Here is a 55,718-nt window from a genome sequence, read left to right as displayed (position 1 = left end):
TGCTGCCCGGCGATTTCATGCGCAATAATCTGCAGCCGCACCTGATCCTGTTGCCAGACCCGCTTATACGCGGTCAGCATCAGGGTATATGACCAGATAAATACGCCAACAAGAATCAGCACAATAGCGGCGACGCCGCGATTCGCTACGCGCTGCCCGGTATCGAGTAAATTGCTGGCGAGAAACGCAATGGCGAACAGAAGAAACATAAAGGTGCCATTCATCACCCGGTCGGGATAGGTCGGCGAAGCGAACATTATGAGCGACGTACCGATCCCCACGCACACCATGAGCCACATCATCACGGTTTTTACTCTGCTCAGCGTGACGTTGCGTTTGATACAAACAAACGCCAGTATGCCAAGCAGCACCAGCACCACCCAGCCAATCCAGATGAGTGCCTGATGGCTGAAGAAGCGTTCAGTTAAGTGATAGGCAATTCGCTCGGTAAGCGGCTTCTGATACCACACCTGATGGGTTTCACCGCTGGCGCGAATAAAGTTACCGGGCGAGAAAATTAATACTAGTGCGCCCGCGATCGAGGCGCAAAGGTAAAGGAGCTTGCTCAGAATAACCGTTTTATGGAACCAGGCATCATAGACCACGGCCAGCGCGGCTAATGCGACCACAAAGGGGCCGATGCTTTCCGTTGAGCAGCCGGAAAACAGACTCAGCGCCACCATATACCACTTTGTGGCAGTGATATTTTCGACGCAGATGCGATACATACCCCATATCCACGCGGCGACAAACAGGTTCGTCCACAGATAGTTTGCGCTGCCCACAATCCAGAAGGTGGTCTGTCCGATGTTAGGGTTTGAAATCCAGTAGGTCAGAAAGATCAGCGGAAACAGCAGTACGTCGTTTTTATGCAGCCTGAACGAACGCGACGGGGTTTTAACAACCAAAAAGCAGAATGCGATGACTACCAGCCCGGTGATGAATGCATAAAAAAAGCGCGAATTTACCGCCAGGATCAGCGCACTGACATAGTCAGCGACCACGCGACCGCTCCAGGTCATGTAATGATGGAAATGCTTCTCGAACGACAGACCTAATAGCGAGTAGCGATAGTCGTCAGAGTGGATTGGGGTATACCATTCAATGATAAACACCAGCGAAAAAGCCACCAGTAAAAGAAACGGCGTAAACTTCTTAGACGTGATCATGGTTTGTCCATAGATGAAATTAGTGCTTATTCTGCTTTTTGATTAAATAGCGCGGGCGCATTTTGGTTTCGGTGTAAATACGACCAATATATTCGCCGAGAACCCCAATGCCGATAAGCTGAATACTCCCCAGAAACAGGATCGACACCATTAGCGACGGATAGCCTCTGACCTGATTTCCCCATACCAGCTTATCGATAATCATCCATGCCCCATAAGAGAAAGAGAGCAGCGCGACAACAGCGCCAAGATAGGTCCAGATTCGCAGCGGGAAGGTAGAAAATGACGTAATTCCCTCCAGCGCCAGGTTCCACAGTTTCCAGCCGTTGAATTTCGATGTCCCCGCCACGCGCTCAGAGCGCACATATTCGACAACGTCGGTTTTACCGCCAACCCAGGATAAAATACCTTTCATAAAAAGGTTTTTTTCCGGCATCAGCTTAATATTTTCCACCACCTCACGACTCATAAGCCGGAAGTCACCGACATTTTCTTCAATTTTGGGCGAGCTAATTTTATTGTGCAGCTTATAAAACCATTCGGCAGTTTTACGCTTCAGGCGCCCGTCCGTTGAGCGATCGGAACGTTTTGCCAGCACCATATCGGCACCTTGTTGCCATTTTTGAATCAGATGGGGAATAACCTCGATGGGGTCCTGGAGATCCACATCAATAGGAATGACCACATCACCGGTGGCGTATTCCAGCCCGGCAAACAGGGCTGCCTCTTTACCAAAATTGCGTGTAAAGGTGAGCACCACCAGCAACGGGTCGGAAACGGCGAGGGCATCGAGAATGGATTCTGAGGCATCCGTGCTGCCGTCGTTCACAAATACGATCTCGATCTCATATTGCTGAAGTTCGGTAAACGCTCTGACGGTTTTATAAAAAACCGGTATCGCCTCTTCCTCATTCAGCACTGGCACCACAAGAGAGACTTTCATTTGTTATCCCTGAAAACGACGAGTTTTGAATAGAAAAAACCGCATATCAGACTCACAGCGGAGAACGTTATCAGCGTGAGTAACGGCGGAAGTGCCGTAAAGTCCGCAATCCAGCCGATGGTAAAGCTGAGCAATCCCATAAACCCAACAAATAGTACGTAGCGCATTGTAGTAGCTGGTGCCCTGAAAGTGAAACGGGCATTCAGGTAGTAGGACAGGCTCACGGCTACGCAAAAGGCAATCAGGTTGGCGCTGGCCTGGCGGATGTGGAATCCATACAGGCAGGCGGTGAAAACCAGCCAGTGAACCGCGGTATTAAGCACGCCAACCGAAAAATATTTTGCAAATAATTTGAGCATTGAGATACCGCCATAATTGATCCGGGGAATCTTATCATCCTGATTTCTCAGCGTCTCGCCCAAAAAAAAAGCACGCCTCGCGATGGACGAGGCGTGCTTATCAGATCCGTGTCAGCGCAGGATGCTGACAGGCAATGACGCAGCGGAGACTATTTCTCTTCCTGCGGAAGATGACGGTAGATATAGACACCACTGAGCAGGGTGAAGACCAGCGTCAGCCCGGTCAGACCAAATACTTTAAAATTGACCCAGATATTCTGCGGCAGCCAGAACGCGATATAGATATTCGCCAGACCGCATACGATAAAGAACAGCGCCCAGGCGATATTCAGGCGAGACCATACCTGCTCCGGCAGATGCAGTTCTTTACCCAGCATCTGCTGAATAAGCGGCTTGCCCATTACCCACTGGCTAATCAGCAGGGCGCCGGCAAACAGGCCGTAAATCACCGTAACCTTCCACTTAATAAATTCGTCGTTGTGGAAGAACAGCGTCAGGCCACCAAATACCGCAACCAGAATAAAGGTGATCAGCGCCATTTTTTCGACTTTGCGGTATCTGAACCAGCTGTAAATCAGCACCAGTGCCGTGGCGACAATCAGGGCTGCGGTACCGGCATAAATATCGTAGAGCTTATAAAAAGCAAAAAAGACAATCAGCGGTAAGAAATCGAGAAACTGCTTCATAATCGGTTCCGTTGCAGGCCCGGGCGAGCGCCGGGCCGAATAAGGTTAAGCGCGGATCAGCGTATACAGGCGGAAGAGATACACCAGCAGCAGCGCGGAGAACAGGTAGTTGAGGGTGTTCGCCACCACCGCACCCACTTCCGGCGTCAGCGCAGCAAAGCGTGATGCCAGCAGCAGCAGTACCGTTTTGGCAATCAGCCATGCCACGATGGCCGGCGCGACCAGGCGCATGTTGGCCCAGGCAAGACGCATACTGTTGCGCATCGCGCTGAACACGCCCTGATTTTCAACTACCAGCAATACAGGTGCGAACGCCAGTACGATGGCCAGCAGCACGCCGGGCACCAGGAACAGCATGATCCCCATCTGCACCAGCAGAGTGGTGAGGAAGAACTGAATAAACAGCCACGGCAGTTTCGGCGCAGCGGTGCCAATCGCATGCAGGGCGCTGATACGTTTCCCGGCAGAAACCATCTGCAGCAGCATCAGAATGCCGCCTGCCAGAATCGCATTGCCGAACAGGCCCGAAAAGGTTGCTGCCGCTGAAGCGCGCAGCAACACCTGCTGCTGCTCCGGCGTCATATTCTGTACCAGATCAAACAGCCCAACGCTGCCCGTCAGATTATCGCCCTGCGAGAGCACCGCCATCTGCTCATCGGTTGGCGCAAAGACATGCCCAATCACCACCGTAATAAATGCACAAAGTAAAGCAATCAGCGCAATGGTCATAAACTGATTGCGAAAGAAATTCCCCGTGTCACGGTAAACGGATTTTGCCGTGATAGTCATGCACGCTCCTTGAATGATGCAGGTAGTAATTTGCCGCCGATTGTACCCTGGATGGCTGCACAGTGGCAGCATCCGGGTGTAAAGCGGTGTATATCCCTGTCTTTGCGCTGTTTTATTGGTCGTATTCAGGCGCTGCGCAGGAGCGGCGACGGCAGTTCGAGCGGGGGCAAGCCATGATGCCCCCGCGCCCGGTTACAGGCGTCATTGGCAATGCCATTTTCGCCCGACATCGCGAAGTCGCGACACGGTGACGGCCGGTTTTCATAGATGGAACAGCTGACGCTGATGCCGGGCGTACCGCTAAGCGCCACGCAGCGGCTCACTTTCTGATTGGTGCCGCTCATACAGCGAAGAAAAGGGGTAAGCGGCTCGGTAAGCGCCGCCGGGACAAGGCCGCCGGCATCATCGCCTTCAGCCCAGTAAAAAGAGACACGAAAATAGGCACAACAGGCTCCGCAGGACATACACGGATTCAACACGCTCATACACGCCACCTGCAACTTAACAACGCATCAATGTGAAATGGTGAAGCGGGTAAATTATCCAGCGACTGACGGGTTTTCAAGTAGGGGCGCAGGCAATTTTTTGTAACAGAGCGGAAGCAAATTTGATTTAAGCGCAAAGCAGCTGTTTCGTCTGTAAATGCAAAAATTAATCTGGATCAATGAATGTTAAATCAGAGGGTTAAATGTGATCTGCGCGCGATCCATTTTTACCCCGATGTGAGTATATTCAACGCGCCAATAAAACCACAAAAAGGGAACGGAAATGAAAAAGCTGACAGTGGCGCTGTTACTTGCAACGGGTTGTGTTTCGGGCGTGGCATCTGCGCATGAAGCAGGGGATTTCTTCATGCGTGCCGGCACGGCGACGGTGCGCCCGAACGAAGGCTCTGACAACGTGCTGGGCATGGGCGGCTTCAAAGTCAATAACGATACTCAGCTCGGTTTAACGTTCACGTATATGGCAACGGATAACGTCGGTATCGAGCTGCTGGCGGCAACGCCGTTCCGTCATAAAGTGGGTCTGGGGCCAACCGGCGATCTGGCTACCGTGCGTCAGCTGCCGCCCACGCTGATGGCTCAATGGTACTTTGGCGAGTCGACCAGCAAACTGCGTCCGTATATCGGCGCGGGCATCAACTACACCACGTTCTTTGATGCTGACTTCAACAAAACCGGGGATGCCGCAGGCCTGACCGATCTGAGCGTCAAAGACTCCTGGGGGGCTGCAGGGCAGGTGGGGCTGGATTACAGGGTGAATCAGGACTGGCTGATCAACATGTCTCTCTGGTACATGGACATCGACACCGAGGTGAAATTCAAAGCCGGCGGCGAGCAGCAGAATATCAGCACCCGCATCGACCCGTTCGTGTTTATGTTCTCAGCGGGTTACCGCTTCTGATAAAAAATTCCCGCCGCGATGTGCACTTCACATCGGGCGGGAATAGTTTTACGCCTGGCGGGTAGCTGCCTTCATCGCGCTGGCAAAGGCGTTCAGTTCCGACAACATCGCTTCCCGATCCCCAAGATTTTTCTCAATGATCTTCACCACCGCCGAACCGGAAATCGCACCCGCTGCGCCCGCACCCAGCGCGTCGCGCACCTGGGATGGCTCAGAGATACCAAAGCCCTGTAATGCCGGTGCCGCGTGATACTCCTTCAGCTTATCGACCAGGTGCCCCAGCGGCAGACTGGCGCGATTCTCCGCCCCGGTCACCCCGGCGCGGGACAGCAGATAGGTGTAGCCGCGCCCGTAGGAGGCAATCTGGCGCAGCAGATCGTCATCAGCATTTGGCGGGCAGATAAAGATCGGCGCAACATTATGGCGCATCGCCGCCTGACGGAACTCCGCCGACTCCTCGACCGGCACATCGGCGACCAGCACCGAATCGACACCCACCTGCGCACAGCGGGCGTAAAACGCATCCACACCGTTGCTGAACACCAGGTTTGCGTACATCAGCAGGCCGATGGGCAGCGTCGGGTATTTCTCACGGATCGTCGCCAGCATCTCAAAGCACTGCCCGGGCGTGACGCCCGCCGCGAAGGCGCGCAGCGTCGCATCCTGAATGGTCGGGCCATCCGCCAGAGGGTCGGAGAAGGGAATACCCAGCTCCAGCGCATCCGCACCACCCTCAACCAGGGCATCAACGATCTTCAGCGACTGCTCGACCGAGGGGTCGCCCAGCGTGACGAAGGGAACAAATGCGCCCTCGTTGCGTGCGGCGAGACGGGAAAACAGCTGATCATAACGTTCCATTACATCTCCCCTCGGGCTTTGAAAATATCGTGAACGGTGAAAATGTCTTTATCGCCGCGACCGGAGAGGTTGACCACCAGCAGCTGCTCTTTTTCCGGATCTGCACGCATCATTTTCAGCGCGTGGGCCAGCGCATGAGAGGACTCCAGCGCCGGAATGATCCCTTCCTGACGGCACAGGGTTTTAAACGCATCCAGCGCTTCGTCATCGGTAATCGACACGTACTCTGCCCGCCCGGTACTGTTGAGATGGGCGTGCTGCGGCCCGACGGACGGGAAGTCCAGCCCGGCAGAAATGGAATAGGACTCTTCAATCTGTCCGTCTTCGGTCTGCATCATCGGCGACTTCATGCCGAAATAGATGCCCACGCGCCCGTGTTTGAGCGGAGCCCCGTGCTCGCCGCTTTCAATGCCATGTCCGGCGGGCTCTACGCCAATCAGCCCGACGCTGGTCTCATCGATGAAGTCGGCAAACATACCGATGGCGTTGGAGCCACCGCCGACGCAGGCAATTACTGCATCCGGCAGGCGACCCTCTTTTTCGAGGATTTGCGCTTTGGTCTCTTCGCCAATCATGCGCTGGAATTCGCGCACGATGGTCGGGAACGGGTGCGGACCCGCCGCGGTGCCGAGCATATAGTGCGCCCGATCGTAGCTGCCGGACCAGTCGCGCAGCGCCTCGTTACAGGCGTCTTTCAGCGTGGCAGAGCCGCTGTGGACCGGGATCACTTCGGCACCCATCAGGCGCATACGGAATACGTTCGGCGACTGGCGCTCGACGTCTTTGGCACCCATATAGATGCGGCACTTCAGGCCCAGCAGCGCACTGGCAAGTGCCGACGCCACGCCGTGTTGCCCCGCGCCGGTCTCGGCGATAATTTCGGTTTTGCCCATGCGCTTTGCCAGCAGCGCCTGACCCAGCACCTGGTTGGTTTTGTGTGCACCGCCGTGCAGCAGATCTTCACGCTTGAGGTACAGCGTGGTGCGCGTGCCGGTGGTCAGGTTCTGACACTTCGTCAGCGCAGTGGGGCGGCCGGCGTAGTTTTTCAGCAGGTCGGTGAACTGCGCCTGGAATTCGGCATCGCTCTGGGCGCTGACAAAGGCTTCTTCCAGCTGACGCAGCGCCGGCATCAGGATCTGCGGCACGTACATGCCGCCAAATTCACCAAACCATGGATTGAGTAAAGTCGTCATTCGTTTTCCTTAATAAGCCCGCAGCGTCTGAAACAGCGCCGCCAGTTTAGTGGCATCTTTTATCCCCGGTGCGCTCTCGACGCCCGAGTTGAAATCAAGTCCGACGCAGCCAAGTTTTGCGGCTTCCACGCAGTTATCAGCCCCAAGGCCGCCGGCCAGCATCACGTTATCAAGGTTCTCACCCTGTAACAGCGACCAGTCGAAACGCTGCCCGGTCCCGCCCTGGCCGTTATCAAACACGTAACGATCCACATCGGTGAAATCCCGCGTCGGCACGCTCTCCTGCACGCTCAGTGCTTTCCAGATCTGCACCTGTGCTGGCAGCAGGGCACGCAGGGCGGTGATGTCGCTCTGGGTCTCGTCACCGTGGAGCTGCACGGCAGTAAGACCGAGGGTCTGGGCCACGCGGGCAATTTCTTTGACCGGCTGGTTGCGGAACACGCCCACATAGCGCAGCGGGGCGGCCTGCATCACGGCGTGCGCCTCGGCAGCGCCAATCACGCGCGGTGAGCTCTCAGCAAAAATCAGCCCGCCGTAAATGGCTCCCACTTCATACGCCGCGGCGGCGTCTTCCGGGCGGGTTAACCCGCACACTTTGTTTTCGCCAAGCAGCACGCGACGCACCGCCTGGGTGAGGTCCGGCTCGGACATCAGCGCCGAGCCAATCAAAAAGCCGTTAGCGAAGTGGCTGAGCTCGCGCACCTGGCCGTAGGTATTAATTCCCGACTCGCTGATCACCGTCACGCCAGGGCCGAGGCGCGGCGCCAGTTGACGGGTGCGGTTAAGGTCGATAGAGAGATCGCGCAGGTCGCGGTTGTTAATTCCCACCACCTTCGCCTCCAGGGCGATAGCGCGCTCCAGCTCCTCTTCATTACTGACTTCGGTCAGCACGCCCATATTCAGGCTGTGGGCCACTGCGGCCAGCTGGCGATACTGCTCATCATCCAGCACCGACAGCATCAGCAGGCAGGCATCCGCCTGGTAGTGGCGCGCCAAGTAAATCTGGTACGGGTCGATAATAAAGTCTTTGCACAGCACCGGCTGGGCAACGATCCCGCTGACGACCGGCAGAAAATCAAAGCTGCCGTGGAAGTACTTCTCGTCGGTCAACACCGAGACCGCGGAGGCGTAGTGCTTGTAAACCCCGGCGATCTGCGCCGGATCGAAATCTTCACGGATTACACCTTTAGACGGTGAGGCCTTTTTCACTTCCAGAATGAAGGCGGTACGTGCACCCTGCAGGGCATGGTAAAAATTGCGCGTGCTGGGGGTGACGTCATTCTGAAAGCTGGCCAGCGGCTGCTGCGCTTTGCGGGCTTCCACCCAAATCGCTTTGTCCGCGACGATGTTCGCTAAAACGGTCTGCATGTTTTACCCTCTGGCTGCCAGCGCGGTGACGCGGTCGTAAGCGCCGCCGTTATGTAGCACTGTCAGCACCTGTTGTGCGTTGGCTTTTAAGTCTTCTTTTCCGTGCAGGCGCATCAGCATGGCAACGTTTGCCGCCACCGCCGCTTCATGCGCGCGCTCGCCTTTACCTTGTAACAGGCGGGTAAGAATGTCACGGTTTTCTTCCGGCGTACCGCCTGCCAGCTCCTCCTGCTGGTACGGCGCCAGACCGAAGTCCTCCGCAGTAAGCTGGTAGCTTGTGATCTCATCATTATGCAGCTCCGCGACAAACGTCGGGGCGTGCAGCGAAACCTCATCCATTCCGCCGCTGTGCACCACCGCGGCCCGCTTATAGCCCAGCACGCGCAGGGTTTCAGCAATCGGCAGTACCAGTTCCGGGCTGTAAACACCGATCAACGCCAGCGGCGGATGCGCCGGGTTAATCAGCGGGCCGAGCACGTTGAACAGCGTGCGGGTTTTCAACTGCTGGCGCACCGGCATGGCGTGACGGAACCCGGTGTGGTACTTCGGAGCAAACAGGAAACAGACCCCGAGATCGTCCAGCGCCTCGCGGGAGGCTTCCGCGCTCATATCAAGATTGATGCCGAATGCGGCCAGCAGGTCCGAAGAGCCAGAGCGGCTGGACACGCTGCGGTTGCCGTGTTTCGCCACTTTCAGCCCCAGCGCCGCAGCAACAAAGGCGCTGGCGGTAGAGATGTTAATACTGTTGCTGCCGTCGCCGCCGGTGCCGACGATGTCAGCGAACGGGTAGTCGGGGCGCGGGAACGGGGCGGCATCTTCCAGCAGGGCGGAAGCGGCACCGGCGATCTCAACCGGCTGCTCGCCGCGCACCTTCATGCTTACCAGCGCGGCAGCCAGCTGCTCCGGCTTCAGCTCGCCGCGTACCACAGCGCTGAACAGCTGGTGGCTCTCTTCGCGGCTCAGCGTTTGCGCGCCATAGAGTTTCTCAAGGATCGGCTGGATAGCATTCTGCGGCTGCTGCCGGGTCAGCGCCCAGGCCAGGGTCTGCTCCAGCAGGCGTGCCCCCTGAGTGGTGAGAATGGATTCGGGATGGAACTGGAAACCGCACACCCGGTCGGTATCGTGACGTACCGCCATCACCATGCCGTTGAAGTGCGCATTGACGGTGAGCCCGGCCGGGATGTCGCTCCCGACCAGCGAGTGGTAACGCGCAACCGGCAGCGGGTTGGCGAGGCCGCTGAACATTCCCTGACCGTCATGCTCAATGCTGGATGCTTTGCCGTGCAGGATCTCGCCCGCCTGGCCCACGTAACCGCCATAGGCTTCGACAATCGCCTGATGACCGAGGCAGATGCCGATCACCGGCAGCGTGCCGCGGACGCGGGTCAGCAGCTCCGGCATACAGCCTGCTTCGGACGGCGTGCCGGGGCCGGGGGAGAGCATCAGCACCGGGTTGTCCATAGTCGCCAGGCGGTCAATCAATGTCTGAGCCGGGACGTGGTTGCGGTAGATCACCACGTTATGACCGCTCGCGCGCAGCTGATCTGCCAGGTTGTACGTAAAGGAATCAAAGTTATCGAGCAGCAGAATGTCAGCCATCAGAAAATCTCCTGAGCATGGTGTGCGGTAGCGATAGCGCGCAGTACCGCGCGGGCTTTATTGCGGGTTTCGTCGGCTTCGGACTGCGGCACTGAGTCCAGCACCACGCCGGCCCCGGCCTGCACCGTGGCAATGCCGTTTTCCACCCAGGCTGAACGAATGACGATGCAGGTATCGAGATCGCCATGCGCAGTGAAGTAACCCACCGCGCCGCCGTAGCTGCCGCGGCGCGTGCCTTCCGCGTCGGCGATAAGTTGCATCGCCCGCACTTTCGGTGCGCCGCTGAGGGTGCCCATGTTCATGCAGGCGCGATAGGCATGCAGCGCGTCGAGATCGTGACGCAGTTCGCCCACCACGCGCGAGACCAGGTGCATCACGAAGGAGTAGCGGTCAACTTTGGTCAGGTCGGCGACGTAGCGCGTTCCTGGTGTGCAGATGCGCGCCAGGTCATTGCGCGCCAGGTCCACCAGCATCAGGTGCTCAGACAGCTCTTTATGGTCAGTGCGCATTTCAAGTTCGATGCGGCTGTCGAGGTCGCGATCCAGCGAGCCGTCAGCGCGACGTCCGCGCGGGCGGGTGCCGGCAATCGGGTAGATCTCAATCTGACGCGAGGTCTGGTCATACTTGAGGGAGCTTTCCGGCGAGGCACCGAACAGCGTGAAGTCGCGATCCTGCATAAAAAACATGTACGGGCTGGGGTTGCTCTTTTTCAGCGTGTCGTACGCCGCCAGCGGCGACGGGCAGGGCAGCGTAAAGCGACGCGACGGCACTACCTGGAAGATTTCCCCGGCGCGGATCGCTTTCTGCATGGCGCGCACCACGCTGCCGAATTCATCATCGGTCTGGCTACAGCCAGCCTGCATCTGCGGCACGGCCTCGACCGGCAGCGGGGCGGCAGGCAGAGTAAGCTGCTGTTTGATCTCTGCCATGCGGGCCGTGAGGCGCTCACGCTCTGTTACTGACGGGGTAAACAGGCTGGCCTGAATGCGGGTGCTTTTTTTCTGGTGGTCGATCACCAGTAAGGTTTCGGCCAGATAGAAGCAGTAGTCCGGGCAGCTATTTTCCGTGCGCAGGGCAGGCAGTTCTTCAAAGCCGGCCACAAGGTCATAGGCGAACAGTCCGCCAAAAAACATCGCTTCGCGTTCGTCGGCGGGAACGGTGACCAGGTTTTGCAGCAGGCGGAAAGCATCAAATACCGAAAGGGAACACAGACGGGCATCTTCATCGAGCAGATTACTCACGGCAGGAAAGCGCAGGGTACGGCCATCAGCACAGGGTTGATTATCTACGCCCGCCGGCAGAGCCTCATCAAGCAATGTTAACAGACCGGTGCCGTTCTCGGTCAGTGCGGTAATAGTGACAGTGTCACCCAAGGCGGTAATGCGCAGCGCGCTATCCACCAGCAGCAGGCTTTTCAGGTCATCTTTACTGTCGATGTCTGCTGATTCCAGCAGCAGGGTAGCCGGACGGCTGGCGCAGAGCTGATTAAACAGCGCCGTCGGGTTATCCCGGTACTGCCCGTCAGCGCTAAGAAGTTCGAGTGCCGGTTTTTGTGTTTGCATGATCTGCTCTCGTTATAATGCTGCTCAAAAAAAAGCCCGCGTTAAGCGGGCCTGGTATCTGATTGCGTGGAACGCACATGTGAATACACCGCCCGATATCAGGAGCTGCGCCACCAGATGCGAAGTGCGATACGTGCTTTCATGTCAGATACCCTGTTGTGCGTGAACTTGCGTACTAGTTAACTGGTTCAATGAAATAAAGTCAACCCCAGGTTTCAGATATTTATCAGGAATCGTTATCATGGCCGCTGAATCATCCGTTTCACTGGCCTGGAGTCGTTTTGAGCACACCCGAAATTCCCCTGATTTATGACCTGCACAGCCACACCACCGTGTCGGACGGCGTATTAACCCCCGAGCAGCTGGTGCATCGCGCCGTTGAAATGCGCGTTGGCACGCTGGCGATCACGGACCATGACACCACCCAGGGTATCGCCCCGGCACGGGCAGAAATTGCGCGCGCCGGCCTGCCGCTGACGTTGATCAACGGCGTTGAAATTTCCACGCTGTGGGAAAATCACGAGATCCATATCGTCGGGCTCAACATGGACATTGACCATCCGGCGCTGGTTCAGCTGCTGGCCGAACAGGCAGACAAGCGCCGTCAGCGGGCGGTGATGATGGCGGAGCGCCTCGCTAAAGCGCGTATTCCCGGTGCGCTGGAAGGGGCGCAGCGTCTGGCCGATGGCGGGGCAGTTACCCGCGGCCACTTCGCCCGGTTTCTCATCGAAGACGGGCGTGCGAACAACATGGCCGATGTTTTCAAACATTATCTGGCGAAAGGGAAAACCGGCTATGTCCCGCCGCAGTGGTGTACAATAGAACAAGCCATTGATGTCATTCATCATTCCGGTGGGCTTGCCGTCGTTGCGCACCCCGGTCGCTACGGTCTCTCCACAAAGTGGTTGAAACGGCTACTGGCGTGGTTCGCGGAAAAGGGCGGCGATGCAATGGAGGTCGCGCAGTGCCAGCAGGCACCTAATGAGCGCAGCCAGCTTAGCGCCTGGGCCGGGCAGTATGGGCTGCTTGGCTCGCAGGGATCCGATTTTCATCAGCCCTGCGCCTGGATTGAGCTTGGCCGTAAACTCTGGATGCCGGCAGGCCTTGAGCCAGTATGGGCACGCTGGACGCCACCGGAAGCGATACAAAGAGAGGTAGTATGAGCCAGTTCTTCTATATTCATCCCGATAACCCACAGCAGCGGCTGATCAACCAGGCCGTTGAGATCGTCCGTAAGGGCGGCGTGATTATCTACCCGACCGACTCCGGTTACGCTCTGGGCTGTAAGCTCGAAGATAAAGGCGCGATGGAGCGCATCTGCCGCATTCGTCATCTGCCGGACGGGCATAACTTCACCCTGATGTGCCGCGATTTGTCGGAGTTATCTACCTATTCGCATGTCGATAACGTGGCGTTCAGGCTGATAAAAAACAATACGCCCGGCAACTACACCTTTATCCTGAAAGGGACGAAAGAGGTGCCGCGCCGCCTGTTGCAGGAGAAGCGTAAAACCATCGGCCTGCGCGTGCCGTCGAATCCTATTGCGATAGCGTTGCTGGAAGCGCTGAACGAGCCGATGCTCTCGACGTCGCTGATGCTGCCCGGGAACGAGTTTACCGAGTCCGATCCGGATGAGATTAAGGATCGGCTGGAGAAGCAGGTGGATTTGATTATTCACGGCGGCTATCTGGGCCAGCAGCCTACTACGGTTATCGATCTTACCGATGACGCCCCGGTGATCCTGCGTGAAGGGGTGGGCGACCTCACACCGTTCCTGTAAATGTCATGCCGCCGCACCCTGCGGCGGCGTTAACACGCTGACTATTCCGCTTCCTCCACCACAAAATTCCCGCCTTTGTTTTTAATGACGTAGCGGAGATCATCATCGCACACCACGGTCACCGAGCCGCCAAAGGCCGCAGGGTAGACGCCGTTGACCAGGTTACAGGGGTGTCCGGCCTGACGAATCAGGGACTGAGACTGTGCTTTGATGGTTGCGGAACCGGTGTCCGCTGCCAGCGCTGCGCCGCAGGTGAAACTCAACAGCAGTAACAGAGTTTTGTTCATTATTATTTCCTTATAATTATTACTGTTCTTACTAATTCATCGGCATTATTACCCGGGTAATTAATCGTTAATTACGATTACCTAACGTAAATCAAACACATAGATAACTTATTCTGCCTCCCTTTCAGCCGGGTAATCAGCGCCGGGCGCACTGAATAAATGCCGTTACAGCAGCCAACAAAGCAGGTATAATATCCGGTCTGAAAAAACGTAATACGTTGATTTTCTACCCTATTTAGTACACCCACTCCGACGCCTGGGAAGGCGACACTCAAAGGAAGCTCCATGAGCGAAAAGTTACAGAAAGTCCTGGCGCGCGCAGGTCACGGGTCGCGCCGCGAAATCGAAGCCAAAATTGAAGCCGGTCGCGTGAGCGTTGATGGCAAAATTGCCACCCTCGGCGACCGCGTAGAAGTGACGCCAGCCCTTAAAATCCGCATTGACGGTCACCTGGTTGCGGTCAAAGAATCGGTAGAGCAGATCTGCCGCGTGCTGGCGTATTACAAGCCGGAAGGCGAGCTGTGCACCCGCAACGATCCGGAAGGTCGCCCGACGGTATTCGATCGCCTGCCAAAACTGCGCGGCGCGCGCTGGATCGCGGTAGGCCGTCTCGACGTCAATACCTGCGGTCTGCTGCTGTTCACCACCGATGGTGAACTGGCGAACCGTCTGATGCACCCGAGCCGCGAAGTTGAGCGTGAATACGCCGTGCGTGTGTTTGGTGAAGTGGACGACGCAAAAATCCGTGAGCTGGGCCGCGGCGTGCAGCTGGAAGACGGTCCGGCGGCGTTTAAAACCATTCGCTTTACCGGCGGGGAAGGCATCAACCAGTGGTATAACGTCACCCTGACCGAAGGGCGCAACCGCGAAGTGCGTCGCCTGTGGGAAGCGGTAGGCGTGCAGGTGAGCCGTCTTATTCGCGTGCGCTACGGCGATATCCTGCTGCCAAAAGGCCTGCCGCGCGGCGGCTATACCGAACTGGATCTCGCACAGACCAACTATCTGCGCGAACTGGTGGAATTAACGCCGGAAACCGCCAGTAAAGTGGCAGTTGAAAAAGATCGTCGCCGCATGAAGGCGAACCAGATCCGCCGTGCGGTAAAACGCCACAGCGAAATCAACAATAACAACACCCGTCGCAGCAGCAGTAGCCGTCCCGGCAGCACGCGTCAGGGCAGTACCCGCAACAAAAACAGCTAATCCTTTCGGCTCCCCCATTACGCGGGGAGCCGCTCTCAGTAGTCGATCCCCAGTTGCGCCTTAATACCGGCATCAAACGCATGTTTGACCGGGCGCATCTCGGTCACCGTATCGGCTACTGCCGTGATGTCGCGGTGACAGCCGCGCCCGGTGATAATCACCGTCTGCTGCGCGGGGCGATTTTGTAACGCCGTCAGCACCGTTTCCAACTGCAGGTAGTCGTACGCCACCATATAGGTAAGCTCATCCAGCACCACCAGATCCAGCGCCGGATCAGCCAGCATCCGTTCCGCGTGCTGCCAGACGGCGAGGCAGGCGGCGGTGTCGGTTTCGCGATTCTGCGTATCCCAGGTAAATCCCGTTGCCATCACCTGGAACTCCACGCCGTGCGGCTCCAGCAGGTTGCGCTCGCCGTTAGGCCATTCACCTTTGATGAACTGAATGACAGCCGCTTTTTTACCGTGACCGATGGCGCGCGTGACCGTGCCGAAGGCGGCGGTGGTTTTACCTTTCCCGTTGCCGGTAAATACCATCAGGATGCCGCGCTCTTCCTGGGCGGCCGCGATACGGGCATCCACTTTTTCTTTTACTTTTTGCTGGCGCTGCTGGTGGCGATCATCACTCATTCGGCAATACCCGCTTTGCGGCCCGGCTGCGCGTCCACGCTCATGCCGGTTTTACGACGGCTGTCATCTCCCATCAACCACAGGTAAACCGGCATAATATCGCGCGGCGTTTTTAACTTGTCTGCGTCTTCGGTCGGGAAGGCGCTGGCGCGCATTTTGGTACGCGTTCCACCCGGATTGATACAGTTAACCCGCAGGTTATGCTGTTTATACTCTTCGGCCAGCACCTGCATCATCCCTTCAGTGGCGAATTTTGATACCGCATAGGCACCCCAGTCGGCGCGGCCCTGACGGCCTACGCTGGACGTAGTAAAGACCAGCGAACCGGAATCGGACTTCAGCAGCAGAGGCAGCAGCGCCTGGGTCAGGAAAAAGGTAGCGTTAACATTAACCTGCATCACCTCGAGCCAGCGCGCTTCCTGCTGCTGATCCATTGGCACGATATCCCCGAGCACGCCGGCATTGTGCAGCACGCCGTCGAGGCGCGGCACCATCGCTCCAACCTGCTGCGCCACCGCATCACAGTCCGCGCGGGTCGCGGTCGCCATATCCAGCACCGCCCACTGCGGCAGCGCGTAACCCTGCTGGTGGATTACCTGCGCAACCTGCTGCAGCTTTTCTTCGTTGCGCCCGAGCAGAACAAGCTGCGCACCGTAGCGGGCGTAGGTGAGTGCCGCTTCTTTACCGATGCCGTCGGTGGCGCCAGTGACGAGGATAATGCGGTTTTGCAGCAGATCGTATTGAGGTTGGTAGTGCACGGAAGGCTCCTGTGGCCGGCGTCGTTGCTAAGCGGCCCGTTTCATGTCGCATTGGTCCCCGCTTTATGCCTCAATATGACAGTGAATTCAATCAGCCCGGCGGAGACAATCCCCGTGGTTAATATTTTGCAAAGGTTTCACTGCAATGAAGAAATTCAGGAAGCTGCCTCGCATGTTTATAGTTGAGGCGAGACGCAACTACCCGCGTCGGGTAGACTGTAACAATTGTGAATGCTTGATATTAAGGCGGAATCTGTGGAATTACTTGCTGAGTATGGATTGTTCTTAGCCAAAATCGCAACGGTGGTAGTCGCTATTGCCATTGTCGTTACCCTGATTGTGAACGTGGCGCAGCGTAAAAAGCAGCATAAGGGAGAGCTGCGGGTAACCAACCTGAGCGAAGAGTATAAAGAGATGCAGGAAGAGGTGGCCGTTGCTTTCCTCGAGCCGCATGAACAAAAAGCCTGGCACAAAGAGCAGAAGAAAAAGCGTAAGCAGGAGGCCAAAGAGGCCAAAGCACGGGCGAAACGTGGAGAACGCGCCGCGCCGGGCAAATCGAAAGTCTATGTGCTCGATTTTAAGGGCAGCATGGATGCGCACGAAGTGGGATCGCTGCGCGAGGAAGTCACCGCCGTGCTGGCAGTAGCGAAACCGCAGGATGAGGTGCTGGTGCGTCTCGAAAGCCCCGGCGGCGTGGTTCACGGCTACGGGCTTGCCGCCTCACAGCTGCAGCGTCTGCGCGAGCGTAATATTCCGCTCACCGTGGCGGTAGATAAAGTTGCCGCCAGCGGCGGGTATATGATGGCCTGCGTGGCGAACAAAATTGTCGCCGCACCCTTTGCCATCCTCGGCTCCATTGGGGTGGTAGCGCAGATCCCTAACTTTAACCGCCTGCTCAAGCGTAACGACATCGACATCGAACTGCATACCGCCGGTCAGTACAAACGTACGCTGACGCTGCTGGGTGAAAACACTGACGAGGGGCGCGAAAAGTTTCGTGAAGATCTGAATGAAACGCACCAGCTGTTTAAAGCATTTGTTCACGAAATGCGTCCGTCTTTAGATATTGATGCAGTCGCCACCGGGGAGCACTGGTACGGTATTCAGGCGAAGGAGAAAGGACTGGTGGATGAGGTGTCGACCAGCGATGACCTGCTGCTGACGCTGATGAAGCAGCACGACGTGGTTTCTATCCGGTTTGCCCAGCGTAAAAAACTGATGGATCGATTCACGGGGAGCGCAGCGAAAAGCGCAGAAGGCGTGTTGCTGCGCCTCTGGCAGCGTGGTCAGAAACCGCTGCTGTAGGAGTAATAAAGAAGCGAGGCATGAGCCTCGCTTTTTTTTACTCCTGCAGATGGTATTTCTCAGAAAGCGTGTGGGCCAGATATTTGAACATATTAAATGCCGCCGTGCTTTTAGCGGTGGGCAGCCCTTGCTCATCAAGAAAGTACTCGCCGCCGAAAACCAGCACGCCGTTTTTCTGCGTAACGCTGGTAGCAACCATCCCGGCAATGTAGTCGTCATGTGCACGGATGAGGCGGTTAGCTTCGGCCAGCAGACGTTCGCTATCGATAGGTTGGGTAGTTTCTTGCATATTTTTAGCTCCTTACAAACTGACGTAAGTGTACTGCTGTCCCCGGGCGCGGCGCAAATTTTCCCTGCTGCAAACAGGGTTATAGCAGGGGGGCGCTTTCTGGCATGAACCCTGATTGCATGCTAATAAAGTTGCGTAACGAATTTTATCAGGTAGAGTGTGACGCTTTCATAAATCAGGCATCAGATTTGCTTGACATTCGACCGAACTTCCGTCGCGCCGCAACGGCTGAGAGAGAAAGAGACGTTATTTCAGTAACGTGTGCTTTGTGAACAACAGGCGTTAACAGGATGCGGGGTTGATATCTGCTGACGCTGCCGCGATATTAAACGGCACGTTGTCAGCAGCAGGATATCCGGCAAGCGACGACTTCCTGGACGAAACACATTAGGTAAAGGTGAATATGGGTAAAGCTCTCGTTATCGTTGAGTCCCCGGCAAAAGCCAAAACGATCAATAAATATCTGGGAAATGACTACGTGGTTAAGTCCAGCGTTGGTCACGTCCGGGATTTGCCGACCAGTGGCTCAGCTTCGAAAAAGAGCGCGAACTCTGCCTCCACCAAAACGGCGAAAAAAGCCAAAAAGGATGAACGCGGCGCGCTGGTTAATCGCATGGGGGTCGATCCCTGGCATGAGTGGGAAGCACAATATGAAGTGCTGCCCGGTAAAGAAAAGGTGGTTTCCGAGCTGAAAGCCCTGGCTGAAAAAGCTGACCACATCTATCTCGCAACCGACCTTGACCGCGAAGGGGAAGCCATCGCATGGCACCTGCGGGAAATCATCGGCGGCGACGACAAACGCTACAGTCGCGTAGTGTTTAATGAAATCACTAAAAACGCCATTCGCCAGGCGTTTGAGAAACCGGGTGAGCTGAACCTCGACCGTGTCAACGCCCAACAGGCGCGCCGCTTTATGGATCGCGTAGTGGGCTATATGGTATCGCCACTGCTGTGGAAGAAAATCGCCCGCGGCCTGTCTGCCGGACGCGTTCAGTCCGTTGCGGTGAGACTGGTGGTGGAGCGCGAGCGTGAAATTAAAGCATTCGTCCCGGAAGAGTACTGGGAAGTCGATGCCACGTTAGCAACACCGGGCGGCGATTCGCTGCCGGTGCAGGTGACGCACCAGAATGATAAGCCATTCCGCCCGGACAACCGCGAACAGACCATGGCCGCGGTCAGCGTGCTGGAAAAGGCGCGTTACAGCGTACTGGAGCGCGAAGATAAGCCGACCAGCAGCAAGCCTGGCGCACCCTTTATTACCTCCACCCTGCAACAGGCGGCGAGTACCCGTCTGGGCTTCGGCGTGAAGAAAACCATGATGATGGCTCAGCGTCTGTATGAAGCGGGTTACATCACCTATATGCGTACCGACTCCACCAACCTGAGTCAGGATGCCATCAGCATGGTGCGGGGTTATATTGACAGCAGCTTCGGTAAAAAATACCTGCCGGAGTCGCCGAACCAGTACGCCAGCAAAGACAACTCTCAGGAAGCGCATGAAGCCATTCGTCCTTCCGACGTGAGCGTGGTTGCCGAGTCGCTGAAGGACATGGAAACCGACGCCCAGAAGCTGTACCAGCTGATCTGGCGCCAGTTCGTGGCCTGCCAGATGGTACCGGCCCAGTATGACTCCACGACGCTGACCGTTGGCGCGGGCGAGTTCCGCCTGAAGGCGCGCGGTCGTATCCTGCGCTTCGATGGCTGGACCCGTGTGATGCCGGCGCTGCGTAAAGGCGATGAGGATCGCACCCTGCCTGCGGTAAATCAGGGTGACACGCTGTCGCTGATTGAACTGATGCCTGCTCAGCACTTCACTAAACCGCCTGCGCGCTTCAGCGAAGCGTCGCTGGTAAAAGAGCTGGAAAAACGCGGTATTGGTCGTCCGTCTACCTATGCATCCATCATTTCGACCATTCAGGATCGTGGCTATGTGCGGGTTGAAAACCGCCGTTTCTACGCCGAAAAAATGGGTGAAATCGTCACCGATCGCCTGGAAGAGAACTTCCGCGAGCTGATGAACTACGACTTTACCGCGCAGATGGAGAGCAGCCTCGACCAGGTGGCGAACCATCAGGCCGAGTGGAAAAAGGTACTGGACAACTTCTTCAGCGACTTTACCAAGCAACTCGATACCGCTGAAAAAGATCCTGAAGAGGGCGGTATGCGCCCGAATCAGATGGTGCTGACGACCATCGATTGCCCGACCTGCGGTCGCAAGATGGGTATCCGTACCGCCAGTACCGGCGTGTTCCTCGGTTGCTCAGGCTATGCGCTGTCGCCGAAAGAGCGCTGCAAAACCACCATCAATCTGGTGCCTGAGAACGAAGTTCTGAACGTGCTGGAAGGTGACGATGCTGAAACTAACGCGCTGCGCGCCAAACGCCGCTGTCAGAAATGCGGCACGGCGATGGACAGCTACCTTATCGATCCCAAGCGTAAGCTGCACGTCTGCGGTAACAACCCGGGCTGTGACGGCTACGAGATCGAAGAGGGCGAGTTCCGCATCAAGGGTTACGATGGTCCGATAGTCGAGTGTGAGAAGTGCGGCTCCGAAATGCACCTGAAAATGGGGCGCTTCGGTAAGTATATGGCCTGCACCAACGACGACTGTAAAAACACGCGTAAGATCCTGCGTAATGGTGAAGTTGCGCCGCCGAAAGAAGATCCGGTTCCGCTGCCGGAGTTACCCTGTGAAAAGTCGGATGCTTATTTCGTGCTGCGTGATGGTGCCGCCGGGGTCTTCCTCGCAGCCAATACCTTCCCGAAATCACGCGAAACGCGCGCGCCGCTGGTGGAAGAGCTGTATCGCTTCCGCGATCGTCTGCCGGAAAAACTGCGCTATCTGGCCGATGCGCCACAGCAGGATCCGGAAGGCAACAAGACGGTGGTACGTTTTAGCCGTAAAACGAAGCAGCAGTATGTGGCTGCTGAGAAAGAGGGCAAAGCGACCGGCTGGTCTGCCTTCTTCATCGACGGCAAGTGGGTGGAAGGTAAGAAATAAGCTTTCACTCATGTGAATGTTCCAGAAGGGCCGGTTATCCGGCCCTTTTTTATGCGTCTTATTATTTTTTTCTCGCCGCTATACACACAAGCTATAAATGATATAGTGGTTATAGTAATCTCCTTTCTTATTATTAAATCGTCTTAGCATGCGCATGCGCGCCGCTTTCATCCGGGACAGGCCATGAAATTACAACAGCTTCGCTATATCGTAGAAGTGGTTAACCATAACCTAAATGTGTCATCTACCGCCGAGGGGCTCTACACCTCGCAGCCCGGGATCAGTAAGCAGGTGCGTATGCTTGAGGATGAACTGGGCGTACAGATTTTTGCGCGCAGTGGGAAGCACCTGACGCAGGTAACGCCGGCGGGGCAGGAGATCATTCGCATCGCCCGCGAGGTGCTGTCTAAAGTCGATGCTATCAAATCCGTGGCGGGGGAGCATACCTGGCCTGATAAAGGCTCGCTTTACGTGGCAACCACCCATACTCAGGCTCGCTATGCGCTTCCGGGAGTGATTAAGGGCTTTATCGAGCGCTATCCACGCGTTTCGCTGCATATGCATCAGGGCTCGCCCACGCAGATTGCCGAAGCGGTATCGAAGGGCAACGCTGACTTTGCCATCGCAACTGAAGCGCTGCATCTGTATGACGATCTGGTGATGCTGCCGTGCTATCACTGGAATCGCTCGATTGTGGTTACGCCTGAGCATCCGCTGGCATCTAAAGAGTCGGTGACTATCGAAGAACTGGCTCAATATCCGCTGGTCACCTATACCTTCGGTTTTACCGGCCGCTCAGAGCTCGACACCGCGTTTAATCGCGCTGGCCTGACGCCGCGCATCGTCTTTACCGCCACCGACGCCGACGTGATTAAAACCTATGTGCGTCTCGGCCTGGGAGTCGGGGTGATTGCCAGTATGGCGGTTGACCCGATTGCTGACCCGGATCTGGTTCGTCTGGATGCGCACGGTATCTTCAGCCACAGCACCACCAAGATCGGTTTCCGCCGCAGCACCTTCCTGCGTAGCTATATGTATGATTTTATTCAACGCTTTGCGCCGCATTTGACGCGTGATGTGGTGGATACTGCGGTTGCCCTGCGTTCGAATGAAGATATCGAAGCGATGTTCAAAGATATTAAATTACCCGCCAAATAATCCCGACACGACACTTCCTCTCACGGGGCGTTATCCGCGCCCCTAAATCAAATATCAAAGCGAAGTTATTCCCCTAACGTAAATAGCCTGCAAATAAAAGCCATGCGTAATTGATGGTTAAAGGACCGCTGCGTGCGACAAAAGTAGAAACTATTTGTCGGCTGTGCAAATTTCTCACTTCAATTATTTATTTCAGGTCAAAAGATTAAATATTTAGTCCATAAACAAACGTAAATTCACTGGATTTTCGTCTACAGTATCTTTAAGATTTATCTCAACAGACGATTAGCTCTGCCAATTGATTGGTGCGAATATGATTAGTGATACCGATTGCACGAGGTTAGTAATGCCGACAGGAAGTGAAGAGCCGCACAAGGATGATGCGCTGAAGCGCAAAGCCTGGATTGCGGTGTTTTTGCTTTCAGCCCTGTTCTGGGCTGGTGTGGCGCTGCTGGTCTGGAATTTCTGGGGCTGAGCATGAGTGTTCAGCAACGTCACTACTGCGCACGCGAAATGTGTCAGCCGCGTGAAGCACAAGAAAAGTCTGAAAGTGCTGAATCTGTTGTGATTCCGGCCTCCTGGAAGCTCTCAGCTCAGCAGCAAGCTTTTATTGAGCTGTTTGCGGAACCAGATCACAAAAAACAATAATGGCAGCAACGTCATTACAATAGTTTCTTAAAGTCATTAACACTTTTAATTTAAAAACGACGTTTTGTACTGGGCGATAATTACAGACAGCATACTCTGAACTGAATAACTCTTCAGTTTATATGAATGATTCTTATTTGCGGTGTGAACTATGAATAACGTTATCAGTGTCAAATACTGGTCCTGGTTTGGGGCCTTCGCCGTCTCCTCACTGGTCTGGGCTCAGCTCCTGTGGGTGATACTGCGCTAACACGTCCTGTTTGGATCTAAAAATAACGCCTGGCTGATGCCGGGCGTTTTTGTTTTTACCGTCTGACGGCCGCATTTATCAATTCGGGTTGTTATCAAAACGTTACGACATTTTGTGTTATCTTTAATACTAACCCTGATGGTCGTCAGGGTATCGCAATCCCTTTCATTAAGGAGGAGCTATGTCGTCGACGTTACGCGAAGCCACCAGGGATACACTGCAGGCGCTTGATAAAACCTACCACTATTACAGCCTGCCGCTGGCCGCTAAAGAACTTGGGGATATTGCGCGCTTACCCAAGTCGCTAAAAGTTTTACTCGAAAACCTGCTGCGCTGGCAGGATGAAAACACCGTTACCGCCGAAGATATCCACGCGCTGGCGGGGTGGCTGAAAACGGCCCACGCCGATCGCGAGATTGCCTACCGTCCGGCACGCGTGCTGATGCAGGATTTTACCGGTGTACCTGCCGTAGTGGATTTGGCCGCGATGCGCGAAGCGGTCAAACGCCTCGGCGGCGATGTTGCCAAAGTGAATCCGCTGTCGCCGGTCGATCTGGTCATCGACCACTCCGTGACCGTTGACCACTTCGGTGATGATGATGCCTTTGAAGAGAACGTGCGTCTCGAAATGGAACGTAACCACGAGCGCTACGCGTTTCTGCGCTGGGGTCAACAGGCCTTCAGCCGTTTCAGCGTTGTGCCGCCCGGCACCGGCATTTGCCACCAGGTCAATCTGGAGTATCTCGGTAAAGCGGTGTGGAGTGAGATGCAGGATGGCGCGATGGTTGCTTACCCCGACACCCTGGTCGGTACCGACTCCCACACCACGATGATCAACGGGCTTGGCGTGCTCGGCTGGGGCGTTGGCGGTATCGAAGCCGAAGCGGCGATGCTCGGCCAGCCGGTATCGATGCTGATCCCGGACGTGGTGGGCTTTAAGCTGACCGGTAAACTGCGCGAAGGCATTACCGCAACCGATCTGGTGCTCACGGTGACCCAGATGCTACGTAAGCACGGTGTAGTGGGCAAATTCGTGGAGTTTTACGGCGACGGGCTGGATACGCTGCCGCTGGCCGACCGTGCCACCATTGCTAACATGGCCCCGGAATATGGCGCTACCTGCGGCTTCTTCCCGATTGATGCCGTTACCCTCGACTATATGCGCCTGAGCGGGCGCAGCGACGAGCAGGTCGCGCTGGTCGAAGCCTATGCCAAAGCTCAAGGCATGTGGCGCAACCCTGGCGACGAACCGGTCTTTACCAGCACGCTTGAACTGCGTATGGATGATGTGGAAGCCAGCCTTGCCGGCCCCAAACGGCCTCAGGATCGCGTCCCGCTGAGCGAGGTACCGAAGGCATTTGCCGCCAGCACCGAGCTGGAGATCAACACGGCGCAAAAAACGCGTCATCCGGTGGATTACACATTCCGGGGCGAGCAGAACCAGCTGCCCGACGGCGCGGTGGTCATCGCGGCGATCACCTCCTGCACTAACACTTCGAACCCGAGCGTGCTGATGGCCGCAGGGCTGCTGGCGAAAAAAGCGGTGACGCTGGGGCTGAAACGCCAGCCGTGGGTGAAAGCCTCGCTGGCGCCGGGCTCTAAGGTGGTGTCCGATTATCTGGCCCAGGCGAAGCTGACGCCATATCTCGATGAGCTGGGATTCAACCTGGTCGGCTACGGCTGTACCACCTGTATCGGTAACTCCGGCCCGCTGCCGGAACCCATTGAGCAGGCGATCCGCCAGGGCGATCTTACCGTCGGCGCGGTGCTGTCCGGGAACCGTAACTTTGAAGGGCGTATCCATCCGCTGGTGAAAACCAACTGGCTGGCCTCGCCGCCGCTGGTCGTCGCCTATGCGCTGGCGGGCAACATGAATCTTAATCTGGCAACCGATCCGCTGGGCCACGACCGTAAAGGCGATCCGGTTTACCTGAAAGATATCTGGCCGTCGAGCCAGGAGATCGCTCGTGCGGTGGAGCAGGTGTCTACCGACATGTTCCGCAAAGAGTACGCGGAAGTGTTCGAAGGCACCGACGAGTGGAAATCGATTGAAGTCGAAAGTTCGGACACCTACGGCTGGCAGGATGACTCAACTTACATCCGCCTGTCGCCGTTCTTTGACGATATGCTGCACGAGCCGAAGCCGCTGGAAGATATTCACGGCGCGCGGGTTCTGGCAATGCTCGGCGACTCGGTGACCACTGACCATATCTCCCCAGCGGGGAGCATCAAAGCCGACAGCCCGGCAGGACGCTATCTCCAGAGTCACGGCGTGGAGCGTAACGATTTCAACTCCTACGGTTCGCGTCGCGGTAACCACGAGGTGATGATGCGCGGCACTTTCGCCAACATCCGTATCCGCAATGAGATGGTGCCGGGTGTGGAAGGGGGCATGACACGTCTGCTGCCGGGTGATGAAGTGATGTCGATTTACGACGCGGCGATGCGCTATAAGGAAGATGGGCTGCCGTTAGCGGTGATTGCCGGGAAAGAGTACGGTTCCGGCTCCAGCCGCGACTGGGCAGCTAAAGGTCCGCGTCTGCTTGGCGTGCGGGTGGTGATCGCTGAATCTTTCGAGCGTATTCACCGCTCAAATCTCATCGGAATGGGCATTCTGCCGCTGGAATTCCCGGAGGGCGTAACGCGCAAAACGCTGCAGCTGACCGGGGAAGAACGGATCGATATTGCCGGCTTACAGAGCATTACGCCGGGTGCCACGGTGCCCGTTACCCTTACGCGGCCTGACGGCAGCACGGAAGTGGTGGAGTGCCGTTGCCGCATCGATACCGGTAATGAACTGACCTATTACCGTAACGACGGCATCCTGCACTATGTGATCCGCAACATGCTGTAGATATGAAAAAGGCCTGCAACGCAGGCCTTAATTTTGGCAGTGACTCGTGACAACGTCACTTACCCAGCAGGTGGCCCATCTTTTCTGCTTTGGTATCCAGGTAATGTTCGTTCTCCGGATTGCGACCCACGATCAGCGGAACGCGCTCAACGATGTTGATTCCGGCTTCGGTGAGGATCTCAACCTTACGTGGGTTGTTGGTCAGCAGACGGACCGCATCCACACCCAGCAGCTTGAACATATCGGCGCACAGGGTGAAGTCGCGCTCGTCAGCGGCAAAGCCCAGCTGATGATTGGCTTCTACCGTATCGTAGCCCTGATCCTGCAGCGCATAGGCGCGGATTTTATTCAGCAGACCAATGTTACGACCTTCCTGGCGATGGTAGAGCAGAATACCGCGACCCTCCTCGGCGATGTGTGACAGCGCCGCTTCCAGCTGGAAGCCGCAGTCGCAGCGCAGGCTGAACAGCGCGTCGCCGGTCAGGCATTCGGAATGCACTCGCGCCATCACCGCATCGCTGCTGGTAATATCGCCGAACACCAGGGCCACATGGTCCTGTCCGGTTGCCACTTCTTCAAACCCGACCATCAGGAAGTCGCCCCAGGGGGTTGGCAGTTTGGCTTCTGCCACACGTTTAAGCTGCATGTGATTCTCCGACATTCTGGCATTCAACAAATGCCTCTTTCGCCGTAAGGCGTTTTCATTACTGGGTATTTTGCCACATTCGCGCCATCTTCGCCTACCTGAAGCCCTGGCTGCACGTTTTTAAGCGCACTAATCGGTCAGGGCTCTGCTGCCAGCGCGGTTTTCGGTTATGCTTGAAAGGTATTGAAAACAGGAGCAAACATGCTGGATATCGCGAAACGGACCGCCATCGGGGCAGGCGCCCTGATTATTATTCCTCTTATCGTCTGGTTTTCCGGATGGCACTGGCACCCAACCGGACATCCGGACTGGCTGAAGTTGATGTACTGGATAACAGAAACCGTCACCCGCCCGTGGGGGATAATTACGCACGTGCTGCTGTTTGCCTGGTTTCTCTGGTGTTTACGCTTTCGCCTCAAACCCGCCATCGTGCTGTTCGCGATTCTGGGCGCGGCGATCGTGGTTGGGCAATACACAAAATCCTTCATTAAAGAGCAGGTGCAGGAGCCGCGTCCGTACGTGGTCTGGCTTGAAGAAACCCATCGTGTGCCAGCCAGCGAGTTCTACACTCTCGATCGCAAAGCCCGTGGTCAGGTGGTGCACGAGCAGCTCAAAGACAACACCGACATTCCCGGCTGGCTGCGTAAACACTGGCAGAAAGAGACCGGCTTTGCCTTCCCGTCCGGGCACACTATGTTTGCTGCCAGCTGGGCACTGCTGGGTGTAGGCCTGCTGTGGCCACGTCGCCGCGTGGTGACCATTGCGGTATTGCTGGTGTGGGCGACCGGGGTGATGAGCAGCCGCATGCTGCTCGGTATGCACTGGCCGCGGGATCTGGTCGTAGCTACGCTTATCTCCTGGCTGCTGGTGACGCTGGCAACCTGGATTGCCCTGCGTTTATGCGGCCCGCTGACGCCGCCGATCCAGGAGCAGCGAGAAATTGCTGAACGTGACCAGGAAACGCACTAAGGGTTGATTTTTTTAATCGCGCCCTCACTAAATACCGATGCCGCGGCGCTTTTCCGATTTCGCGCCGCGGCTGAAAATGTTAATTTATGTGGTGGGCTTCAGGTCGGATTACATCTCTTCGCTCAGACCACATACGGGACGTCATGTGAAATATTTACTTATTTTTTTACTGGTATTAGCGATCTTCGTTATCTCCGTCACGCTGGGTGCGCAAAATGACCAGCAGGTGACCTTCAACTTCTTGCTCGCCCAGGGTGAATACCGCATTTCAACGCTGCTGGCGCTGCTGTTTGCCGCCGGGTTCATCATCGGCTGGCTGATTTGCGGGCTGTTCTGGCTGCGCGGTCGCGTTCAGCTGGCGCGCGCGCAGCGTAAAATCAAACGCCTTGAGCAGCAACTGGCATCGGCCACGCAAACCGCGCCGGTGTCGTCTGCCCCTGCGGTTCGGGAATAATTACTGATGCTGGAGTTGCTGTTTCTGCTGCTGCCGGTTGCGGCCGCCTATGGCTGGTACATGGGGCGCAGAAGTGCACAACAGGATAAGCAGCAGGAAGCCAGCCGTCTTTCGCGCGACTACGTCGCCGGGGTCAACTTCCTGTTGAGTAACCAGCAGGATAAAGCGGTCGACCTGTTCCTGGACATGCTTAAAGAGGACACCGGTACCGTTGAGGCGCATCTTACCCTCGGCAACCTGTTCCGTTCGCGTGGCGAAGTGGACCGCGCCATCCGCATTCACCAGTCGTTGATGGAGAGCGCCTCGCTTACCTACGACCAGCGCCTGCTGGCGGTGCAGCAGCTCGGCCGCGATTACATGGCAGCCGGGATGTATGACCGCGCCGAAGATATGTTTGGGCAGCTGGTCGACGAAACTGACTTTCGCGTCAGCGCGCTGCAACAGCTGCTGCAGATTTACCAGGCCACCAGTGACTGGCAGAAAGCCATCGACACCGCGGAACGGCTGGTCAAACTCGGCAAGGACCAGCAGCGGCTGGAAATTTCGCACTTTTACTGCGAGCTGGCCCTGCAGATGATGGGCAGCGATGACATGGATAAAGCCATGTCACTCCTCAAAAAGGGGGCTGCGGCGGATCGCAACAGCGCCCGTATCTCCATCATGATGGGGCGGATCTATATCGCCAAAGGCGACTATGCGAAAGCGGTGGAAAGCCTGGAGCGCGTCATTGAGCAGGACCGCGAGCTGGTGAGTGAAACGCTGGAGATGCTGCAGGTGTGCTATCAGCAACTCGGCAAACCACAGGACTGGGCAGAATTCCTCAAGCGCTGCGTGGAAGAGAATACCGGCGCTACCGCCGAGCTGATGCTGGCCGAGGTGATGGAGCAGCGCGAAGGCTCAGAGACGGCGCAGGTCTATATCACGCGCCAACTTCAGCGCCACCCGACCATGCGCGTATTCCATCGCCTGATGGACTATCACCTTCACGATGCGGAAGAGGGGCGTGCCAAAGAGAGCCTGATGGTGCTGCGCGACATGGTAGGCGAACAGGTGCGCACCAAACCGCGCTATCGCTGCCAGAAGTGCGGCTTCACGGCATTCACGCTGTACTGGCACTGTCCGTCGTGTCGGGCATGGTCCTCTATCAAACCCATTCGTGGGCTGGACGGGCAGTAAGGCACTGCCCGTTTATTTTACATCCACATTAGTTACAACATACTAATTGTATATCATTACGTAGCCTCAGCAACAGTGTCGACATCGTCAGGCAGGGGAAATCGCACCTGTAAATTTTTCGGGGCGGCAGGTAGAATGCATGCCGTTTATCCATCCGCGCCGCGTCAGGTGCTCTCTCAGAAGGTCCGGTCATGAAATTAACTGAATCCTCCACTTTGCGTTCTGTCACCGACTCACCCGTGGTGGTGGCCCTGGATTACGCTAATCGCGACAGCGCCCTGGCGTTTGTTGACCGTATCGACCCGCGCGACTGCCGGCTGAAAATCGGCAAAGAGATGTTTACCCTGTTTGGCCCGCAGCTGGTTCGCGATCTGCATCAGCGCGGCTTTGAGCTGTTTCTCGACCTGAAGTTCCACGATATTCCTAATACCGCAGCGCACGCGGTGGCGGCGGCGGCAGATCTTGGCGTGTGGATGGTAAACGTGCATGCCAGCGGCGGGGCGCGCATGATGAGTGCCGCCCGTGAAGCGCTGGTGCCTTTCGGAAAAGAGGCTCCGCTGCTGATTGCCGTAACGGTATTGACCAGCATGGAAGCCAGCGACCTGGCGGATATCGGTATTACCGCATCGCCCGCGGAGCACGCCGAACATCTGGCGCGCTTAACCCAGCAGTGTGGGCTGGACGGAGTAGTGTGCTCTGCCCAGGAGGCGGTGCGCTTCAAAGCGGAACTCGGGCAGGCATTTAAGCTGGTGACGCCGGGTATTCGTCCGGCGGGCAGTGAAGCCGGGGACCAGCGCCGTATCATGACGCCGCCGGATGCTCAACGTGCCGGCGTGGATTACATGGTGATTGGCCGTCCGATTACCCAGGCCGCCGATCCGGCGCAGGCACTACGCGATATTCTGGCATCGCTCAAGCAGGAGGCATAATGAAAGACGATAACAGCCGCCTGGTCTATTCGACCGAAACGGGCCGCATTGACGAACCGAAGGCTGCACCGGAGCGCCCGAAGGGCGATGGCATCGTGCGCATTCAGCGCCAGACCAGCGGACGTAAAGGTAAAGGCGTCTGCCTCATCACCGGTATCGACGCCGATGACGCAACGCTTGCTGCTATTGCCGCGGAGCTGAAGAAAAAATGCGGCTGCGGCGGGTCGGTGAAAGAGGGCGTGATTGAAATTCAGGGTGATAAGCGCGACCTGATCAAAAGTCTTCTGGAAGCGCGCGGCATGAAGGTCAAACTGGCCGGCGGCTGATGCGTTTGCAGAAAAGAGAAAGGCCACGGAAACCGTGGCCTTTTTTCATAGCGTGGCATTCAAGCCAGACCTGTAATTCGCAACGTTCAGTGATTACGTCAAAGCATTACGCTTTTGCAGGTGTGCGTTATCAGTCAACCTGATGACCGATAATACCACCGACTGCTGCACCGCCCAGGGTACCCAGCGCGCTACCATCCGTCAGCACCGAACCACCGATAGCACCGGCACCTGCGCCGATTGCGGTGTTACGGTCACGTTTGGACCAGTTAGAACATGCACTCACGGACATCGCCAGAGTGATCGCCAGTACCGCAGTCGCAATTTTTTTTGTGTTTAATGACATAATACTTTCTCCTGAATTATTGATTCACGGAAGGAAGTTACTCTCTAAGTATAGTGGCAATCACAACGCTTAAAGCGCCAATCCGTGAAACGATGTCGCGAAAATCAACATTAACTGGTCACGCGAGTGATAGTTACTTTCTGTGATATCGTTATGAACAATTTTTATGTTTTTCACGTTGTTGCGCCAGGTAAATTATCTTAATTCAGGCGTAGGAAAGCTCTTATAGATCAGCAGCTCCGCCGTCGCGGAGCCGGGTTCAGACAGGGGTAGTACGCGGTACGGTATCCACCGTCAAACCGTCGCGCTCAAGCGCGGCGCGAATATCGCCATCCAGACCGTCATCGGTAATGATACGGCTGAACTTGTTTATCGTGCCCAGCGTGTAGGGGTGCAGCACGCCAAACTTTGAGCTGTCGCTCAGCACAATCGCTTCGCACTCTTTATCGAGCACCGCGCTGACCACATCGCTGCGCATCATATCGCGCCCGGTAAAGCCGGTGCCCGGCAGCCAGCCATCGATACCGATAAACGCTTTGCTGAAGTGGACCTGGCCGATGAACTGACGCGTCAGCGGGCCGACCATGCTCTCGCTTTTCTTCTGATAAATGCCCCCCAGCAGGATCACCTCGCACTCCGTCTCTTTCAGCAGATGCGCGATGTAGCTACTGACGGTGATAATGGTAACCCGCTTGTGCTCTGCCAGCTCGCGCGCCAGCAGGGCGTTACTGCTGCCGTTTTCAATAAATACCGTTTCGCCATCCTGCACCAGCGAGGCGGCGGCCATCGCCAGGCGACGTTTCAGCGGGAAGTTGCTCATCATGCGCGCTTCCACATCGTCGCTGTCTACCGGTACGGCGTAGCCGTGCGCGCGGCGCAGATAGCTCTGTCGCTCCAGCAGATTAAGATCCTGACGGATAGTGACTTCGGACACGCCCGTCGTTCTGGCAAGCTCGGCGACGCTGACGCGACCCTGGTCGATGACCATCTGTAAAATTGTCTGTTGTCGGGAATTCATCTTCGGTCTGGGTTATGCGACACGGCGTCGCCAAAGTTGAGAACAGGGAGCGCAGCGCATGGCTGCGCGTACGGCGGTGTTCAGATCTCCCACGGCGCCTTTACCGCACCCGGCTGGGTATTGCTGTCTTCACGCTGCTCCAGCGCAATCAGCTCCGCTTTCAGGATTTCCAGATTATTGATGGCGGAGTGGTAGTCGCCCGCAACCAGAATATCGAGAACCGTATCGATACGCTGCGCCAGATTTTTGGTATCCACTATCGGCATAAAACCCCCTTAAACGAGTAGTGCTTTATCATGCTAAAAACGGCGTCAAAAGAGAAGCAGTTACGCGTCGTAAAGTCGTTATCGCATCAGATAGTTACCTTTGACCAGCGCGACACGGTACCGATCCCGGTTTGCTGACGGTGGAGTAGGCTGAGTGTGCGCATTATGCGCATTTTCACCAACAGAGGACATGACCATGACAGTCTTACATCAACCCACCTGCAAAATCTTCACCGACAGCGCGCGCTTTACCCAGCTCTCCGGTTTCTATGAGCAGGAGCGGCGCACCATCTGGATGATGCTGAGCGCAAAACCGCGACCCTGCTTCAATCACGTGCTGATTGAAGAGATCATGAACCTTGGCTATCTGGTGCAGCAGTCGGGCTATGAGGTCGATTTCTGGGTCACCGGTTCGCTGGTTCCCGGTCTGTATAACACCGGCGGCGATCTGGAATTCTTTGTCGATTGTATCCGCAGCGGGCGTCGCGAAGCGCTGCGGGCCTATGCCCGCGCCTGCGTCGATTGCGTACATGCCGCCTCGCGCGGTTTTGATACCGGTGCCATCAGCCTGGCGATGGTGGAGGGCAGTGCGCTCGGCGGTGGCTTCGAGGCAGCGCTGGCGCACCACTTCGTACTGGCGCAGCGCGATGCCCGCATGGGATTCCCGGAAATTGCCTTCAACCTGTTTCCCGGTATGGGCGGCTATTCGTTAGTCGCGCGTCGTGCCGGTATGAAACTCGCGGAAGCGCTGATCTACAAAGGCGAGTCGCATACCGCCGAGTGGCATGAACAGCAGGGGCTGGTGGATCTGCTGTTCGAGCCAGGGCAGAGCTACGTGGCGACCCGCACCTTCATCGACACGCTGCGCCCGAAACTCAACGGCGTGAAGGCGATGCTGCGGGCGCGTCAGCGGGTGCTACGCCTGCCGCGCGCCGAGCTGATGGAGATCACGGAAGACTGGGTGGATGCGGCGTTCAACATCGAAGAGAAGGATATCGCCTATATGGAACGCCTGGTGCAGTTGCAGAACCGTCATACCGCGACGGCCCTGCGTAAAGTCAGCTAGCGCGCCGTGCGTGCCAGATAACGTTGATACCATTGCTCGAATGCGGCAGCGGGCATGGGTTTAGCAAACAGGTAACCCTGCCGTTCATTGACGCCGTTCTTGGTAAGAAAGGCGTCTTCTTTCGTGTTCTCCACGCCTTCCGCAATCACCTGCAGATTCAGCGCCTGCGCCACCGCCACGATAGCGCGCACCAGCGACTGGGAGACGGACTGCTTGTGAACATCGCGCACAAAACTTTGATCGAGCTTGATGGCATCAAGCGGGAAACGCGCCAGCTGCGACAGCGAGGAATACCCGGTGCCAAAGTCATCCAGATGCACCTGGGCGCCCAGCGCGCTGAACTGCTGGATCACCGTCAGGGCAAGCTCCTCGTTTTCAATCAGGCAGCTTTCGGTCAGCTCCACGTCTATCGGACAGTATTCAAAATTGAGATCGCGCAGCGCCTGTTTCAGATCGCTGAAGATCGTCTGATCTGCCAGCTGGCGCGCGGAAACGTTCACCGCAACCCGCAGATTGATGCTTTTTTCCCGCCACTTCGCCACCTGCTGCATCACATCAAGCATCACCCAGCGCCCGAGTGGCACGATGAGGCCGGACTCCTCAGCATAAGAGATGAAATCGAGCGGCGGGATCAGACCGCGCTCCGGTGACTGCCAGCGCACCAGCGCTTCCAGGCTGCGGACTTCCCCGCTCCGGGTAACTTTCGGCTGGTAGTGAATGATCAGCTGATCCTTTTCCAGCGCTTTACGCAGGTTGGTATCGAGCCACAGGTACTCAAACACCCGCTGGTTCATCTCGGGTGAGAAGACGCAGAACTTGCCGCGTCCGCTCTCTTTCGCGGTATACATCGCGGTATCGGCGTTGCGGATCAGGCTCTCGCGATCCACCCCGTGTTGCGGGGCGAGGGAGATGCCGACCGAGCAGCCGGTATAGACCTCGATAAGCCCAATGCGGAACGGCTGACGGAGCCGCGTGAGAATGCGCGACGACATCGCCTCCAGCGCGCTCTGCGAGGTGTCCGTTGCCAGCACGATAAACTCATCCCCGCCGAGACGCGCCAGTACCTGGCCCTCATCCAGACAGCTCAGTATTGCCAGCGACACCGCCTGCAGCAGCTGATCGCCAAACATATGCCCGTAGGCATCGTTCACCTTTTTGAAGTTGTCGAGATCGAGATAGACAATACCCACCTGGCTGTCGTCGGCACGGTGGGTGATGGCATCGCTGATCAGCTCATAAACCGCGTTGCGGTTCGGCAGGCCGGTGATGGTATCGGTATTAGCCAGCACCCGCAGCCGCTCCTGGGCGCGTCGCTCCTCGGTGATGTCGGTGCCGGAGCAGATGAGATAAATTTCATTTTTCCCGCTCCCGCTGTGCACGAACTTATTGCGGAACAGGAACAGCCGCTGCCCCTTGCGGGTTTTTACCCAGCGCTCCACTTCGTAAGCGCTGCCGTTGCGGAAAAAACCGGAAATATTGCGTTTAGACGCGGCGGCCTCGCTGCGGGTCATGAACAGCTTGAACACGTTCTGCCCAATCACCTCATGCTCTTTCATGCCGGTGTACTCTTCGCTCAGTCGGTTAAAGCGTTGAATATTGCCGAGGCGGTCAAGAATGACGATCACCGAGTTGGCTTCCGACACCACCTGTTCGGCAAAAGAGAGTCCCTGCACCAGATCGCGTGCCACCGACGAGGTGTCGTTCCAGGCGGAAGCGGAACCGGCCCATTCCCGGCGTGAGACCTTGCGCCCTACCAGGTGAACAGGGGCTTCCTCGCCAAACAGCGAAAGGGTGAGCGTAACGCTGGAGGTGATGACGGTCATGGCGCGAATTTGCCCGGCCTGGTCATCGGTGAGTGCCACGGCGTGGCGGGTATCAGCGCCTTCGGAGGCGGAAAGCTGCAGCGCATTGCTGTCAGAAAGCAAGCGCCAGTAGGGACTGCTGGTCCCGAGGTAACGATAAAGCAGGTTGTGCTCCAGATACTCTTTCATGCCATCTCCCGAAAACACCACGCACGCGCAAAGCGTCTGATGACCCGTAACGGGCAGTCATACTGCAGATGACGTCATCTTCCGGCGCGTTACCTGAAACCCAGGCACGGTAAGATCATTTATCCTCTGGATAAATAATGAATCATTCCCGTTAACGTTATCGTTGCCGTTAGTTTCATTGTGGTATGTTTTTTGGAATTTGTGAGGCGGGGCGAAAAAAATGCGGCAGTTCTCGCAAGAACTGCCGCAGCAGGGCGGACAGAGCAGCCCCCTGAATAATCAGGGAAAAGCTCAGGCTACCGGACGGGCGATGACGCTGCGGGTTTCCATACGCACTTCGGCGATGGTGACCTGAATAACGTCCGTCACTTTATAAGCGACCTCGCCTTTGATCTGCACAGTACCGTTCTCCTGGCTGCACACCATTTCATCACGCACGGCGTGAATGAACGGGGCCGGAATGAACGCCACAGCGCCGTTATCCACCAGGCGCACGCGCATACCGCCGCGGCTGACATCGATGATCTCGGCGTTGAAGCGGGTGTCGGTACCGGCTTTATCGTTCAGGTAGCGCGCATACAGCCAGTCACCCACGTCGCGCTCGGCCATACGGTTGAGGCGACGACGCTCAGCCATCTGTACGGTGGTTTCATCCGCAGGACGGGCAATGGTTTCGCCTTTGATGATCGCTTTCAGCAGACGGTGGTTCACCATGTCGCCATATTTACGGATCGGCGAGGTCCAGGTCGCGTACGCTTCCAGCCCGAGGCCGAAGTGCGCACCCGGCGTGGTGCTGATTTCAGCAAACGACTGGAAGCGGCGAATGCGGCTGTCGAGGAAGCCGGTCGGCTGGGCATCCAGCTCGCGACGCAGTTTGCAGAAGCCTTCCAGCGTCAGCACCTCGTTCGGATCAACGTGCATGTCGTGAGTTTTCAGCAGGGCCGCCATCTGCTCGGTGCTGGCAGGGTCGAAACCGGCGTGCACGTTGTAGATACCGAAGCCCAGCTTCTCGCGCAGCACGATGGCGGCGCAGATGTTAGCGGCGATCATTGATTCTTCAACGATGCGGTTCCCGATGCGGCGCGGCTCTGCCACGATCTCCAGCACTTCACCTTTCTCACCCAGCACGAAGCGGTAGTCAGGACGGTCTTTAAACACCAGGGCATGGGTCTGACGCCATTCGGCACGGCGCAGGCACAGGGTGTGCAGCAGACGGATCTGCTGGGCGATGGCGTCGTTCTGCGGCTGCCAGCTGCCGTTATTCTCCAGCCAGTCGGACACATCGTCATACGCCAGTTTGGCCTGCGACTTGATGTACGCGCTGAAGAAGTGAATGTCGTCGCTGATGGCACCGTCTTTGTCAACGATCATGCGGCACGCCAGCACCGGACGGATTTCGTCAGGGCGCAGGGAGCAGAGATCGTCGGACAACTCGCGCGGCAACATCGGGATGTTGAAGCCCGGCAGGTAGTTGGTAAACGCGCGCACTTTAGCGGCGTTGTCCAGCGCGCTGCCTTCGCGGACCCAGGCAGTAGGATCGGCGATCGCCACGGTCAGCTGCAGACGCTCGTCGTCGAGCATTTCAGCGAACAGGGCATCATCCATATCTTCGGTGCTGGCGCTGTCGATGGTCACGAATTCGAGCGCCGTTAAATCTTCACGCACCAGACCTTCGTCCTGCATCTCGGTCGCAACACCTTCCGGCGCTTCGCGTTCCAGATTATGGCGGGCGAGGGTAACCCACCACGGCACGAAGTGGTCTTCGCTGTAGGTAATGAACTGGGTCAGCTCGGCATAGAAACCACGATCGCCCTTCAGCGGATGGCGGCGCATTTCGGCCACGGCCCAGTCGCCTTCCTTGAAATCATGCGCAACACCGCGCTCGGCGCGGCAGGGAATGGCATCACGCAGCAGCGGATGGTCCGGCACGATGGAGAGACGATCGTCTTTTTTCTGTACCCGGCCCACAAAGCGCGTCAGGAACGGTTCGATCAGCGCTTCCGGCTCGGCGGATTCGCGATCTTTATCGGTGTGGATCACGGCGGAGATACGGTCGCCGTGCATCACTTTTTTCATTTGCGGCGGCGGAATGAAGTAGCTTTTTTGTGCGTCTACTTCCAGAAAGCCGAAGCCTTTTTCGGTGCCTTTCACCACGCCTTCAGCGCGCGGTGTTTGAGAATGCAGTTGCTGTTTAAGCTGCGCAAGCAGCGGGTTGTCCTGAAACATAGTGTTCTATTTTCGTGGCCAAAAGAGCGGCTGACAGTTTTACGCGATTCCGCCTGTTGCAGCAAGCGCTCTTTCAGGCAGGGCCGGTTGCCGTCTGGCCTGGCAGCGCATCGCCAAGGCCAATCTTTAACCGGTTAAGCCAGCCGCACAGCGCCGTCAGACTGAGCAGACGCAGCGCGTCATCGCGGCTGAAGCCCGCCTCCAGCACCGGGGTAAACTGCGCGGCGCTGAAGCGGTCCGGACTACGGGTCAGCACCTGCGCCGCCTGGACCAGCGCGCGTTCCTCAGGGTGATTGTGGCTCCAGGCCAGCAGCGCCCGCTCGCCGTTGCGTACCGCGTCGGGCAACGCGCTGTCGGTAACCTCCCGGGAAAGACGATGGAAGCAGTGGCTGCTGCCGTTGATCCGTGCGCTGACCAGGCCAAGCAGCGGCGCGTGCTTTCCACTGAACAACGCCCCTACAAGCGTGGCCAGCAGCAGCAGGGCGTTTTCATCCTCAATCAGCCCGTCTGCGATCGGCTCAAGCACCGGCACGCGGCGCACCTGAGCCAGCACCTCGCGCTGGGCAGGGCGCAGATAGCCAGCCTGAGGCGAAGGTATATCCGCTTGCCAGTCAGCTTCAGGTGCAGCAAAACGTTCGCCGGGCGCGTCCTGCTGACTATCGATACCCGGTAGCCAGCGCGCCGGCTGGCCGTTAATGGCCTGTAGCACGGCAACAACGCGCGCCTGAAAGCCAACGAAACCGATGATTTGATTAAACGTGACGCGGTCACTTTCCGTCAGGCCAACGTCGCTGAGCTGGGTTCGACATCGGGCATCAATCAGCGTCGGCGAGCTGGCAAGCTGGCGGGCATACTGGGTGATCTGCGCCAGCCGCTGGTTGCTTTCTCTCGATGAATCCGGCCCCGGCAGCGGAGCCAGCCGGGCGGCGTAATGATTGCACAGCCGCTGCACGCCAAAGACCTGCGCCACGGTCAGGGCTGTGCTCAGCCGGTCGTAACAGCTCAGCGTGGCGAGGCGGGTGGTTTCAAGGGTATCGGGTAACAGATGAAGACTTGCGGCGCGGGCGGCATCAAGCCATGCGCGGTGGGTACGCAGGCAGGCGTCGGGCACCACGAGGTCAAGCAGAAAACGGTCATTTACGCGGGCGGCTTCCGGAACCAGCGGCTGTACATCGGCCTGGCAGGTCCGTGCCTGAGTTTCATGATACCAGTGGCTTTTGCCGGAGAAGCGGCGTTGTTCCATGGTCTTTCCTTGGTCTGTGAGAGCAATCCGCCGCAACACCGCGTCGCGACGGATCCTGTTGAGGTTATCCTGGCGTAACGGGCAGACGTGACCAAAGACTGTTCGGTGATAATAAATAGCGGAAAAGCATAACCGGAATAAAAACCCGGCGAGCAGACATAAAAAAAGGTGGAGAGCGCGATGCTGTCCACCTTTTGCCGGTTGCCCTTATCGGGCAGCGGAATTATTTCAGTTCCAGCTCGTTCATCGCGGCGATGCTGAAGCCGCCGTCAACGTGAACTACTTCACCGGAGATACCGGCAGAGAGGTCAGAGCACAGGAAGGCCGCGGAGTTACCCACGTCTTCAATGGTGACGGTGCGACGGATCGGGGTGACCGCTTCGCAGTGCGCCAGCATTTTACGGAAATCTTTGATACCGGAAGCGGCCAGAGTACGGATTGGGCCTGCGGAGATACCATTCACGCGGATGCCTTCCGGACCCATTGCGTTCGCCATATAGCGTACGTTAGCTTCCAGAGACGCTTTCGCCAGACCCATCACGTTGTAGTTCGGGATTGCGCGCTCAGCACCCAGGTAGGAGAGCGTCAGCAGGGCAGAGCCCGGATTCAGCATAGTGCGGCAGGCTTTCGCCAGCGCAACGAAGCTGTAAGAGCTGATGTCGTGTGCAATTTTGAAGCCATCGCGGGTTACGGCATTAACGTAGTCGCCGTCCAGCTGGTCGCCCGGTGCGAAACCGATTGAGTGTACGAAGCCGTCGAATTTTGGCCATACTTTCTCAAGCTCGGTGAAAAGGCCTTCGATGCTGGCATCTTCCGCAACGTCACAAGGCAGCACGATGCTGGAACCCAGTTGAGCGGCAAACTCTTCCACGCGGCCTTTCAGTTTGTCGTTCTGGTAGGTGAACGCCAGTTCAGCCCCTTCACGCTGCATCGCTTGCGCGATACCGTAGGCGATGGAAAGTTTGCTGGCGACGCCAGTCACCAGAATGCGCTTACCGGTAAGAAAACCCATAGCTTTGATCCTTATCATATTGTTGTGGCGGCAGGTGAATAAGCCGCTGCCGTCGTTAAATCGCGGGGATTCTAGCACGTCTCTGAGAATCCGTTAATCCGACCACTCCAGTTATCACTTCGCAAGGCTGCTCAGCGGAGAGGCAGTCGGTATTGTTACTTGTCTTTGCGCCACGCATCAGCGGTCAGCGCTTCACCAAAATGCCCGGCAATCAGGCGCTTCGTCAGCTCGTGCAGCGGTGACGCAAGCACGTCGGCGGTGCTGCCGCGCTCCACCACTTCACCCTGATGCATCACCATCACCTGATCGCTGATGTGCTTCATCATGCCGATATGCTGGGTCACGTAAATATAAGAGATACCCTGTTTTTCCTGTAATTCCAGCATCAGGTTAATTAACTGCGAACGCATCGACATATCCAGCGAGGCCAGCGCTTCGTCGGCGATGATTACCTTCGGGCGCAGGATCAGCGCCCTGGCCAGTCCCAGACGCTGCTTCTGGCCTGGTGCCATCATGTGCGGATAGTAGCTGGCGTAGTCGGGCAGCAGGCCGACCATGCGCAGCGTCTCGTTGATGCGCGCGCGACGCGATTCGGGGTCGAGATCGGTATTGAGACGCAGCGGGAAATCAAGGATCTGCGACACGCGCTGGCGCGGGTTGAGCGAGGTGGATGGGTCCTGAAAAATCATGCGAATACGCTGGCTGCGGAACGAATAGTCGCCGTAGCGCATCGGGTGATCGTCAATCACCAGCTCGCCGGTGGTGGGTTCCACCATACCGGCCAGCATTTTCGCCAGCGTTGATTTCCCCGAGCCGTTCTCACCGATGATCGCCAGCGTCTGGCGCTCGCGCAGGGTAAAACTGAGCGGTTTCACCGCCTCCACGGTCTGGCGATGGAACCAGCCGGTGCGGTAGCGAAAGGTTTTACTCAGGTTGCGGACCTGAAGCAGGGTTTCGACCATTTCACTCTCTCTCCATGTTCAGCGGGAAATGGCAGGCGAAAAGATGATTTTTCGGCCCGTCCAGGCGCGGCGTAATAATGCATTCCCGCTGCGCATAAGGGCAACGCGGGCCGAGGCGGCAGCCGATGGGCAGCTGCTCCAGCAGGGGAATCGACCCCGGCAGGGTATTGAGCCGGCTTTTGTGCGGCATGGCGCTGCCAAAATCCGGAATGGCGCGGATCAGCGCCTGGGTATACGGGTGATGCGGGGCAGAGACCAGCTGTTCACTCGGCGCGGTTTCCACCGTCTGTCCGCAGTACATGACGTTAATGCGGTCAGCCCACTGGCTCAGCATCTGTAAATCGTGGCTGATGAGCAAAATAGTGGTGTTGTTATTCTGGTTGAGGCGGCTCAGCAGGCGGAAAATCTGCGCCTGGGTTGTCGGCTCCATCGCGTTGGTCGGCTCATCGGCGATCACCAGCCGCGGCTGGTTGGCCAGCGCGATGGCGATCATCACCTTCTGGCATTCCCCCTCGGTCAGCTCATAGGGGAAGCTGTGCATGGCGTCTTTATGATCTTTGATGCCGACGCGGTGCAGCAGCTCAATTGCCCGCTGTTTGCGCCAGCCGAAGCGCTGCCACCAGCGGCCTTTGTAGGTCCAGCCGGGAATGTTCTGCATCAGCTGACGCCCAATGCGCTCGGAGGGATCGAGACAGGACTGCGGCTCCTGGAAAATCATCGATACGTTATGGCCCACCAGCTTGCGGCGCTCGCGGGCGCTCAGGCGCAGCAGGTCAATATCGTTAAAGCGCATACGGTCGGCGGTGATTCGCCAGTTATCTTTCGTAACCCCACCGATGGCTTTGGCGATCAGGCTCTTACCCGAACCGGATTCACCCACCAGGCCGCGAATTTCCCCTTCGCTGAGGGTCATGCTCACGCGATCCACGGCTTTCACCCACTGGTCGCCGGCTTTAATCTCAATGGTCAGGTTACGAATATCCAGTAAAGGCATTATTCCACCCCCGCAACAATCGCGCGGCGAATGCCGTCGCCCAGCAGATTAACCAGCAGCACGCTGATCATGATCGCCGCACCCGGCAGCATCACGGTCCAGGGTGCGACATAGATTAGCTCCAGCGCATCACCCAGCATGGCACCCCATTCCGGTGAGGGCAGCTGTGCGCCAAGATCGAGAAACCCGAGCGCAGCAATATCGAGGATCGCCATCGACAGCGCGCGGGTGATCTCCGTTACCAGCACCGACGTGGTGTTGGGCAACACCGCAAACCACAGAATGTTCAGGGTGGTTGCCCCGTCGAGGCGCGCCGCGACCACGTACTCTTTTTCCAGCTCGTCATGCACCATGCTGTAGACCGAGCGCACCATGCGCGGGAGCAGCGCCAGCCACACCGCAAACATGGCGTGGGAGAGCTGCGGCCCGGCAAAGGCCACCACGATAATCGCCAGCAGCAGCGACGGGATCGAGAGCAGGGTGTCCAGTACGTGATTGAGCACCGCCGAGCGCAGGCCGTGGGTCGCGCCAGCGATAACACCGAGGATCAGACCGAACACCGACGCGGCGAGGGTCACCACAAACGCACCGCCAACCGTCGGGGCCGCACCACTGAGCAGGCGGCTCAGCACATCGCGGCCGAGATCGTCGGTACCGAGGAAGAACGACACATCGCCGTAGCGCGACCAGGAGGGCGGCATCAACTGGAAACCGAGGAACTGCTGATCCAGCCCGTAAGGGGCAAACAGCGAACCGAAAATACACAGCAGCGCCAGCGCGCCGCAGCCGTAGAGGCCGATCATCGCTGTCGCATCGCCATAAAATTTGCGCCACACGGTGCGCAGCGCGCCCGGCGGGCGTTTTTCGCGGTAGACGCTATCGTAAGGCATACCATTCCTTATGCTTCAATGGGTTCGCCAGCGCGCCCACAATATCGGATATCACGTTAACAATGATCACCAGCGCGCCGATGACCATCACGCCCGCCGAGATCGCGGCGTAGTCCTGCTGGCGGATGGCGTTGATCAGCCAGCGACCCAGGCCCGGCCAGCTGAACACCATCTCAGTGATCATCGCCAGCGTCAGCATGGTGGAGAACTGCAGACCGAGACGCGGGATCACCGGCGGCAGGGCGTTGTGCAGCATATGGCGGCGCAAAATGGTGAAGCGCGACAGGCCGCGCGTGGCCGCCGCCTTAATGTAGTTCTGGTCAACCACGTCGATGGTGCTGAGACGCATCAGGCGGATCACTTCGGTCGTGGGTGCCACCGCCAGCGTCGCCACCGGCAGCACCATGTGGCGCAGGGCGCTCATCATCATTTCGTCACGCCACGGCGAATCCGACAGCCAGGCATCCACCAGCGCCAGCCCGGTGACCGGCTTTACTTCGTAGAGCAGATCGAAACGCCCGGAAACCGGCAGCCAGCCGAGGGTCAGCGAGAAAAACAGCGTAAACAGCAGCGCCAGCCAGAATACCGGGATGGAGAAACCGACCAGCGCCACGCCGCTGATAAAACGGTCCTGCCACTTATTGCGCATAATGCCGGCCATCATCCCGACCGGAATACCAATCAGCAGCGCCAGGGCAAACGCCAGCACGCACAGCTCCATAGTGGCCGGGAAAACTTCGGCGAGCTGCTGGGTAATGAGCTGCCCGTTGATGCTCGAGACGCCGAAATCCCAGTGCAGCAGGCTGGTGAACCAGAACAGCCAGGCGTTCCACAGCGACGCGCCCTGCAACGGAGCATGCGGCGTGAAGTAGCTCAGGCTGAAGCCGACAAACGAGAGCAGGAACAGGGTGATCAGCAGCAGCAACAGACGGCGCAGGGTAAAGATAATCATGGTTTTTTATCTCCGGCGTCGTCACGCGACACGCCTGCAAATGACGCATTGCCAAACGGGCTCAGCACCAGTCCTTTAATATCCGCGCGGTGCGCCTGCAGGCGCAGGGAGGAGGCGAGCGGCAGCACTGGCAGCTCGCGCGCCAGAATTTTTTGCGCCTGGTTATAGGCCTCGATACGCGAAGCCAGCTGCTGCGAATCCAGGGCATTGCGCAACACCGCGTCGAACTCGCTGTTGCACCAGTGGGCGTAATTAGTCTGGGAGCGGATCGCCGCGCAGCTCAGCAGCGGGCGGAAGAAGCTGTCCGGATCGTTACTGTCGGTAGACCAGCCCGCTAGCGTCAGATCGTGGTCCATATCCATCAGGCGCGCTTCCTGGAAGCGCCCTTCGACCGGCACGATAACCACGTTAACCCCAATCTGCGCCATGTCGGCCTGGATCAGCTCGGCGGTCTTCAGCGGGCTTGGGTTCCAGGCCTGGGAACTGGTGGGCACCCACAGCTGCAACGTCATATTTTCCAGCCCCAGCGCCTTGAGCTGCGCCCGGGCTTTTTCCGGGTTGTATTCGGTGATCGCCGATGCATTGTCATAGGCCCAGGAGGCGCGCGGCAGAATCGAAGCCGCGGTTTCCGCCGTGCCGTAATAGATGGACTGCATCAGGCGCTCGTTGTTGATCGCCAGCGCCAGGGCATGGCGTACCGCCGGGTTATTCATCGGCGCTTTATTGGTATTGAAGGCCAGGTAAGCGATGTTCATCCCGGGGCGCAGCGTCATGCGCAGGCGCGGATCGTCGCGCATCACCGTCAGCTGGCTCGCCGCAGGCCAGGCCAGCACGTCGCACTCGCCGGTCAGCAGCTTGGAGAGACGGCCAGTGCCGCCGGAGCCAAGATCCACCACTACCTGCGGCATCAGCGGCACGCCGCGCCAGTAGCGATGATTACGCTGCAGGCGAATATACTGCCCGGCGCGGTACTCGCCCAGCAGGAACGGCCCGGTGCCGACCGGCTCGCGGTCAAACTGCTCCTGACGGTCAGCCGCGGCCAGATGGTCAGCGTATTCGGCGGACATTACCGAGGCGTAATGGGTCGCCAGATGCCAGAGGAATGAGGCATCCGGGCGCGCGAGGCGGAACTCTACGGTGCGGCTGTTGATCTTGCGCACGCTCTTCACGGTGTCGGCAAACTGCAGGCTGTCGAAATAGGGGAAGCTATTGCCGTTGATGTTATGCCACGGGTGAGAGCGGTCGAAGATGCGCTGGAAGGTAAACACCACATCGTCAGCATTCAACGCACGCCGGGGGGTAAACCAGGCGGTGCTCTGAAACTGTACGCCACTGCGCAGATGAAAACGGTAGGTAGCCCCGTGATCCAGCACCTCCCAACTTTCCGCCAGTTCCGGCACCAGCCGGTAGGTATAGGGGTCGACATCCAGCAGGCGATCGTAGAGCTGCGCCGCAAGGGTATCGACGGTCAGCCCGCTGCTCGCTTTTTGCGGATTGAAGGTATTAACCTGCCCGTTCACACAATACACAAACCCGCTCTGGCGAATATCGGCGTGCGGCAGGGCAGGCGCGGCCTGTGCCTGAGCAGCCAAAAAGCCGAGCGACATCAGCAGGGAAGAGAGAATTACGCGCATAGATTTTGAGTTTTTAAGACGAATAGCCAAAGTGTATCGCACTTAGGCCCGCTGCGTAAAAATCTCTGCCGTCAGAAGGGGAAAACCGGCTTTTTCGCGGCGGGCTGCGCAGATTTTCAGCGGATATCATGCTTTTTGAGCAGCGCCCGCAGCTGGTGATAGGTTAATCCCAGCAGTTCGGCGGCGCGTTTTTGATGGTATTTTGCCTGCGTCAGCGCCTTGCGCAGCAGGGCGGATTCCTGGTGGGTCTGCCAGCCACGCAGGTCGAGCGGCAGCGCAGGCAGATCGCTGTCAGCCGCAGGGGCGTCAGCGGCGGCGGGGCGCTGGAACGGGTCGAGGATTACGTTATCAACCGGCTCGTCGCTACTGCCGTGCCGGTATACCGAGCGCTCCACCACGTTTTTCAGCTCGCGAATATTTCCCGGCCAGCCATAGTTGAGCAGCATTTCCTGCGCTGCCGGGGTGAATCCCGGAAACAGCGGCAGACCCAGCTCGCGGCACATCTGAATCGCAAATTGATCCGCCAGCAGCATGATGTCGGTGCGGCGCTCGCGCAGCGGCGGCAGGTTCACCACATCAAAAGCGAGGCGGTCGAGCAGGTCGGCGCGGAATTTTCCCTCCTGCACCAGGCCCGGCAGATCGGCGTTGGTGGCGCAAACCAGCCGGACATTCACCTGCAGCGGCTGGCTGCCGCCGACGCGCTCCAGCTCGCCGTATTCAATGACACGCAGCAGTTTTTCCTGCACCAGCATCGGGGCGGTCGCCAGCTCATCGAGGAACAGCGTGCCGCCGTCGGCGCGTTCAAAACGGCCGGGATGGCGTTTCTGCGCCCCGGTAAAGGCACCGGCTTCATGACCAAACAGTTCGCTATCGAGCAGGTTTTCATTCAGCGCTGCGCAGTTAAGCGAGATAAACGGTGCCTGCCAGCGTCGTGACAGGTAGTGCAGGCGGTTAGCGATCAGCTCTTTCCCGGTGCCGCGCTCGCCGATCACCAGTACCGGCTTATTGAGCGGCGCGAGGCGCGATACCTGCTCCAGCACATCAATAAAGCTGTTGGCCTCGCCGATGAGAGTATCTTTTTGCTCACTCATGATGAAATTAACCATTTGTTGGTGAATATCGCTAATTAAGCATAGCGTAAAAAACAGGCTTTAACAGTTATATTCCGTTAAATCATATAATTGCAAAACTGGCACGATAATTGGATTACTTTATCCAGACGGGCTCAGCCCATCCCATAACCGGAGGATTTATTCATGGGTATTTTTTCGCGCTTTGCTGACATCGTAAACGCCAACATCAATTCACTGCTGGAAAAAGCAGAAGATCCGCAGAAGTTAGTGCGTCTGATGATTCAGGAGATGGAAGACACGCTGGTGGAAGTACGTTCCACCTCAGCCCGCGCGCTGGCCGAGAAAAAACAGCTGGCACGCCGCATTGAGCAGGCCACTGCTCAGCAGGCCGAGTGGCAGGAAAAAGCAGAGCTGGCGCTGCGTAAAGAGAAAGACGATCTGGCCCGCGCTGCGCTTATCGAAAAACAGAAGCTGACCGACCTGATTAAAATACTGGAAGACGAAGCAGCCCAGGTTGACGACACCCTGGCACGCATGAAAACGGAAATCGGCGAGCTGGAAAACAAGCTGTCTGAAACCCGTGCGCGCCAGCAGGCGCTGACCCTGCGTCACCAGGCGGCCTCGTCGTCGCGTGATGTGCGTCGCCAGCTCGACAGCGGTAAAATTGATGAAGCGATGGCGCGTTTTGAGTCGTTCGAACGTCGCATCGACCACATGGAAGCGGAGGCTGAAAGCCAGCGCTTTGGCAAACAGAAAGGCCTGGACCAGCAGTTTGCTGACCTGAAAGCGGACGATGAAATTAGCGCCCAGCTTGAAGCGCTGCGCGCTAAAGTTCAGCGCGACGGTCAATAATAAAAATGGCGGCGCCCGAGCGCGCCGCGACATCAGACGTAAGGAGTACACATGAGCGCCCTTTTTCTTGCCATTCCGCTGACGATTTTCGTGCTGTTTGTCGCGCCGATCTGGCTGTGGCTGCACTACAGCAACCGCTCATCGCGGGGGGCAGAGCTGAGCCAGAGCGAGCAGCAGCGTTTAGCCGCGCTGACTGAAGAGTCCCGCCGTATGCGCGAGCGCATTCAGGCGCTGGAGCAGATCCTTGATGCTGAACATCCGAACTGGAGGAACCCGTCATGACCCGCACCTTTGCAGGCCGTAAGCTGTGGCGAATCCCGCAGCAGGGAATGGTAAAAGGCGTTTGCGCTGGTATCGCTCATTATCTGGATGTACCGGTGAAACTGGTGCGGGTCATTACCGTGCTGTCGCTGTTCTTTGGGCTGTTTTTCTTTGTCCTTCTCGCCTATATCGCACTGACCTTTGTGCTTGACCCGATGCCCGCCGGGGCGGAGGAGGGCGAGGTAAGTCCGGACAGCCGCGAACTGCTGAACGCGGTGGATCAGCAGCTTGCTGCCGGAGAGGAGCGTCTGCGCGCAATGGAGCGCTACGTTACCTCCGATGCTTTCTCGCTGCGCAGCCGTTTCCGCCAGCTTTAATATCAGGTCGGGGGCCGCGCCCCCTTCAGAAGAGGTCACCATGAACCACGCATCAAAACTAAATCGCGCTACCACCCGCGCAAAACCGGTCCTGAAGTTTGCCGGTAAGATGGTGCTGCTGACCGCGCTGCGCTATGGCCCCGCCGGGGTCGCAGGCTGGGCAGTGAAGTCGGTAGCACGACGTCCGGCGAAGATGCTGCTGGCGTTTGCGCTGGAGCCGCTGCTTAAAAAGCTGGCAACGAAGTTCAGCACCCGTTATCTGCAAAAACGCCCGCCGGTCTCCCGCTAAGTGCTGCGCTTCGGCGCAGCCGTCTGATCTAAATTTGAGTTAGTTCACATTTAAAGATTCTTATCCCTTCCATTGCCTTATTTTCAGCTTTCTCGCTCTCCCGCTGCGTTGACAGAATAAAATGCCGGGAGTAGTCTCGCCATCCGTGGGACCGCTACCATGAGAACGGAAGCTATGAAGAAAATAACTGATTTACTCACTCGTATCTATGGGGATGCCTTTAATAAAGGGCATCTCCTGACGCTTCAGAATAATATTGAACGCTGCCGCCGGGAAATATCAAGAGCGCGCAAACCCGGCTGGGATGAAAATGATGTGGTATTAATTGCCTATGCCGATCAATTTTCGCATCCTGATGAAGTCCGGCTAAAAACCTTTGAGCGCGTATGGGCGCGCTGGCTAAATACGCATTTTTCACATTTACATCTGCTGCCGTTTTATCCCTGGTCCTCAGATGATGGCTTCTCGGTAATAGATTATCATCGGGTCGATCCGGTAGCCGGTGACTGGGCAGATATTTCCCGCCTGAATAAATCTACCCGTCTGATGTTTGATTATGTCTGTAATCATATTTCCGCCCGCAGCGACTGGTTCACCGGTTATTTAGCCTGCGATGCCCGGTTCGATAATTTCTTTATTGATGTTGACCCGGCGATCGACCTGTCCGCGGTAACGCGACCGCGCGCGCTGCCGCTGCTGTCACCGTTCACCGATGCGAAAGGCCGTCAGCGTCATCTGTGGACCACCTTCAGCGACGATCAGATTGACCTTAACTATGAAAACCCGCAGGTGCTGCTGGCCATGGTGGATGTGCTGCTGCACTACCTGCGCGAGGGGGCAGAGTACGTGCGGCTGGACGCCGTAGGTTATATGTGGAAAACCCCTGGTACCCGCTGCATCCACCTGGAGAAAACCCATCTGCTGGTGAAGCTGTTCCGCGCCATCGTTGACCATGTGGCACCCGGTACGCTGATCATCACCGAAACCAACGTGCCGCATCAGGACAACATCAGCTATCTCGGTAACGGCCATGACGAAGCGCACATGGTGTATCAGTTCACGCTGCCGCCGCTGGTGCTGCATGCGATTCATACCGGCACGGTCGAGACGCTGTGCGACTGGGCGCAGACTCTGCAGCCGGTGTCGTCGCACACCACCTGGTTTAACTTCCTGGCCTCACACGACGGCATTGGGTTGAATCCGCTGCGTGGTATTTTACCGGAAGAGGATATTCTGGCGCTGGTCGAGGCACTGCAACAGCAGGGCGCGCTGGTGAACTGGAAAAATAACCCCGACGGCAGCCGCAGCCCGTATGAAATAAACGTCACTTATATGGATGCGCTCAGCGCGCGCGACAGCAGTAATAAGCAGCGGCTGGAGCGTTTTATTATGGCCCATGCGCTACTGCTTTCATTCCCTGGCGTGCCGGCCATATATATTCAGAGTGTTCTCGGGGCACGTAATGATTATGACGGCGTGCAGCGGCTGGGTTATAACCGCGCAATTAACCGTCGCAAATATGCCGAGAAGGAAATAACCGCCATGCTCGGCAGTAGTGATACGCTTAATTATCAGGTGTATCAGCAGCTCACCCGGCTTATTGCCCTGCGCCGTGCTAACCCCGCATTTCATCCAGACAGCGCATTCACTATCGAGGCGGTGGGGGCATCGGTTATTGCTATTACCCGCAAGGCAAATAATGGCGAGACGGTGATAGCGCTGTTTAATCTCGGCGAAACGCCGCATTATTTAGAACTGCCGCCGGGAAATTATTATGAATTAATTACTGCCACCACGCTGATTACCCCTGAGGTAATTATCAAACCGTGGCAGGTAATGTGGCTTCGCCAACAGTAAAGGGATATTACCATGATAAATAAACGCGTTGTGCTGTTATCAGCACTGGTTGCCTGCGCCCTGATGACAGGCTGCAACGACGATAAAAAATCCGCAGTAACGATCGAATTTATGCACTCGTCGGTAGAGCAGGAACGCCAGGCCGTGATTACCCGGCTGATTGCGCAGTTCGAGCAGCAGAACCCCGGCGTAACGGTGAAGCAGGTGCCGGTGGAAGAGGATGCCTATAACACCAAGGTGATCACGCTGGCGCAAACCGGTGCGCTGCCGGAGGTGATTGAAGTCAGTCACGATTACGCCAAGGTGATGGACAAAGAGCAGATGGTGGATCGTGACGCTATCGGCCGCGTTATCACTGGTATGGGTACGCAGCAGTTCTACGACGGCGTGCTGCGCATTGTGCGCACCGAAGATGGCACCGCCTGGACCGGGGTACCGATCAGCGCCTGGATCCAGGGCGTCTGGTACCACAAATCCGCATTCGAACAGGCGGGCCTGAGCGCCCCGCAGAACTGGCAGCAGTTATTGAATGCCGCACGGACCCTGAATCAACCGGCGCAGAAAAAGTATGGGATTGCGCTGCCTACCGCGGAGAGCGTGATCACCGAACAGGCGTTCTCACAGTTCGCGCTCTCCAACAATGCCAACGTGTTCAACGCGGCGGGCGAGATTACCGTCGATACCCCGGAGATGCGCAGCGCGCTGGACTACTACCGTCAGCTCTCCGCCTTCACCATGCCCGGCTCTAATGACGTGATGGAGGTGAAGGACGCCTTTATGAACGGCACCAGCGCAATGGCGATTTACTCCACTTACATCCTGCCGGCGGTATTTAAAGAGGGTAACCCGCAGGAGATTGGATTTGTGGTTCCCACGGAAAAATCCGCCGCGGTTTACGGAACCGTCACCTCGCTGACCATCACCGCCGGGCAGTCGGAGCAGGAAACCGCTGCGGCAGAGAAATTTGTGGCGTTTATCGAGCAGGGGCAGAGCGCCGCCGACTGGGTGCTGATGTCGCCGGGGGCCGCGCTGCCGGTGACCAAAGCGGTGAGCCAGACCGACGCTTATAAAAACAACGCGGTGATCAAAGCCTTTGGCACCTTGCCGGCCGAGCTGATTGCGCAGTATCCCAACGTGAAGGTGTTTGGTTCGGTAGGGGATAAAAACTTTACGCAGATGGGCAACGTGACCGGTTCCGGGGTGCTGAACGCGATGGTGAATAACGTCACCGTTGGGCATCACGCCGTGGCCGACGCGCTGGCTGCCAGCCAGAAGCAGCTGGTCAATACCATTGGTCAGCGCTAGCGGACAGGGAGTCAGAATATGAAAAAGTGGTTCACGGGGCGGTCCGATATGCCGTTCGCCCTGTTACTTCTCGCCCCCAGCCTGGTACTGCTGGGGGGGCTGGTGCTCTGGCCAGCGCTGTCGAATATCGAAATAAGCTTCCTGCGTTTGCCGCTTAACCCGAGGCTTGCGCCGCGTTTTGTCGGGCTGGATAACTACCTCAGTATCCTGACCGACAGAGGCTTCTGGCACGCGCTGTGGCTGACGTTCTGGTACACCGCGCTGGTGGTGATCGGCAGCACGGCGCTGGGGCTGGCGGTGGCGATCTTCTTTAACCGCGAGTTTCGCCTGCGTAAAACCGCGCGCTCGCTGGTGCTGCTCTCGTATGTCACACCCTCTATCTCGCTGGTGTTTGCCTGGAAATACATGTTCAACAACGGCTACGGCATCGTGAACTGGCTCGGGGTCGATCTGCTGCACCTGTACGACCACGCCCCGCTGTGGTTTGACAACCCCGGCAGCAGCTTTGTGCTGGTGGTGCTGTTCGCCATCTGGCGCTACTTCCCCTACGCCTTTATTTCGTTTCTGGCGATTTTGCAGACCATCGATAAGTCGCTGTACGAGGCCGCGGAGATGGACGGCGCCAACGGCTGGCAGCGGTTTCGCATCGTGACGCTGCCGGCGATCCTGCCGGTACTGGCAACGGTACTGACGCTGCGCGCCATCTGGATGTTCTACATGTTTGCCGATGTGTACCTGCTCACCAGCAAGGTCGATATCCTCGGCGTCTACCTCTATAAAACCGCGTTTGCCTTCAACGACCTTGGCAAAGCCGCTGCGATTTCGGTGGTGCTGTTCGTCATCATCTTTGCAGCGATCCTGCTCACCAGAAAACGGGTAAACCTCAATGGCAGCAAATAAACGTTCTCTTAAGCGCATCGGATTTTACAGCGGGCTGGTGGTGTTTTTGTTCGCTACGCTGTTGCCGTTCTTTGTGATGCTGATGACCTCGTTCAAAAGTCCGAAGGAGGCGATTTCGCGGCATCCGACGCTGCTGCCGCAGCACTGGACGCTTGAGCACTACCGGGACATTTTCGACCCGCTGATCTTTCCGTTCCTCACCTATTTTCGCAACAGCCTGGTGGTGTCGGTGATCGCCTCGGCGATCGCAGTGTTCATCGGCATTCTCGGTGCCTATGCGCTGTCGCGCCTGCGCTTCAAAGGGCGCGCCACCATCAACGCCAGCTTTTATACCGTGTACATGTTCTCGGGGATTTTGCTGGTGGTGCCGCTGTTCAAAATCATCACCGCGCTGGGTCTCTACGACACCGAACTGGCGCTGATCGTAACGATGGTGACCCAGACGCTGCCTACCGCGGTGTTCATGCTAAAAAGCTATTTCGACACCATCCCGGATGAAATTGAAGAAGCGGCAATGGTTGATGGCCTTAACCGGCTGCAAATCATCTTTTACATCACGGTGCCGCTGGCGATTTCCGGGCTGGTGTCGGTGTTTGTCTACTGCTTTATGGTGGCGTGGAACGACTATCTGTTTGCCTCCATTTTCCTCTCCAGCGCCAGCAACTTTACGCTGCCGGTCGGCCTGAATGCCCTGTTCAGTACGCCGGATTACGTCTGGGGACGAATGATGGCGGCTTCACTGGTGACCGCGCTGCCGGTGATTGTGATGTACGCGCTGTCCGAGCGTTTTATCAAAAGTGGTCTGACCGCCGGAGGCGTTAAGGGCTGAGGCGGCCATTGTTTAAGGAGAAATGATGAAGAAGTTAATTGCCACAGCACCGCGCGTGGCCGCGCTGGTGGAGTATGAGGATCGTCCTGTCGCGGCAGGGGAAGTGAAAATCCAGGTGCGTTTTGGCGCGCCAAAACACGGCACCGAAGTGGTGGATTTTCGCGCCGCCAGTCCGTTTATCGACGAAGAGTTTAACAGCGAGTGGCAGCTGTTCCGCCCGCGTCCGGAGGGAACGGCGCGCGGCATTGAATTTGGTAAGTTCCAGCTCGGCAACATGGTAGTGGGGGATATCGTCGAGGTCGGCAAAGACGTCACTGAGTATCGCATCGGCGAACGGGTTTGCACCTACGGCCCGTTGCAGGAGACGGTGATCGTCAACGGTATCAACAACTACAAGCTGCGCAAGATGCCGCAGGGGGCGCTGTGGCAAAACGCGGTGTGCTATGACCCGGCACAGTTCGCCATGAGCGGCGTGCGCGATGCCAGTGTGCGCGTCGGCGATGTCGTGGTGGTGATCGGACTGGGTGCCATCGGCCAGATAGCCATTCAGCTGGCGAAAAAAGCCGGCGCGGCGCTGGTGATTGGCGTGGACCCCATCGCTCACCGCTGCGATATCGCCCGTCGTCACGGGGCGGATGTCTGCCTGAATCCGATCGGCACCGATGTTGGTCTGGAGATCAAAACCCTCAGCGGCAAGCAGGGGGCAGACAGCATCATTGAAACCAGCGGACACAGCGATGCGCTGCAGTCCGCGCTGCGCGGCCTGGCGTACGGCGGCACCATCTCTTACGTGGCGTTTGCCAAGCCGTTTACCAGCCTCAATTTTGGGCGCGAGGCGCACTTCAACAACGCGAAGATTGTTTTCTCCCGCGCCTGCAGCGAGCCGAACCCGGATTATCCGCGCTGGAATCGCAAACGCATCGAAGACACCTGCTGGACGCTGCTGATGAACGGCTACCTCAACTGTGAAGATCTGATTGATCCCATCGTCAGCTTCGCCAGCAGCCCTGAAAGCTATATGAAGTACGTGGACCAGCACCCCGAGCTGAGCATCAAGATGGGTGTGACGTTTTAATCAAGGATGAAATGACCATGAAAATCGCAACGCAAAATCAGGCTTTTTTCCCGGAAAATATTCTGGAAAAGTTTCGCTATATCAAGGCTATGGGCTTTGACGGCTACGAAATCGACGGCAGGCTGCTGGTGGACCATCTCGACGAGGTCAAAGCAGCAATAAAAGAGACCGGTTTACCCGTGACGACCGCCTGCGGCGGGTATGACGGCTGGATCGGGGATTTTATTGAGGAGCGTCGTCTGAACGGTCTGGCGCAAATCACCTGCATCCTCGACGCGCTGGCGGAAGTCGGCGGCAAGGGCATCGTGGTGCCTGCGGCCTGGGGGATGTTTACGTTCCGTTTGCCGCCGATGACCTCACCTCGCAGCCTGGCCGGGGATCGGAAGGCGGTGAGCGACTCGCTGCGCTATCTGGACCAGGTGGCAGCGCGCACCGGCACGACGGTGTTTCTCGAACCGCTGAACCGCTACCAGGATCACATGATCAACACCCTGGCGGATGCGCGTCGTTACATCGAGGAGGGCGGGCTGCAGCAGGTAAAAATCATCGGTGATTTCTACCACATGAATATTGAAGAGGACAGCATCGCCGGGGCGCTGCATGCCAATCGCGACCTGCTGGGCCACGTGCATATCGCAGACAACCATCGCTACCAGCCGGGCAGCGGCGCGCTCGATTTCCATGCGCTGTTTGACCAGCTCCGCCAGGACGGCTACAGCGGCTATGTGGTCTACGAGTGCCGCATACGCGCGGATGACCCGGCTCAGGCGTACCGCCAGTCGCTGGCTTATTTACGTGACTGCTGAGAGGCCGCGAGCACATGAATGCAACCCCATCGTCCCCGCTTCGCGTGGCGATAATCGGCGCCGGACAGGTCGCTGACAAGGTGCATGCCGCGTACTACCGCACCCGCGACGATCTGCAGATGGTCGCGGTGTGCGACAGTAGCGAAGCACAGGCGCAGCAGTTTGCCGGGCGCTACGGTATTCCCCTGGCCTGCACCGACGTGCAGGCAATGCTTGCAACGGCGCGACCCGATGTGGTCAGCGTCTGTTCCCCAAACCGTTTTCACTATGAACACGTCATGCAGGCGCTGGCCGCCGGCTGTCACGTGATGTGTGAAAAGCCGCCGGCGATGACCGTTGAGGAAGCGGATACCATGCGGCGCGCGGCGCGCCATGCCGGGCGCGTGCTGGCCTACGATTTCCACCACCGGTTCGCGCTCGATGCCCTGCTGCTGCGTGAGCAGGTGCAGGCGGGCGTGCTGGGCGAAGTGTATGTCACCATCGCCAGAGCGCTGCGCCGCTGCGGCGTGCCGGGCTGGGGCGTGTTTACCAGCAAAACCCTCTCCGGTGGCGGGCCGCTGATTGATATCGGTATTCATATGCTGGATGCCGCCATGTACGTGCTGGGATTTCCGGCGGTGCGGCGCGTCAGCGCGCACAGCTTCCAGCGCATCGGTAACCGTAAAAGCAGCGGCCAGTTTGGCGTCTGGGACCCGACAACCTTCAGCGTGGAAGATGCGGTATTCGCCACTATCGAGTTTCGCAACGGCGGCATCCTGCGCCTGGATACCTCCTTCGCGCTCAATATCCCCCAGCAGTCGATCATGAACGTGGAGTTTTGCGGCGAGCGCGCCGGGGCCACGCTGTTTCCGGCCCATGTCTATCAGGACGAAGACGGCAAGCTGGTGACCCTGTGCGCACGCGAGGCC

56 protein-coding genes, 1 pseudogene and 1 other annotated feature (2 of these 58 running past the window's edge) are annotated in these 55,718 nt (G+C 57.4%); of the genes and pseudogenes, 28 read left to right on the top strand and 29 right to left on the bottom strand.

Going from position 1 to position 55,718, the window contains the following annotated elements; genetic code table 11:
* The 6 genes from KFZ77_RS10780 to KFZ77_RS10755 all read right to left on the bottom strand — a co-directional run.
* Positions 1–1,169 carry the 5' portion of a DUF6056 family protein gene (locus tag KFZ77_RS10780; protein ID WP_264384177.1) on the bottom strand. 385 nt of this gene lie to the left of the window's left edge, so the window shows 1,169 of its 1,554 coding nt (coding positions 1–1,169); it begins with the start codon at positions 1,167–1,169; its stop codon lies beyond the left edge, outside the window.
* Between the two features lie 19 nt (positions 1,170–1,188).
* The gene (locus KFZ77_RS10775) at positions 1,189–2,112 is read right to left on the bottom strand and encodes a glycosyltransferase family 2 protein (protein ID WP_031524057.1); all 924 of its coding nucleotides are present in this window, start codon (positions 2,110–2,112) and stop codon (positions 1,189–1,191) included.
* The gene (locus KFZ77_RS10770) at positions 2,109–2,471 is read right to left on the bottom strand and encodes a GtrA family protein (RefSeq protein WP_031524059.1); all 363 of its coding nucleotides are present in this window, start codon (positions 2,469–2,471) and stop codon (positions 2,109–2,111) included. The genes KFZ77_RS10775 and KFZ77_RS10770 overlap by 4 nt, the downstream gene beginning before the upstream one ends.
* Positions 2,472–2,620: 149 nt before the next feature.
* On the bottom strand, positions 2,621–3,157 hold the full coding sequence (locus tag KFZ77_RS10765) for a septation protein A (RefSeq protein WP_264384176.1): 537 nt from the start codon (positions 3,155–3,157) through the stop codon (positions 2,621–2,623).
* A 45-nt stretch (positions 3,158–3,202) separates the two neighbouring features.
* Positions 3,203–3,946, bottom strand: coding sequence for a YciC family protein (locus KFZ77_RS10760; protein ID WP_031524061.1), 744 nt, complete (start codon positions 3,944–3,946; stop codon positions 3,203–3,205).
* A 125-nt stretch (positions 3,947–4,071) separates the two neighbouring features.
* Positions 4,072–4,431: a YkgJ family cysteine cluster protein gene (locus tag KFZ77_RS10755; RefSeq protein ID WP_031524062.1), complete on the bottom strand. Its 360-nt coding sequence runs from the start codon at positions 4,429–4,431 to the stop codon at positions 4,072–4,074.
* Positions 4,432–4,714: 283 nt separating this feature from the next.
* Here KFZ77_RS10755 and ompW point away from each other — a divergent pair, with 283 nt between their 5' ends.
* Positions 4,715–5,350: an outer membrane protein OmpW gene (gene ompW / locus KFZ77_RS10750; protein WP_264384175.1), complete on the top strand. Its 636-nt coding sequence runs from the start codon at positions 4,715–4,717 to the stop codon at positions 5,348–5,350.
* 48 nt (positions 5,351–5,398) lie between these two features.
* Here ompW and trpA read toward each other — a convergent pair whose 3' ends face one another.
* From trpA to KFZ77_RS10725, 5 genes are read right to left on the bottom strand one after another with little or no spacing between them, the layout of a single operon-like run.
* A complete protein-coding gene (gene trpA, locus KFZ77_RS10745; RefSeq protein ID WP_031524065.1) occupies positions 5,399–6,208 on the bottom strand; it encodes a tryptophan synthase subunit alpha in 810 nt (269 codons plus the stop codon).
* The gene (gene trpB / locus KFZ77_RS10740) at positions 6,208–7,401 is read right to left on the bottom strand and encodes a tryptophan synthase subunit beta (RefSeq protein ID WP_264384174.1); all 1,194 of its coding nucleotides are present in this window, start codon (positions 7,399–7,401) and stop codon (positions 6,208–6,210) included. Before trpB ends, trpA begins: the two co-directional genes overlap by 1 nt.
* A gap of 9 nt (positions 7,402–7,410) precedes the next feature.
* Complete coding sequence (gene trpCF, locus KFZ77_RS10735; RefSeq protein ID WP_264384173.1) at positions 7,411–8,769, bottom strand: bifunctional indole-3-glycerol-phosphate synthase TrpC/phosphoribosylanthranilate isomerase TrpF; 1,359 nt, start codon at positions 8,767–8,769, stop codon at positions 7,411–7,413.
* Between the two features lie 3 nt (positions 8,770–8,772).
* On the bottom strand, positions 8,773–10,368 hold the full coding sequence (gene trpD, locus KFZ77_RS10730; protein WP_264384172.1) for a bifunctional anthranilate synthase glutamate amidotransferase component TrpG/anthranilate phosphoribosyltransferase TrpD: 1,596 nt from the start codon (positions 10,366–10,368) through the stop codon (positions 8,773–8,775).
* On the bottom strand, positions 10,368–11,930 hold the full coding sequence (locus KFZ77_RS10725; RefSeq protein ID WP_264384171.1) for an anthranilate synthase component 1: 1,563 nt from the start codon (positions 11,928–11,930) through the stop codon (positions 10,368–10,370). The genes trpD and KFZ77_RS10725 overlap by 1 nt, the downstream gene beginning before the upstream one ends.
* 26 nt (positions 11,931–11,956) lie before the next feature.
* Positions 11,957–12,052, bottom strand: a sequence feature (Trp leader region).
* Between the two features lie 159 nt (positions 12,053–12,211).
* Here KFZ77_RS10725 and rnm point away from each other — a divergent pair.
* Together rnm and KFZ77_RS10715 are read left to right on the top strand one after the other, a co-directional pair.
* Positions 12,212–13,093, top strand: a complete 882-nt coding sequence (rnm, locus tag KFZ77_RS10720; RefSeq protein ID WP_264384170.1) for an RNase RNM — start codon at positions 12,212–12,214, stop codon at positions 13,091–13,093.
* Positions 13,090–13,710, top strand: a complete 621-nt coding sequence (locus tag KFZ77_RS10715; protein WP_031524076.1) for an L-threonylcarbamoyladenylate synthase — start codon at positions 13,090–13,092, stop codon at positions 13,708–13,710. The genes rnm and KFZ77_RS10715 overlap by 4 nt, the downstream gene beginning before the upstream one ends.
* Positions 13,711–13,751: 41 nt before the next feature.
* On the opposite strand, the gene KFZ77_RS10710 is transcribed toward KFZ77_RS10715, so the two are convergent.
* The gene (locus KFZ77_RS10710) at positions 13,752–13,997 is read right to left on the bottom strand and encodes a hypothetical protein (RefSeq protein WP_031524077.1); all 246 of its coding nucleotides are present in this window, start codon (positions 13,995–13,997) and stop codon (positions 13,752–13,754) included.
* A gap of 285 nt (positions 13,998–14,282) precedes the next feature.
* On the opposite strand from KFZ77_RS10710, the gene rluB reads away from it, so the two are divergent.
* Positions 14,283–15,197, top strand: a complete 915-nt coding sequence (gene rluB, locus KFZ77_RS10705) for a 23S rRNA pseudouridine(2605) synthase RluB (protein WP_031524079.1) — start codon at positions 14,283–14,285, stop codon at positions 15,195–15,197.
* Positions 15,198–15,232: 35 nt separating this feature from the next.
* Here rluB and cobO read toward each other — a convergent pair whose 3' ends face one another.
* Both cobO and KFZ77_RS10695 read right to left on the bottom strand, forming a co-directional pair.
* The gene (cobO, locus tag KFZ77_RS10700; RefSeq protein WP_264384169.1) at positions 15,233–15,823 is read right to left on the bottom strand and encodes a cob(I)yrinic acid a,c-diamide adenosyltransferase; all 591 of its coding nucleotides are present in this window, start codon (positions 15,821–15,823) and stop codon (positions 15,233–15,235) included.
* Positions 15,820–16,581, bottom strand: a complete 762-nt coding sequence (locus tag KFZ77_RS10695; RefSeq protein WP_264384168.1) for a YciK family oxidoreductase — start codon at positions 16,579–16,581, stop codon at positions 15,820–15,822. The genes cobO and KFZ77_RS10695 overlap by 4 nt, the downstream gene beginning before the upstream one ends.
* A 255-nt stretch (positions 16,582–16,836) precedes the next feature.
* Here KFZ77_RS10695 and sohB point away from each other — a divergent pair, with 255 nt between their 5' ends.
* Positions 16,837–17,886: a protease SohB gene (gene sohB / locus KFZ77_RS10690; protein ID WP_035891670.1), complete on the top strand. Its 1,050-nt coding sequence runs from the start codon at positions 16,837–16,839 to the stop codon at positions 17,884–17,886.
* A gap of 37 nt (positions 17,887–17,923) precedes the next feature.
* On the opposite strand, the gene KFZ77_RS10685 is transcribed toward sohB, so the two are convergent.
* Entirely contained in the window at positions 17,924–18,175 is a 252-nt protein-coding gene (locus tag KFZ77_RS10685) for a YciN family protein (protein WP_264384167.1), read from the bottom strand.
* A 403-nt stretch (positions 18,176–18,578) separates the two neighbouring features.
* Here KFZ77_RS10685 and topA point away from each other — a divergent pair, with 403 nt between their 5' ends.
* From topA to acnA, 6 genes are all read left to right on the top strand, one after another.
* Complete coding sequence (gene topA / locus KFZ77_RS10680) at positions 18,579–21,176, top strand: type I DNA topoisomerase (RefSeq protein ID WP_264384166.1); 2,598 nt, start codon at positions 18,579–18,581, stop codon at positions 21,174–21,176.
* Positions 21,177–21,359: 183 nt separating this feature from the next.
* Positions 21,360–22,334 (top strand): HTH-type transcriptional regulator CysB, encoded by a 975-nt coding sequence (cysB, locus tag KFZ77_RS10675; RefSeq protein ID WP_264384165.1) that lies wholly within the window; start codon positions 21,360–21,362, stop codon positions 22,332–22,334.
* Positions 22,335–22,680: 346 nt separating this feature from the next.
* The gene (locus tag KFZ77_RS10670; protein WP_072002068.1) at positions 22,681–22,809 is read left to right on the top strand and encodes a YmiA family putative membrane protein; all 129 of its coding nucleotides are present in this window, start codon (positions 22,681–22,683) and stop codon (positions 22,807–22,809) included.
* A gap of 2 nt (positions 22,810–22,811) precedes the next feature.
* Complete coding sequence (locus tag KFZ77_RS10665; protein ID WP_169738135.1) at positions 22,812–22,982, top strand: hypothetical protein; 171 nt, start codon at positions 22,812–22,814, stop codon at positions 22,980–22,982.
* A 151-nt stretch (positions 22,983–23,133) separates the two neighbouring features.
* Entirely contained in the window at positions 23,134–23,232 is a 99-nt protein-coding gene (ymiC, locus tag KFZ77_RS19715; RefSeq protein ID WP_313795553.1) for a small membrane protein YmiC, read from the top strand.
* Positions 23,233–23,413: 181 nt separating this feature from the next.
* Entirely contained in the window at positions 23,414–26,086 is a 2,673-nt protein-coding gene (gene acnA, locus KFZ77_RS10660; RefSeq protein ID WP_264384164.1) for an aconitate hydratase AcnA, read from the top strand.
* A gap of 55 nt (positions 26,087–26,141) precedes the next feature.
* Here the strand turns inward: acnA and ribA are convergent, their stop codons facing one another.
* Positions 26,142–26,732: a GTP cyclohydrolase II gene (ribA, locus tag KFZ77_RS10655; RefSeq protein WP_264384163.1), complete on the bottom strand. Its 591-nt coding sequence runs from the start codon at positions 26,730–26,732 to the stop codon at positions 26,142–26,144.
* A gap of 201 nt (positions 26,733–26,933) precedes the next feature.
* Here ribA and pgpB point away from each other — a divergent pair, with 201 nt between their 5' ends.
* The 5 genes from pgpB to yciH all read left to right on the top strand — a co-directional run bounded on the left by pgpB (position 26,934) and on the right by yciH (position 30,586).
* The gene (gene pgpB / locus KFZ77_RS10650; RefSeq protein ID WP_264384162.1) at positions 26,934–27,701 is read left to right on the top strand and encodes a phosphatidylglycerophosphatase B; all 768 of its coding nucleotides are present in this window, start codon (positions 26,934–26,936) and stop codon (positions 27,699–27,701) included.
* A gap of 145 nt (positions 27,702–27,846) precedes the next feature.
* The gene (locus KFZ77_RS10645; RefSeq protein ID WP_031524614.1) at positions 27,847–28,155 is read left to right on the top strand and encodes a LapA family protein; all 309 of its coding nucleotides are present in this window, start codon (positions 27,847–27,849) and stop codon (positions 28,153–28,155) included.
* A gap of 6 nt (positions 28,156–28,161) precedes the next feature.
* A complete protein-coding gene (gene lapB, locus KFZ77_RS10640; RefSeq protein WP_264384161.1) occupies positions 28,162–29,331 on the top strand; it encodes a lipopolysaccharide assembly protein LapB in 1,170 nt (389 codons plus the stop codon).
* A 191-nt stretch (positions 29,332–29,522) separates the two neighbouring features.
* Positions 29,523–30,260 (top strand): orotidine-5'-phosphate decarboxylase, encoded by a 738-nt coding sequence (gene pyrF / locus KFZ77_RS10635; protein WP_264384160.1) that lies wholly within the window; start codon positions 29,523–29,525, stop codon positions 30,258–30,260.
* Positions 30,260–30,586 carry a stress response translation initiation inhibitor YciH gene (gene yciH, locus KFZ77_RS10630; protein ID WP_264384159.1) on the top strand — a complete coding sequence of 109 codons (327 nt, stop codon included), beginning with the start codon at positions 30,260–30,262 and terminating at the stop codon, positions 30,584–30,586. The genes pyrF and yciH overlap by 1 nt, the downstream gene beginning before the upstream one ends.
* A gap of 130 nt (positions 30,587–30,716) precedes the next feature.
* On the opposite strand, the gene osmB is transcribed toward yciH, so the two are convergent.
* From osmB to yciZ, 3 genes are all read right to left on the bottom strand, one after another.
* The gene (gene osmB, locus KFZ77_RS10625) at positions 30,717–30,932 is read right to left on the bottom strand and encodes an osmotically-inducible lipoprotein OsmB (protein ID WP_024547548.1); all 216 of its coding nucleotides are present in this window, start codon (positions 30,930–30,932) and stop codon (positions 30,717–30,719) included.
* A 259-nt stretch (positions 30,933–31,191) separates the two neighbouring features.
* Entirely contained in the window at positions 31,192–31,950 is a 759-nt protein-coding gene (gene yciT, locus KFZ77_RS10620; protein WP_264384158.1) for a DNA-binding transcriptional regulator YciT, read from the bottom strand.
* A gap of 80 nt (positions 31,951–32,030) precedes the next feature.
* On the bottom strand, positions 32,031–32,216 hold the full coding sequence (yciZ, locus tag KFZ77_RS10615) for a protein YciZ/DeoL (RefSeq protein WP_031524606.1): 186 nt from the start codon (positions 32,214–32,216) through the stop codon (positions 32,031–32,033).
* Between the two features lie 196 nt (positions 32,217–32,412).
* Here yciZ and KFZ77_RS10610 point away from each other — a divergent pair, with 196 nt between their 5' ends.
* Positions 32,413–33,282 carry a crotonase/enoyl-CoA hydratase family protein gene (locus KFZ77_RS10610; RefSeq protein ID WP_264384157.1) on the top strand — a complete coding sequence of 290 codons (870 nt, stop codon included), beginning with the start codon at positions 32,413–32,415 and terminating at the stop codon, positions 33,280–33,282.
* Here the strand turns inward: KFZ77_RS10610 and pdeR are convergent.
* The 10 genes from pdeR to pspF form a co-directional block, all read right to left on the bottom strand.
* Complete coding sequence (pdeR, locus tag KFZ77_RS10605; RefSeq protein WP_264384156.1) at positions 33,279–35,273, bottom strand: cyclic di-GMP phosphodiesterase; 1,995 nt, start codon at positions 35,271–35,273, stop codon at positions 33,279–33,281. The two genes, KFZ77_RS10610 and pdeR, sit on opposite strands and share 4 nt — an antisense overlap.
* A gap of 291 nt (positions 35,274–35,564) precedes the next feature.
* Positions 35,565–37,499: an exoribonuclease II gene (locus KFZ77_RS10600; protein WP_264384155.1), complete on the bottom strand. Its 1,935-nt coding sequence runs from the start codon at positions 37,497–37,499 to the stop codon at positions 35,565–35,567.
* 73 nt (positions 37,500–37,572) lie between these two features.
* A complete protein-coding gene (locus KFZ77_RS10595) occupies positions 37,573–38,742 on the bottom strand; it encodes a CMD domain-containing protein (RefSeq protein WP_264384154.1) in 1,170 nt (389 codons plus the stop codon).
* A gap of 223 nt (positions 38,743–38,965) precedes the next feature.
* Positions 38,966–39,754 carry an enoyl-ACP reductase FabI gene (gene fabI / locus KFZ77_RS10590; protein ID WP_031524601.1) on the bottom strand — a complete coding sequence of 263 codons (789 nt, stop codon included), beginning with the start codon at positions 39,752–39,754 and terminating at the stop codon, positions 38,966–38,968.
* A 155-nt stretch (positions 39,755–39,909) separates the two neighbouring features.
* On the bottom strand, positions 39,910–40,716 hold the full coding sequence (sapF, locus tag KFZ77_RS10585) for a putrescine export ABC transporter ATP-binding protein SapF (protein ID WP_031524600.1): 807 nt from the start codon (positions 40,714–40,716) through the stop codon (positions 39,910–39,912).
* A 1-nt stretch (position 40,717) separates the two neighbouring features.
* Positions 40,718–41,710 carry a putrescine export ABC transporter ATP-binding protein SapD gene (sapD, locus tag KFZ77_RS10580; protein WP_264384153.1) on the bottom strand — a complete coding sequence of 331 codons (993 nt, stop codon included), beginning with the start codon at positions 41,708–41,710 and terminating at the stop codon, positions 40,718–40,720.
* Complete coding sequence (gene sapC, locus KFZ77_RS10575) at positions 41,710–42,600, bottom strand: putrescine export ABC transporter permease SapC (RefSeq protein WP_031524597.1); 891 nt, start codon at positions 42,598–42,600, stop codon at positions 41,710–41,712. Before sapC ends, sapD begins: the two co-directional genes overlap by 1 nt.
* A complete protein-coding gene (gene sapB / locus KFZ77_RS10570) occupies positions 42,587–43,552 on the bottom strand; it encodes a putrescine export ABC transporter permease SapB (RefSeq protein ID WP_031524596.1) in 966 nt (321 codons plus the stop codon). The genes sapC and sapB overlap by 14 nt, the downstream gene beginning before the upstream one ends.
* Positions 43,549–45,186: an ABC transporter substrate-binding protein SapA gene (sapA, locus tag KFZ77_RS10565; RefSeq protein WP_264384152.1), complete on the bottom strand. Its 1,638-nt coding sequence runs from the start codon at positions 45,184–45,186 to the stop codon at positions 43,549–43,551. Before sapA ends, sapB begins: the two co-directional genes overlap by 4 nt.
* A 116-nt stretch (positions 45,187–45,302) precedes the next feature.
* The gene (pspF, locus tag KFZ77_RS10560) at positions 45,303–46,292 is read right to left on the bottom strand and encodes a phage shock protein operon transcriptional activator (protein ID WP_264384151.1); all 990 of its coding nucleotides are present in this window, start codon (positions 46,290–46,292) and stop codon (positions 45,303–45,305) included.
* A 150-nt stretch (positions 46,293–46,442) separates the two neighbouring features.
* Here pspF and pspA point away from each other — a divergent pair, with 150 nt between their 5' ends.
* The 11 genes and pseudogenes from pspA to KFZ77_RS10505 all read left to right on the top strand — a co-directional run.
* The gene (pspA, locus tag KFZ77_RS10555) at positions 46,443–47,111 is read left to right on the top strand and encodes a phage shock protein PspA (RefSeq protein ID WP_264384150.1); all 669 of its coding nucleotides are present in this window, start codon (positions 46,443–46,445) and stop codon (positions 47,109–47,111) included.
* 51 nt (positions 47,112–47,162) lie between these two features.
* Positions 47,163–47,393 (top strand): envelope stress response membrane protein PspB, encoded by a 231-nt coding sequence (pspB, locus tag KFZ77_RS10550; RefSeq protein WP_031524591.1) that lies wholly within the window; start codon positions 47,163–47,165, stop codon positions 47,391–47,393.
* A complete protein-coding gene (pspC, locus tag KFZ77_RS10545) occupies positions 47,390–47,749 on the top strand; it encodes an envelope stress response membrane protein PspC (protein ID WP_031524585.1) in 360 nt (119 codons plus the stop codon). The genes pspB and pspC overlap by 4 nt, the downstream gene beginning before the upstream one ends.
* Before the next feature lie 40 nt (positions 47,750–47,789).
* Positions 47,790–48,038, top strand: coding sequence for a phage shock protein PspD (gene pspD, locus KFZ77_RS10540; RefSeq protein ID WP_264384149.1), 249 nt, complete (start codon positions 47,790–47,792; stop codon positions 48,036–48,038).
* A gap of 174 nt (positions 48,039–48,212) precedes the next feature.
* Positions 48,213–49,895, top strand: coding sequence for a sugar phosphorylase (locus tag KFZ77_RS10535; RefSeq protein ID WP_264384148.1), 1,683 nt, complete (start codon positions 48,213–48,215; stop codon positions 49,893–49,895).
* Positions 49,896–49,907: 12 nt separating this feature from the next.
* Positions 49,908–51,200 (top strand): ABC transporter substrate-binding protein, encoded by a 1,293-nt coding sequence (locus KFZ77_RS10530; RefSeq protein ID WP_264384147.1) that lies wholly within the window; start codon positions 49,908–49,910, stop codon positions 51,198–51,200.
* An 18-nt stretch (positions 51,201–51,218) separates the two neighbouring features.
* On the top strand, positions 51,219–52,100 hold the full coding sequence (locus KFZ77_RS10525) for a carbohydrate ABC transporter permease (protein ID WP_264384146.1): 882 nt from the start codon (positions 51,219–51,221) through the stop codon (positions 52,098–52,100).
* Positions 52,087–52,929: a carbohydrate ABC transporter permease gene (locus KFZ77_RS10520; protein ID WP_031524564.1), complete on the top strand. Its 843-nt coding sequence runs from the start codon at positions 52,087–52,089 to the stop codon at positions 52,927–52,929. The genes KFZ77_RS10525 and KFZ77_RS10520 overlap by 14 nt, the downstream gene beginning before the upstream one ends.
* 25 nt (positions 52,930–52,954) lie before the next feature.
* Positions 52,955–54,004: a zinc-binding dehydrogenase gene (locus tag KFZ77_RS10515; protein WP_031524562.1), complete on the top strand. Its 1,050-nt coding sequence runs from the start codon at positions 52,955–52,957 to the stop codon at positions 54,002–54,004.
* Between the two features lie 17 nt (positions 54,005–54,021).
* Positions 54,022–54,810, top strand: a complete 789-nt coding sequence (locus tag KFZ77_RS10510; RefSeq protein ID WP_264384145.1) for a sugar phosphate isomerase/epimerase family protein — start codon at positions 54,022–54,024, stop codon at positions 54,808–54,810.
* A 14-nt stretch (positions 54,811–54,824) separates the two neighbouring features.
* Positions 54,825–55,718 (top strand): annotated as a pseudogene (locus KFZ77_RS10505) (Gfo/Idh/MocA family protein); its annotated part runs 33 nt beyond the window's last position; the annotation flags it as partial.

The sequence above is a fragment of the Siccibacter colletis genome (assembly GCF_025914095.1).
Classification (GTDB): Bacteria; Pseudomonadota; Gammaproteobacteria; order Enterobacterales; family Enterobacteriaceae; genus Siccibacter; species Siccibacter colletis.
This window is presented reverse-complemented; position numbering and strand designations above follow the sequence as displayed.

What these genes read in the sequence shown, in the direction of transcription:
- ompW (WP_264384175.1), top strand. Translation starts at nt 4,715, where the DNA reads ATGAAAAAGCTGACAGTGGCGCTGTTACTTGCAACGGGTTGTGTTTCG.
- KFZ77_RS10770 (WP_031524059.1), bottom strand. Translation starts at nt 2,471, where the DNA reads ATGCTCAAATTATTTGCAAAATATTTTTCGGTTGGCGTGCTTAATACC.
- pgpB (WP_264384162.1), top strand. Translation starts at nt 26,934, where the DNA reads ATGCTGGATATCGCGAAACGGACCGCCATCGGGGCAGGCGCCCTGATT.
- KFZ77_RS10595 (WP_264384154.1), bottom strand. Translation starts at nt 38,742, where the DNA reads ATGGAACAACGCCGCTTCTCCGGCAAAAGCCACTGGTATCATGAAACT.
- pspF (WP_264384151.1), bottom strand. Translation starts at nt 46,292, where the DNA reads ATGGTTAATTTCATCATGAGTGAGCAAAAAGATACTCTCATCGGCGAG.
- pspA (WP_264384150.1), top strand. Translation starts at nt 46,443, where the DNA reads ATGGGTATTTTTTCGCGCTTTGCTGACATCGTAAACGCCAACATCAAT.
- KFZ77_RS10535 (WP_264384148.1), top strand. Translation starts at nt 48,213, where the DNA reads ATGAAGAAAATAACTGATTTACTCACTCGTATCTATGGGGATGCCTTT.
- KFZ77_RS10520 (WP_031524564.1), top strand. Translation starts at nt 52,087, where the DNA reads ATGGCAGCAAATAAACGTTCTCTTAAGCGCATCGGATTTTACAGCGGG.
- KFZ77_RS10530 (WP_264384147.1), top strand. Translation starts at nt 49,908, where the DNA reads ATGATAAATAAACGCGTTGTGCTGTTATCAGCACTGGTTGCCTGCGCC.
- KFZ77_RS10715 (WP_031524076.1), top strand. Translation starts at nt 13,090, where the DNA reads ATGAGCCAGTTCTTCTATATTCATCCCGATAACCCACAGCAGCGGCTG.
- KFZ77_RS10525 (WP_264384146.1), top strand. Translation starts at nt 51,219, where the DNA reads ATGAAAAAGTGGTTCACGGGGCGGTCCGATATGCCGTTCGCCCTGTTA.
- lapB (WP_264384161.1), top strand. Translation starts at nt 28,162, where the DNA reads ATGCTGGAGTTGCTGTTTCTGCTGCTGCCGGTTGCGGCCGCCTATGGC.
- ribA (WP_264384163.1), bottom strand. Translation starts at nt 26,732, where the DNA reads ATGCAGCTTAAACGTGTGGCAGAAGCCAAACTGCCAACCCCCTGGGGC.
- KFZ77_RS10670 (WP_072002068.1), top strand. Translation starts at nt 22,681, where the DNA reads ATGCCGACAGGAAGTGAAGAGCCGCACAAGGATGATGCGCTGAAGCGC.
- fabI (WP_031524601.1), bottom strand. Translation starts at nt 39,754, where the DNA reads ATGGGTTTTCTTACCGGTAAGCGCATTCTGGTGACTGGCGTCGCCAGC.
- sapA (WP_264384152.1), bottom strand. Translation starts at nt 45,186, where the DNA reads ATGCGCGTAATTCTCTCTTCCCTGCTGATGTCGCTCGGCTTTTTGGCT.
- yciT (WP_264384158.1), bottom strand. Translation starts at nt 31,950, where the DNA reads ATGAATTCCCGACAACAGACAATTTTACAGATGGTCATCGACCAGGGT.
- KFZ77_RS10515 (WP_031524562.1), top strand. Translation starts at nt 52,955, where the DNA reads ATGAAGAAGTTAATTGCCACAGCACCGCGCGTGGCCGCGCTGGTGGAG.
- cobO (WP_264384169.1), bottom strand. Translation starts at nt 15,823, where the DNA reads ATGAGTGATGATCGCCACCAGCAGCGCCAGCAAAAAGTAAAAGAAAAA.
- KFZ77_RS10755 (WP_031524062.1), bottom strand. Translation starts at nt 4,431, where the DNA reads ATGAGCGTGTTGAATCCGTGTATGTCCTGCGGAGCCTGTTGTGCCTAT.
- trpCF (WP_264384173.1), bottom strand. Translation starts at nt 8,769, where the DNA reads ATGCAGACCGTTTTAGCGAACATCGTCGCGGACAAAGCGATTTGGGTG.
- pdeR (WP_264384156.1), bottom strand. Translation starts at nt 35,273, where the DNA reads ATGAAAGAGTATCTGGAGCACAACCTGCTTTATCGTTACCTCGGGACC.
- KFZ77_RS10760 (WP_031524061.1), bottom strand. Translation starts at nt 3,946, where the DNA reads ATGACTATCACGGCAAAATCCGTTTACCGTGACACGGGGAATTTCTTT.
- KFZ77_RS10610 (WP_264384157.1), top strand. Translation starts at nt 32,413, where the DNA reads ATGACAGTCTTACATCAACCCACCTGCAAAATCTTCACCGACAGCGCG.
- sapD (WP_264384153.1), bottom strand. Translation starts at nt 41,710, where the DNA reads ATGCCTTTACTGGATATTCGTAACCTGACCATTGAGATTAAAGCCGGC.
- pspD (WP_264384149.1), top strand. Translation starts at nt 47,790, where the DNA reads ATGAACCACGCATCAAAACTAAATCGCGCTACCACCCGCGCAAAACCG.
- sapB (WP_031524596.1), bottom strand. Translation starts at nt 43,552, where the DNA reads ATGATTATCTTTACCCTGCGCCGTCTGTTGCTGCTGCTGATCACCCTG.
- yciZ (WP_031524606.1), bottom strand. Translation starts at nt 32,216, where the DNA reads ATGCCGATAGTGGATACCAAAAATCTGGCGCAGCGTATCGATACGGTT.
- osmB (WP_024547548.1), bottom strand. Translation starts at nt 30,932, where the DNA reads ATGTCATTAAACACAAAAAAAATTGCGACTGCGGTACTGGCGATCACT.
- trpB (WP_264384174.1), bottom strand. Translation starts at nt 7,401, where the DNA reads ATGACGACTTTACTCAATCCATGGTTTGGTGAATTTGGCGGCATGTAC.
- trpD (WP_264384172.1), bottom strand. Translation starts at nt 10,368, where the DNA reads ATGGCTGACATTCTGCTGCTCGATAACTTTGATTCCTTTACGTACAAC.
- KFZ77_RS10600 (WP_264384155.1), bottom strand. Translation starts at nt 37,499, where the DNA reads ATGTTTCAGGACAACCCGCTGCTTGCGCAGCTTAAACAGCAACTGCAT.
- KFZ77_RS10510 (WP_264384145.1), top strand. Translation starts at nt 54,022, where the DNA reads ATGAAAATCGCAACGCAAAATCAGGCTTTTTTCCCGGAAAATATTCTG.
- sapC (WP_031524597.1), bottom strand. Translation starts at nt 42,600, where the DNA reads ATGCCTTACGATAGCGTCTACCGCGAAAAACGCCCGCCGGGCGCGCTG.
- pspB (WP_031524591.1), top strand. Translation starts at nt 47,163, where the DNA reads ATGAGCGCCCTTTTTCTTGCCATTCCGCTGACGATTTTCGTGCTGTTT.
- cysB (WP_264384165.1), top strand. Translation starts at nt 21,360, where the DNA reads ATGAAATTACAACAGCTTCGCTATATCGTAGAAGTGGTTAACCATAAC.
- rluB (WP_031524079.1), top strand. Translation starts at nt 14,283, where the DNA reads ATGAGCGAAAAGTTACAGAAAGTCCTGGCGCGCGCAGGTCACGGGTCG.
- KFZ77_RS10710 (WP_031524077.1), bottom strand. Translation starts at nt 13,997, where the DNA reads ATGAACAAAACTCTGTTACTGCTGTTGAGTTTCACCTGCGGCGCAGCG.
- acnA (WP_264384164.1), top strand. Translation starts at nt 23,414, where the DNA reads ATGTCGTCGACGTTACGCGAAGCCACCAGGGATACACTGCAGGCGCTT.
- KFZ77_RS10725 (WP_264384171.1), bottom strand. Translation starts at nt 11,930, where the DNA reads ATGCAAACACAAAAACCGGCACTCGAACTTCTTAGCGCTGACGGGCAG.
- KFZ77_RS10665 (WP_169738135.1), top strand. Translation starts at nt 22,812, where the DNA reads ATGAGTGTTCAGCAACGTCACTACTGCGCACGCGAAATGTGTCAGCCG.
- ymiC (WP_313795553.1), top strand. Translation starts at nt 23,134, where the DNA reads ATGAATAACGTTATCAGTGTCAAATACTGGTCCTGGTTTGGGGCCTTC.
- sapF (WP_031524600.1), bottom strand. Translation starts at nt 40,716, where the DNA reads ATGGTCGAAACCCTGCTTCAGGTCCGCAACCTGAGTAAAACCTTTCGC.
- pyrF (WP_264384160.1), top strand. Translation starts at nt 29,523, where the DNA reads ATGAAATTAACTGAATCCTCCACTTTGCGTTCTGTCACCGACTCACCC.
- KFZ77_RS10685 (WP_264384167.1), bottom strand. Translation starts at nt 18,175, where the DNA reads ATGCAAGAAACTACCCAACCTATCGATAGCGAACGTCTGCTGGCCGAA.
- yciH (WP_264384159.1), top strand. Translation starts at nt 30,260, where the DNA reads ATGAAAGACGATAACAGCCGCCTGGTCTATTCGACCGAAACGGGCCGC.
- KFZ77_RS10775 (WP_031524057.1), bottom strand. Translation starts at nt 2,112, where the DNA reads ATGAAAGTCTCTCTTGTGGTGCCAGTGCTGAATGAGGAAGAGGCGATA.
- trpA (WP_031524065.1), bottom strand. Translation starts at nt 6,208, where the DNA reads ATGGAACGTTATGATCAGCTGTTTTCCCGTCTCGCCGCACGCAACGAG.
- pspC (WP_031524585.1), top strand. Translation starts at nt 47,390, where the DNA reads ATGACCCGCACCTTTGCAGGCCGTAAGCTGTGGCGAATCCCGCAGCAG.
- KFZ77_RS10765 (WP_264384176.1), bottom strand. Translation starts at nt 3,157, where the DNA reads ATGAAGCAGTTTCTCGATTTCTTACCGCTGATTGTCTTTTTTGCTTTT.
- topA (WP_264384166.1), top strand. Translation starts at nt 18,579, where the DNA reads ATGGGTAAAGCTCTCGTTATCGTTGAGTCCCCGGCAAAAGCCAAAACG.